Source organism: Embleya sp. NBC_00888 (assembly GCF_045207655.1).
GTDB lineage: Bacteria > Actinomycetota > Actinomycetes > Streptomycetales > Streptomycetaceae > Embleya.
This window is the reverse complement of sequence record NZ_CP108785.1, coordinates 5,066,650-5,124,320: the sequence shown is the minus strand read 5'-3', so window position 1 is coordinate 5,124,320 and position 57,671 is coordinate 5,066,650. Positions and strand designations below refer to the sequence as shown.

The 57,671-nt window shown below is 68.2% G+C and carries 44 protein-coding genes and 7 pseudogenes (2 of these 51 only partly in view); 27 read left to right on the top strand and 24 right to left on the bottom strand.

What is annotated here, in order from left to right:
* Positions 1–30 (bottom strand): annotated as a pseudogene (locus OG948_RS56725) (zinc-binding dehydrogenase) (its annotated part extends 700 nt beyond the left edge of the window); the annotation flags it as partial.
* A 742-nt stretch (positions 31–772) separates the two neighbouring features.
* The gene (locus OG948_RS56720) at positions 773–1,039 is read right to left on the bottom strand and encodes a hypothetical protein (RefSeq protein ID WP_331772905.1); all 267 of its coding nucleotides are present in this window, start codon (positions 1,037–1,039) and stop codon (positions 773–775) included.
* A 691-nt stretch (positions 1,040–1,730) separates the two neighbouring features.
* On the opposite strand from OG948_RS56720, the gene OG948_RS56715 reads away from it, so the two are divergent.
* The 8 genes from OG948_RS56715 (at position 1,731) to OG948_RS56680 (ending at position 9,964) form a co-directional block, all read left to right on the top strand.
* On the top strand, positions 1,731–2,933 hold the full coding sequence (locus OG948_RS56715) for a dCTP deaminase domain-containing protein (protein WP_331772904.1): 1,203 nt from the start codon (positions 1,731–1,733) through the stop codon (positions 2,931–2,933).
* Positions 2,934–3,125: 192 nt separating this feature from the next.
* Positions 3,126–3,482, top strand: a complete 357-nt coding sequence (locus tag OG948_RS56710; RefSeq protein ID WP_331772903.1) for a hypothetical protein — start codon at positions 3,126–3,128, stop codon at positions 3,480–3,482.
* Positions 3,472–4,011, top strand: coding sequence for a dCTP deaminase domain-containing protein (locus tag OG948_RS56705; RefSeq protein WP_331772902.1), 540 nt, complete (start codon positions 3,472–3,474; stop codon positions 4,009–4,011). The genes OG948_RS56710 and OG948_RS56705 overlap by 11 nt, the downstream gene beginning before the upstream one ends.
* Positions 4,012–4,040: 29 nt before the next feature.
* On the top strand, positions 4,041–5,486 hold the full coding sequence (locus OG948_RS56700; RefSeq protein ID WP_331772901.1) for a glycosyltransferase family 4 protein: 1,446 nt from the start codon (positions 4,041–4,043) through the stop codon (positions 5,484–5,486).
* Positions 5,486–6,454: a dTDP-glucose 4,6-dehydratase gene (rfbB, locus tag OG948_RS56695; protein WP_331772900.1), complete on the top strand. Its 969-nt coding sequence runs from the start codon at positions 5,486–5,488 to the stop codon at positions 6,452–6,454. The genes OG948_RS56700 and rfbB overlap by 1 nt, the downstream gene beginning before the upstream one ends.
* Before the next feature lie 501 nt (positions 6,455–6,955).
* Positions 6,956–7,567 carry an HAD-IA family hydrolase gene (locus OG948_RS56690; protein WP_331772899.1) on the top strand — a complete coding sequence of 204 codons (612 nt, stop codon included), beginning with the start codon at positions 6,956–6,958 and terminating at the stop codon, positions 7,565–7,567.
* A gap of 335 nt (positions 7,568–7,902) precedes the next feature.
* Positions 7,903–8,280, top strand: a complete 378-nt coding sequence (locus OG948_RS56685) for a hypothetical protein (RefSeq protein WP_331772898.1) — start codon at positions 7,903–7,905, stop codon at positions 8,278–8,280.
* A gap of 97 nt (positions 8,281–8,377) precedes the next feature.
* Entirely contained in the window at positions 8,378–9,964 is a 1,587-nt protein-coding gene (locus tag OG948_RS56680; protein ID WP_331772897.1) for a sigma-70 family RNA polymerase sigma factor, read from the top strand.
* Between the two features lie 352 nt (positions 9,965–10,316).
* Here the strand turns inward: OG948_RS56680 and OG948_RS56675 are convergent.
* Positions 10,317–10,552, bottom strand: a pseudogene (locus OG948_RS56675) (hypothetical protein); the annotation flags it as partial.
* A 240-nt stretch (positions 10,553–10,792) separates the two neighbouring features.
* Here OG948_RS56675 and OG948_RS56670 point away from each other — a divergent pair.
* Together OG948_RS56670 and OG948_RS56665 are read left to right on the top strand one after the other, a co-directional pair.
* A complete protein-coding gene (locus OG948_RS56670) occupies positions 10,793–12,967 on the top strand; it encodes an RICIN domain-containing protein (protein ID WP_331772896.1) in 2,175 nt (724 codons plus the stop codon).
* Positions 12,968–13,039: 72 nt separating this feature from the next.
* A complete protein-coding gene (locus OG948_RS56665; RefSeq protein ID WP_331772895.1) occupies positions 13,040–13,639 on the top strand; it encodes a hypothetical protein in 600 nt (199 codons plus the stop codon).
* Positions 13,640–13,697: 58 nt separating this feature from the next.
* On the opposite strand, the gene OG948_RS56660 is transcribed toward OG948_RS56665, so the two are convergent.
* From OG948_RS56660 to OG948_RS56625, 8 genes and pseudogenes are all read right to left on the bottom strand, one after another.
* Entirely contained in the window at positions 13,698–14,237 is a 540-nt protein-coding gene (locus OG948_RS56660) for an ABC transporter ATP-binding protein (RefSeq protein ID WP_331772894.1), read from the bottom strand.
* A complete protein-coding gene (locus OG948_RS56655) occupies positions 14,234–14,362 on the bottom strand; it encodes a hypothetical protein (protein ID WP_331772893.1) in 129 nt (42 codons plus the stop codon). Before OG948_RS56655 ends, OG948_RS56660 begins: the two co-directional genes overlap by 4 nt.
* A gap of 60 nt (positions 14,363–14,422) precedes the next feature.
* Complete coding sequence (locus OG948_RS56650; RefSeq protein ID WP_331772892.1) at positions 14,423–15,592, bottom strand: zinc-binding alcohol dehydrogenase family protein; 1,170 nt, start codon at positions 15,590–15,592, stop codon at positions 14,423–14,425.
* A 34-nt stretch (positions 15,593–15,626) separates the two neighbouring features.
* Positions 15,627–21,953, bottom strand: coding sequence for a beta-ketoacyl synthase N-terminal-like domain-containing protein (locus tag OG948_RS56645; protein ID WP_331772891.1), 6,327 nt, complete (start codon positions 21,951–21,953; stop codon positions 15,627–15,629).
* A 222-nt stretch (positions 21,954–22,175) separates the two neighbouring features.
* Positions 22,176–22,574 (bottom strand): annotated as a pseudogene (locus OG948_RS56640) (transposase); the annotation flags it as partial.
* A gap of 12 nt (positions 22,575–22,586) precedes the next feature.
* Positions 22,587–23,314 (bottom strand): annotated as a pseudogene (locus OG948_RS56635) (discoidin domain-containing protein); the annotation flags it as partial.
* Positions 23,315–23,561: 247 nt separating this feature from the next.
* Positions 23,562–24,620, bottom strand: coding sequence for a DUF1996 domain-containing protein (locus tag OG948_RS56630; RefSeq protein WP_331772890.1), 1,059 nt, complete (start codon positions 24,618–24,620; stop codon positions 23,562–23,564).
* A gap of 210 nt (positions 24,621–24,830) precedes the next feature.
* Positions 24,831–25,001 (bottom strand): hypothetical protein, encoded by a 171-nt coding sequence (locus OG948_RS56625; RefSeq protein WP_331772889.1) that lies wholly within the window; start codon positions 24,999–25,001, stop codon positions 24,831–24,833.
* A gap of 5 nt (positions 25,002–25,006) precedes the next feature.
* Between OG948_RS56625 and OG948_RS56620 the strand changes: the two are divergent.
* Both OG948_RS56620 and OG948_RS56615 read left to right on the top strand, forming a co-directional pair.
* Positions 25,007–25,060 (top strand): annotated as a pseudogene (locus tag OG948_RS56620) (hypothetical protein); the annotation flags it as partial.
* 61 nt (positions 25,061–25,121) lie between these two features.
* A pseudogene (locus OG948_RS56615) lies at positions 25,122–25,283 on the top strand (hypothetical protein); the annotation flags it as partial.
* A gap of 69 nt (positions 25,284–25,352) precedes the next feature.
* On the opposite strand, the gene OG948_RS56610 reads toward OG948_RS56615, so the two are convergent.
* The gene (locus tag OG948_RS56610) at positions 25,353–25,646 is read right to left on the bottom strand and encodes a hypothetical protein (protein ID WP_406300956.1); all 294 of its coding nucleotides are present in this window, start codon (positions 25,644–25,646) and stop codon (positions 25,353–25,355) included.
* A gap of 690 nt (positions 25,647–26,336) precedes the next feature.
* On the opposite strand from OG948_RS56610, the gene OG948_RS56605 reads away from it, so the two are divergent.
* Positions 26,337–28,013: a beta-1,3-glucanase family protein gene (locus OG948_RS56605; protein ID WP_331772888.1), complete on the top strand. Its 1,677-nt coding sequence runs from the start codon at positions 26,337–26,339 to the stop codon at positions 28,011–28,013.
* Positions 28,014–28,243: 230 nt separating this feature from the next.
* The gene (locus OG948_RS56600; protein WP_406300931.1) at positions 28,244–28,546 is read left to right on the top strand and encodes an integrase core domain-containing protein; all 303 of its coding nucleotides are present in this window, start codon (positions 28,244–28,246) and stop codon (positions 28,544–28,546) included.
* Between the two features lie 49 nt (positions 28,547–28,595).
* On the opposite strand, the gene OG948_RS56595 is transcribed toward OG948_RS56600, so the two are convergent.
* From OG948_RS56595 to OG948_RS56570, 6 genes are all read right to left on the bottom strand, one after another.
* A complete protein-coding gene (locus OG948_RS56595; protein ID WP_331772887.1) occupies positions 28,596–29,993 on the bottom strand; it encodes an FAD-binding oxidoreductase in 1,398 nt (465 codons plus the stop codon).
* Positions 29,994–30,044: 51 nt separating this feature from the next.
* A complete protein-coding gene (locus OG948_RS56590; protein ID WP_331772886.1) occupies positions 30,045–31,232 on the bottom strand; it encodes an acyl-CoA dehydrogenase family protein in 1,188 nt (395 codons plus the stop codon).
* Entirely contained in the window at positions 31,216–32,574 is a 1,359-nt protein-coding gene (locus OG948_RS56585) for a cytochrome P450 (RefSeq protein ID WP_406300805.1), read from the bottom strand. Before OG948_RS56585 ends, OG948_RS56590 begins: the two co-directional genes overlap by 17 nt.
* 52 nt (positions 32,575–32,626) lie before the next feature.
* On the bottom strand, positions 32,627–33,988 hold the full coding sequence (locus OG948_RS56580; protein WP_331772884.1) for an NAD(P)/FAD-dependent oxidoreductase: 1,362 nt from the start codon (positions 33,986–33,988) through the stop codon (positions 32,627–32,629).
* A complete protein-coding gene (locus tag OG948_RS56575; protein ID WP_331772883.1) occupies positions 33,985–35,022 on the bottom strand; it encodes a hypothetical protein in 1,038 nt (345 codons plus the stop codon). The genes OG948_RS56580 and OG948_RS56575 overlap by 4 nt, the downstream gene beginning before the upstream one ends.
* A 153-nt stretch (positions 35,023–35,175) precedes the next feature.
* Positions 35,176–35,598, bottom strand: a complete 423-nt coding sequence (locus OG948_RS56570; protein WP_331772882.1) for a hypothetical protein — start codon at positions 35,596–35,598, stop codon at positions 35,176–35,178.
* A 565-nt stretch (positions 35,599–36,163) separates the two neighbouring features.
* On the opposite strand from OG948_RS56570, the gene OG948_RS56565 reads away from it, so the two are divergent.
* Positions 36,164–36,421, top strand: a complete 258-nt coding sequence (locus OG948_RS56565; protein WP_406300804.1) for a hypothetical protein — start codon at positions 36,164–36,166, stop codon at positions 36,419–36,421.
* Between the two features lie 316 nt (positions 36,422–36,737).
* Here OG948_RS56565 and OG948_RS56560 read toward each other — a convergent pair.
* A pseudogene (locus OG948_RS56560) lies at positions 36,738–37,239 on the bottom strand (IS110 family transposase); the annotation flags it as partial.
* Positions 37,240–37,411: 172 nt separating this feature from the next.
* Here OG948_RS56560 and OG948_RS56555 point away from each other — a divergent pair.
* From OG948_RS56555 to OG948_RS56545, 3 genes are all read left to right on the top strand, one after another.
* Entirely contained in the window at positions 37,412–38,941 is a 1,530-nt protein-coding gene (locus OG948_RS56555; RefSeq protein ID WP_331772880.1) for an NAD(P)/FAD-dependent oxidoreductase, read from the top strand.
* A 53-nt stretch (positions 38,942–38,994) separates the two neighbouring features.
* Positions 38,995–40,737 (top strand): 3-deoxy-7-phosphoheptulonate synthase, encoded by a 1,743-nt coding sequence (locus OG948_RS56550; protein ID WP_331772879.1) that lies wholly within the window; start codon positions 38,995–38,997, stop codon positions 40,735–40,737.
* Between the two features lie 118 nt (positions 40,738–40,855).
* The gene (locus OG948_RS56545) at positions 40,856–42,115 is read left to right on the top strand and encodes a cation:proton antiporter (RefSeq protein ID WP_406300803.1); all 1,260 of its coding nucleotides are present in this window, start codon (positions 40,856–40,858) and stop codon (positions 42,113–42,115) included.
* Positions 42,116–42,305: 190 nt separating this feature from the next.
* Here the strand turns inward: OG948_RS56545 and OG948_RS56540 are convergent, their stop codons facing one another.
* The 4 genes from OG948_RS56540 to OG948_RS56525 all read right to left on the bottom strand — a co-directional run bounded on the left by OG948_RS56540 (position 42,306) and on the right by OG948_RS56525 (position 45,192).
* Positions 42,306–42,665, bottom strand: a complete 360-nt coding sequence (locus tag OG948_RS56540) for an amidohydrolase family protein (RefSeq protein WP_331772877.1) — start codon at positions 42,663–42,665, stop codon at positions 42,306–42,308.
* Positions 42,662–43,567 carry an aldo/keto reductase gene (locus tag OG948_RS56535; RefSeq protein WP_331772876.1) on the bottom strand — a complete coding sequence of 302 codons (906 nt, stop codon included), beginning with the start codon at positions 43,565–43,567 and terminating at the stop codon, positions 42,662–42,664. The genes OG948_RS56540 and OG948_RS56535 overlap by 4 nt, the downstream gene beginning before the upstream one ends.
* Positions 43,564–44,337 carry an SDR family oxidoreductase gene (locus tag OG948_RS56530; protein WP_331772875.1) on the bottom strand — a complete coding sequence of 258 codons (774 nt, stop codon included), beginning with the start codon at positions 44,335–44,337 and terminating at the stop codon, positions 43,564–43,566. Before OG948_RS56530 ends, OG948_RS56535 begins: the two co-directional genes overlap by 4 nt.
* A gap of 177 nt (positions 44,338–44,514) precedes the next feature.
* Complete coding sequence (locus OG948_RS56525; protein ID WP_331772874.1) at positions 44,515–45,192, bottom strand: GntR family transcriptional regulator; 678 nt, start codon at positions 45,190–45,192, stop codon at positions 44,515–44,517.
* Positions 45,193–45,537: 345 nt separating this feature from the next.
* Here OG948_RS56525 and OG948_RS56520 point away from each other — a divergent pair, with 345 nt between their 5' ends.
* Genes OG948_RS56520 through OG948_RS56500 form a run of 5 tightly spaced genes read left to right on the top strand, consistent with a single transcriptional unit; the run spans position 45,538 to position 51,554 of the window.
* Entirely contained in the window at positions 45,538–46,611 is a 1,074-nt protein-coding gene (locus OG948_RS56520; RefSeq protein ID WP_331772873.1) for a substrate-binding domain-containing protein, read from the top strand.
* Between the two features lie 53 nt (positions 46,612–46,664).
* Complete coding sequence (locus OG948_RS56515) at positions 46,665–47,753, top strand: mandelate racemase/muconate lactonizing enzyme family protein (protein WP_331772872.1); 1,089 nt, start codon at positions 46,665–46,667, stop codon at positions 47,751–47,753.
* A complete protein-coding gene (locus OG948_RS56510) occupies positions 47,750–48,853 on the top strand; it encodes an ABC transporter permease (protein WP_331772871.1) in 1,104 nt (367 codons plus the stop codon). The genes OG948_RS56515 and OG948_RS56510 overlap by 4 nt, the downstream gene beginning before the upstream one ends.
* On the top strand, positions 48,850–49,935 hold the full coding sequence (locus tag OG948_RS56505) for an ABC transporter permease (protein ID WP_331772870.1): 1,086 nt from the start codon (positions 48,850–48,852) through the stop codon (positions 49,933–49,935). The genes OG948_RS56510 and OG948_RS56505 overlap by 4 nt, the downstream gene beginning before the upstream one ends.
* Complete coding sequence (locus OG948_RS56500; RefSeq protein ID WP_406300802.1) at positions 49,932–51,554, top strand: sugar ABC transporter ATP-binding protein; 1,623 nt, start codon at positions 49,932–49,934, stop codon at positions 51,552–51,554. Before OG948_RS56505 ends, OG948_RS56500 begins: the two co-directional genes overlap by 4 nt.
* An 815-nt stretch (positions 51,555–52,369) precedes the next feature.
* Here the strand turns inward: OG948_RS56500 and OG948_RS56495 are convergent.
* On the bottom strand, positions 52,370–53,395 hold the full coding sequence (locus OG948_RS56495) for a LacI family DNA-binding transcriptional regulator (protein ID WP_331772869.1): 1,026 nt from the start codon (positions 53,393–53,395) through the stop codon (positions 52,370–52,372).
* Between the two features lie 345 nt (positions 53,396–53,740).
* Here OG948_RS56495 and OG948_RS56490 point away from each other — a divergent pair, with 345 nt between their 5' ends.
* The 4 genes in view from OG948_RS56490 to OG948_RS56475 are tightly spaced (each overlapping or abutting the next) and all read left to right on the top strand, a layout consistent with a single transcriptional unit that may run on beyond the window.
* Positions 53,741–54,892: a glycosyltransferase gene (locus tag OG948_RS56490; RefSeq protein WP_331772868.1), complete on the top strand. Its 1,152-nt coding sequence runs from the start codon at positions 53,741–53,743 to the stop codon at positions 54,890–54,892.
* On the top strand, positions 54,889–56,151 hold the full coding sequence (locus tag OG948_RS56485) for an aminotransferase class III-fold pyridoxal phosphate-dependent enzyme (RefSeq protein WP_331772867.1): 1,263 nt from the start codon (positions 54,889–54,891) through the stop codon (positions 56,149–56,151). The genes OG948_RS56490 and OG948_RS56485 overlap by 4 nt, the downstream gene beginning before the upstream one ends.
* On the top strand, positions 56,151–57,185 hold the full coding sequence (locus tag OG948_RS56480; RefSeq protein ID WP_331772866.1) for an alcohol dehydrogenase catalytic domain-containing protein: 1,035 nt from the start codon (positions 56,151–56,153) through the stop codon (positions 57,183–57,185). The genes OG948_RS56485 and OG948_RS56480 overlap by 1 nt, the downstream gene beginning before the upstream one ends.
* Positions 57,182–57,671 carry the 5' portion of an MFS transporter gene (locus OG948_RS56475; protein WP_331772865.1) on the top strand. The gene runs 788 nt beyond the window's last position, so 490 of the gene's 1,278 nt are visible here — the first part of the coding sequence; its start codon is at positions 57,182–57,184; the stop codon falls past the right edge of the window. The genes OG948_RS56480 and OG948_RS56475 overlap by 4 nt, the downstream gene beginning before the upstream one ends.

The following is a 57,671-nucleotide window of genomic DNA, read 5'->3' as shown; positions in this document are numbered from 1 at the left end:
TGACGGAAAGCAGTTCCATGCCTCACCTCCCGTCACGCTCGCGGTTTGACTGAACGCCCATCGTGAGCGACGCGTTCGTGGCGGCCATCCCCGCCTGGGGACTGGGCGAGTTCTGATCCACGCTGCCGGGCTGAGGAGTTGGAGAAGTTCCGGTCAAGCCGGACCCAGGCTGGATTGTGCATGTGGACAGCGTGGGCTCCTGGAGTGGCCGGGTGCATTCGGTGCCCGTCCAGAGATTCCCCGGATACTTTGTGCGATTGGCCATAGAGGTGAGGATGCGCAGTTTCGCGGCGGACGAGTGGTACGGCACGGGCTGCGCGAGGATCCCCCTTTCCCCACGAAGAGCCCCGACGGATCCGAGCGGGTCTTGACTCCCCTCCGGACCGTGGTTCCGTCGCGTCCAGGGCCGGCCGTGAGATCCATCCGGGCGTCCTGACGCCTGGATGGATCAGAATTGAGCCTTGACTCGCCCTGCGGTCGGCTGCACGCTGGTTTGCACTTGCGACACGACAACGAACAAGGCCGTCGACTAACGTCCTGGCAGTACCGACCGGCCTGTCATCACCCGGTGCGACACGAGCAGCCCTCCGCTGCACGGTGTCGCCAGAACGCATCGAATGCGATTCGGGCTGCCTACAAGACAAGCCCCAAAGCCGCCACGAGTTGATCTTGTGGTGAGTTGTCGCGGTTCAAGGGACTACGCGAACTCCGTATGCATGCGCGTCGTCATTGCGGGAACGGAAGCACGGATCGAGTGCCACCTGCGGCAGGATCAGCGCTCCCACGGCGAACGAGTCCGAGCGCCGCGCAAGGACGGCAGCGCCACCGTGCGCCGACAGTACCCGGTCCCGGCGGCGGCACCCAACTCCAGGCGCTGAGCCCGTCGGGCGGGGACCAGCCGCAGCCACCGCAGGAATTCCGTCGGCCGGAACGGCGTGAACTCCTGTGCACGTAGCCCCACTTCGTTCGAGGCCAGCAACAACTTCTGCAGGTCATGGGCGTAGGCCCGCACCGTATGCGGCAAGTACGCACGAACCACGACCGCAGGAACTCGTCAACTCCACGCATCAGCTCGCCGGACGCGCCGACCAGGCGCACCTGCGGCTTGCCAGGTTCCGAATCCACCACTTTCACAACACGCACGGCCGGAACCATGCGCCCGACCACCGATATGCGCAGCCACCGAGAAGAGGGAATCGTCCAGATAACATCGTCTATCCGGACGATGACTGGTTGAGTCGAGGTATTCGGCAGCCAGGGGTTGACAGGGCTTTGTTGGAGATTATGTACTGTCTACGGCCAAGCAGGAACGGGGTTGGCAAAGGCTGGCACCCTGCGGCCCTCTTAACCCGAAGATCCGCGCTCTGCAATTCTGCCGTTCATCTCGGCAAGAGCGAGCCGATCATTCATGCATTGAGTGATCGCTGGCGTCTCCGGATTACCTGAGGCGGGGTCTCTTTCGCTGCCGCTGTCCAGCCGGAGGCCGGCTCGTTGATGCGGGTAATCAGGCAGCAGGCGAGTTCGAGGAATATACCTTCACGAAGTCGAGGCGTCGGGACATCGTTATCCGGAAACTCAACCCTCGACCGAATGCCTTCCCGCCCGAATGCGACCATTATGCAATGCCCTGGTTCACGTGAACGGAAGGAAAATGCATCTTGTCTGCGCACCCGACTCTCTTGCGTTTGGAACGTGCCCGTGAATCGGTTGGTCGGCGGCGGTGAGCGGTGATGATTCTGTCGGGAGCAGAGATTATTGCCGCTCGCGATCGTGGTGAAGTCATCATCGACCCTTTCGACTCGGAGAACGTCAACCCCAACAGCTACAACTTCTGTCTCGGACCGAACATTCGCGAGTATGTCGATGATGTGCTGGACCCGAGTCGCGAGAATGATTACGTCGAATACCGGATCCCTCCCGATGGGTTGATCCTCGAGCCGGGGCGGCTCTATCTGGGGCATACGGTCGAACGGCTCGGCGGCAACGCCTACGCCCCGACGTTCGCGGCCCGCAGTTCGGTGGCGCGACTGGGCGTCTTCATCAATCTTTCCGCTTCGCTTGGCGACATCGGGTTCGTGGGGCAGTGGACCCTGCAGTTGTTCACCGCTCAGCGGGTACGAGTGTTCACCGGCATGGCGATCGGCCAGATGATGTGGTGGCGCGTCGTTGGCCACGTCAACCTCTACCGGGGTAAGTACCAGCACTCGTCCGGCCCGCGCACGAGCGACATCCACCGCGACTTCGCGCAAAAGCGGGCCCGGGTCATGTTGCCGCGCCTGGGCTCGAAGGTGGACCCCTCCGACACAGGGGAGGCGTTCGCCGCCTTGTCGAACCTCGCGGGCGGCTATCCGGTGCCTCCGGGTTTCGTGGTGCCGCGCAGTCTCTTGGCCGGGCAGTCGGCATCCTGCCAGGATGCGGGCGCGGATGACGCACCTGGTTTGGGCGCACCCACGCGTCTGCTCATCAGTACTGCGGTGGAAGCATTGCGGGAGGGCGGAGCAGACGAACGATTCATCGTGCGTGCTTCACCGGTCTCGTCGGGCGCGTCCGCCGTGCCGTCGGGGGGCGGCGGCTTGGCCACGTCGGCGGAGGTCGTCGAGGCAGTGGAAAGCATGTCGCGCGCAGCGCCTGGCGTCGCGGTACTCGTGCAGCGTGCGATCAGCGTGCGTCACGCCGGAACGGCTGTGGCCCGGTTGGCCCCGACAGGACGCGTGCACGTCAGCGAACGGCTCACGGACGTGGGCAAGAGGGCCGCGCAGGATGCCGAGTTGTCGCCGGCCGTGACGGACCTGCTGCTTCAACTACGCTCCGAGCACGGCTGTGACGTCGAAGCGGCATGGATCTGGGATGGTGCCCGGGTCTATCTGTCCTCCGTCACGGTGCTCCCGACGCCCTTGCCGGCTGCATCGCAGACGGTGGGTCAGCTCGGATGAACCAGGTACGCATTGCGGTGGTCGGGCACTCCGGGGCCGGTATATCCATCTTCGTGGGGATCGCCCGTCAAGTACTGCGAGGAGCGCGGTTCGACGTTCGTGCGGGTCGGGCCGGCCGAGCCGCTCTACGAGCTGCAACAGATCTTTCGCCGTACGGCGGGCCTGGACGAGCGCGCGGCCCGGTAGGACCAGGTGCTCCTGGAGGCCATTGCCGACCAGCTGCGGCGCCTCAATCCGGAGGCTCTGGTCCGTCCGTTCCTCGACAAGGTGGCCGCCTCGGACGCCGATGTCATCGTCAACGAAGATCTCCGGGACGTCGAGGTGGACAAGCCCGCCCTCGAACAAGAAGGTTTCGCCCTCGTACGGATCGTCGCGCCGCCCGAGTTGCGCGCGGCGCGACGGCAACAGCGCGGCGATGTCTCGTCGTCGGACAAATCCGCGTCCTTCGTCCACGGTTTGAGCTACAGGTACACGATCGAGAATCGACGCGGGATCGACGAGTACGAGAGCAACGTGCGTACAGTTCTGGAGCAACTCCTTGATTCTTAGCGGTAACGCGATCTCGGCCGGTGTGTCCGCGGGAGAAATTGTCATATCCCCCTTCGATCCTGCAAACCTGGAACCCAACAGCTACGGCTTTCATCTGGGCGACGAGATCCTGTCCTACACGGATCCCGTCCTGCGGCCCGACCGGGCGCCGACCGTGACGAAACACTCGATCGGGCGTGACGGAATAACGTTGCTGCCAGACCGTTGCTATCTGGGTTCCACCTTCGAGCGGATGGGCAGCAGGCAACACGCGGCGACCCTGTACGCGAATCGCTCCGTCTCGACCCTCGGGTTGTGGATCCAGTATTCGGCCCCTCTAGGGCACAGCGGAGCCATCATCGCGTGGACACTCGAGATGAAAGCCGCCCAACCCATTCACCTTTATCGGCGGATGAACATAGGAAAGATTGCCTTCTGGACCGTGGATGGCCCCCTGATCGAATATGCCGGACGATACGTCGGATCCGAGACGACGGTTCCCTCACGACTCTGGCACGACCAAGAAGGCAGCGACATCCACGATGACTGAGAGGATTTCGGCGACAGATGGTAGGTCAAATGGGTGAATCCCCGGGCGTGACCATGGGCTTCATGCCCTTTCCTCGCGGCGGTTCCGCATTCGTCGCGCTGGAACTCGCGCAGCGCCTGCAGCGCTCCGTCAGCGACTTCTCCCTGGTTGCGGGCTCCTGGCCGGAAGGGCCGAACCCGAAGATGTCGGACGCGCGCAGATTCTTTGCCGCTGTCCAGCGCCTGACGACAATGAACTACAGCCCGGACGCAGCGCCCTCCGGCTCCGGTGACGTGGTGGCGATGCACCCGAGCTTCGAGTACAAGGAGGATGTATCCGACCGGGTCTTGAGCGACTTCACCCCGGCCGAAGGGGCGGCCTTCACCGAATCCTGGGCCCAGGCGCTCAAGCCGACCGACGGCCCGGGTCGTCACAGCGTCCTTCACCTGCATCATCTGGGACCGATGAACCTGGCGGCGCGGCGCACGGGCACCCCGGTGGTGGCCCATCTGCACGGCACCGAGATGAAGTTCGTCATCCAGGCGCAGGAAGCGGCATCGAGCAGCGGCCGCTGGACCGGTCATTCCGCCTGGCGCTACGCGGACCACTGGGCCAAGGAACTGCAGCAGGCCGCGCGCGAGGCTGCCGCGGTCGTGTGCGTCTCGGAGGACGATGCCACTCTCGCGACGGAGCTCTTCGCGCTGCCGTCGGGTGCTGTGCACATCATCGAGAACGGGGTCGACGCCGGCTACTTCGGGCCCCTGCCGCTGGATGACCGGGACAAGCTGCGGTATTGGACGAAGTGGCTGGTGAACGATCCGCAGGGGTGGGACGGCACCGCCGTGCCGGGCACCGTCTCGTACAGCGAGCAGCTTCTGCGCGACTCGTTCGTCAACGAGGCGGGACGCATGCGACCGGTCCTACTGTGCGTGTCCCGGTTCCTGCGCTGGAAGCGGCTGACCGATGTCATCGACGCCTACGTGATGGCCCGCGACGAGCACGGCCTGCGTAGCCCACTGGTGATCTGGGGAGGCTACCCTGGCGAGTGCGAGGGCATTCACCCCTACGAGTACGCCCGGTCGAAGGGCGACGCGGGCGTGTTCTTCACGGGGTGGCGCGGACCGGAGGACCTCAAGTACGGGTACGCGGCCGCCGACCTGATGGTCAACGGGGCCGACTCCGAACCGTTCGGAACGGCCATCCTCCAGGCGATGGCCACGGGGACCCCCGTGCTGTCGACCCGCACCGGAGGACCGGCCAAATTCATCCAGGACTCCGGCCCGCGGCAGAACGGCTGGTTCTTCGACCTGGGCGACATCAAGGGGCTGGCGCACCTACTTACCGAACTCGTCGGGAACATCGAGAGTTGGCGGGACAGGCTCGGAACCGAATCGCGTCGCCTGGTGCTGCGCCGGTACTCCTGGGAGCGGGTCGTCGAGGACTTCCATGGTCTCTACGACGCGACCCTGCGGACCGGGGCCAAGGTGCGGGGCTGATGCGTCTCATGGTCACCGGCGGCGCCGGCTTCATCGGGTCCAACTTCGTCCACTATTGGTCACAGCAGCGTCCCAACGACACGATCGTCGTCTACGACAAGCTCACCTACGCGGGCAACCCGGCGAACCTCGCCGGGCTCGACGTCGAACTGTTGGTCGGCGACATCACAGACACCGAGCATCTGGCCGAATCGATGCGAGCCGCGCGGGTCGATTGCGTGATCAACTTCGCGGCCGAGTCCGACAACAGCCGGGCCGTCCGCGACCCGCGGCCGTTCGCACTGACCAACGTCCTCGGCACGCAATCGCTGTGCGAGGCGGCCAGGCTGAGCGACGTGCCCCGGGTGCACCATGTCTCGACCTGCGAGGTGTTCGGTGACCTGGCGCTCGATGACCCGTCGACGTTCAGCGAGGACTCGCCGTACAGGCCGAACACCCCCTACGCGGCATCGAAGGCGGGCGCCGACCATTTCGTGCTCGCTTACGCGCGTACCTTCGGTCTCGGCGTCACGGTCTCGCGATCGGCCAACAACTACGGGCCACGGCAATACCCTGAGAAGAATCCGCCGCTGTTCATCGTCAACGCGTTGCGTGGGCGGAAGTTGCCGGTCTACACAAACCACTGGCACCGCCGCGAGTGGATGAGCGTCGTGGACCACTGCGCGGCGCTGAGGACGATCCTCCTCGAAGGCACGCCGGGGCGCACGTACAACATCGGCACCGGCGATGAGCGCAGCGCGATGGACATGGCGCTGTTCGTCCTGGAGGCGCTGGGGCTCGACCGGGACAGGCACATCGAGATCGTTGCGGACCGGGCCGGTCACGACCGCCGCTATCTGCTCGACTCCTCGGCGCTCCGCTCCGAACTCGGCTGGGCGCCGCACACCACGTTCCGCGAAGGGATGGCGGCGACCGTGCGCTGGTACCGGGACAATCCGGAGTGGTGGGAGCCGCTCGTGTCTCGATGAGCGGGCAGCGGCGCCCGTGCGCCCGGTTGGTGACCGGTGCCGGCTCGCACGCGCACTGGTTGCCCATGTGACAGCGGAGGGGTCCGACAGGGTCACCGCCGCCGACCGTGAACACTTCGTCATCACTGACGAACGGGCGGTGAGAAACGTCATCTCCGGACACGACGTTGTGGTGGACTCCGCCGCGTTCTCTGACGTGGAGGCCGCGGAGTCGGACCGGCATCACCACGTGGTTTGGCTCGCGTGTGCGCCGTACGTCCTCGCCAGTCTGGATTCCGGCACCATCGTTTCGGTACGCCTCGCCGACCTGCCGCTGCGAGCGGCCCGGCCGAGCCCATGGCGTGCTGTCGCAGAAGCGCGAACGAGACCGCATACCGGCACAACGGCGCGTGAGCAGTTCTTGGAGATGCTGAACCGACCCGCGTACGAGTCCCTCATCACCACAGCCCGTCAGGCTTCCTGTCGACGGGAGCAGACCGAGCCACCGAAGGCGAGCGGCACATGACACTCCGAGGCGTCCTGCTCGACATGAATGGGGTGTTCCGGCACTTCGACCACTCCGGTCAGGCACGGGCGGAGGCGCTCGCGAGCCTGCCGCCCGGCACCATCGCCCGCTACGCGTACGACCACCCGGACTACGAGCTCGCGAAAGTCGGCGTCCTGACCCACCAGGAGTGGACGGTCGGCGTCGAGGCACGCCTGGTTGCGACATACGGCCCGGCCGCCGCCGTCGCGATCGAACCTTGGCTCGACGACCGTGGCACGGTCGAAAGGCGGATGCTCGACATCGCAAGGCAGCTGCGCACGTCGCTGACCGTGGGCGTGCTCTCGAACTTCACCGACGAACTCCACGCCGACATCGTGCGGCACGACATGACGGATGCCTTCGACCATGTCTTCACCTCGCACGACCTGTGGGTGCAGAAGCCCTCACCGCTGGCCTACCTGAGAGCGGCGGAGCGTATGGGTATCGAGCCGGGGGAACTGCTGTACCTCGACGACCAGCGCGCCTTCGTGCAGGGAGCCCGCAAGGCCGGGCTGCGCGCCGAGCTCTTCACCGGTGTCAACGACTTCGTCCTCCTGCTACACGCGAATGGGATAGCGGTGTCATGACCTCGGCGGACATCTACTACCGGTGGTTTGTTGGTTCGGGAGGTGAAGGTGCAGGCCGTCGCCCGCTCCGACCGAGTTCATCAGGGCCTGTAACCGTGTGGGTGGGGGCGCGTTCGACCAGGCTCGCCAGTAGCGTTGCAGCGCGATCCAGGGGGTGATCCAGGCGCGGACGGCCCGGATCGCGCGGGGCCAGGACGGCGGGGGGCGGCGGGGCGGTTTTGGGTCCTCCTCTCTCCGGTGTCGTCGCGAGGCCGCGGCACCGGAGCGTTCGTCGACTCCCGTTCGCTGAACCAGGCATCCCAACAGAACGAGAACGCGCAGTTCACCGGCGTCTGATGCCGACGAATCGCCGTGTCGGAACGGACCTGGAAGTCGGCCCAGAGGAAGAACTGCGGCCGCTGCACCGCCGGGTGTTGCGCGCCGATCACCGGCTCGGCACCCGCCAGGCAGGTCAGCGTCTTGTTCCGGTCCCGCGGCGCCAACAACCCGACCGGGTACTCCCGAAACCCCCGCCGCCGCGCGAGCGTCCCGAACAGGTCGTCGAACCGGGCCGCATACCCCTCCAACGGCCCCGGCGCAGGCACCAGTTGGCGGCGCTGTCGGTCTTCCTCCTCGCGAGACCGGGTTTCGGCAAGGCGCCGGAGGAGCTCTTCGAGGGGGACGTGGGCACCGTCGAACCAGGACACAACCGGTCCCCGGAATCGTTCGAGTAGCGTACGCCCAGGTTTTGCGGCGCACTTTCTGTTATCGCGGCCCCGGTCGGAGGGTCTCCCCTGTGTAAGACGGAACAGGCGAGCAGCCGGAGGGAGAGTGGGCACGGACGTGGGCACAACCGGGAAACACGACAGCGCGGTGGTGGAGGCGGCACGTAGGGGCGACCAGTGGGCCCAGGACGAGCTCGTCGCCGCGTATCTACCGCTCGTGTACAACATCGTGGGCCGGGCCCTGAACAGGCACGCCGACGTCGACGACGTGGTGCAGGAGACCATGATCCGAGCACTCGGCAATCTCGGATCCCTGGGTGACCCGGAAAGCTTCCGGTCCTGGCTGGTGGCCATCACGATGAACCAGATACGCGGCCACTGGCAGACGCGCAATGCCGCGCCGGGCGGTTCCGATCTGCAGGACGCCCACGACGTCGCGGACCCGGGCGCGGACTTCGTGGACCTGACGATCATGCGACTCGGTCTGGAGGGTCAGCGGCGGGAGGTGGCCGAGGCCACCCGCTGGCTGGACGCCGACGATCGTGCGCTGCTGGCGATGTGGTGGCTGGAGGCGGCAGGCGAGCTGGAGCGGGCCGAGTTGGCCGCCGCGCTGGAGCTGTCGACGCAACACGCCGCGGTGCGGGTGCAGCGGATGAAGGCGCAGTTGGAGACGGCCCGGGTGGTGGTGCGGGCGCTGTCCGCGGTGCCCCGTTGTGTGTTGTTGGACGACGTGATCACGCCCTGGGACGGCGTCCCTTCCGCGCTGTGGCGCAAGCGGGTCGCGCGGCACGCGCGTGATTGCACGGTCTGTTCGGGATTCGTAGCGGACCTGGTGCCGGCCGAGAGGCTGCTGGCCGGCCTCGCCTTGGTGCCGGTGGCCGCAGTGTTGAGGGGTCTCACGGGGGCGGCCGCGTTCGGGGGTGCCGGGGCGCCCGGCGAGACGGCGGCTTTCGACACGGTCAGTGGTGGCCGGTCGCACGACCGCCGGGCCCGCCGAATACGCAGGCGGCAGCGTGCGACCGCCGTGGCCGCCGTTGTCGCTCTGCTGGTCGCGGGAGGCGCGGTCATCGGCATCACCGTACTGTCGCCAGGCGAGGACAGGGATCCGGTGTGGATGGCGTCCACCACCAAGTCGGAGTCCGCGACGCCTTCGGCACCCGCCGTCGCCCTGTCGCCTGTCGCCTCGCCGTCCCCGTTCCGCTCGCCCACCAGGTCCGCCTCCCCGAAGCCCACCGCGTCACCCACGAAGCCGCCCCCGGCGCCGACCACCGCCAAGCCGCGTCCGACGCCGTCGACGCAGCCCACGACCACGGCCGATCCCGCGGGCACCCCGGCCGAGAAGGTCCTGACGATCACCAACGCCGAACGGGCCAAGGCGGGATGCGGCGCCCTGACCCTCGACTCCCACCTCACCCGCGCCGCCCAGTTGCACAGCGAGGACATGTCCACCAACGGCTACTTCTCCCACACCAGCCAGGACGGCCGAACCTTCGTCGACAGGGCCCGCGCACAGAGCTTCGCAAACCCCGGCGCCGAGAACATCGCCCGCGGCCAGAACTCCCCCGAGCAGGTGATGAAGTCGTGGATGAACTCGCAGGGCCACCGCGACAACATCCTCAACTGCTCCCTGACCAAAATGGGCCTCGGCGTGGTCACCAAGGACTGGACATGGACCCAGATATTCGGCTTCTAAGGGTTGGCAGACGGCTTGTTCCGGTATGACGGCCGGCCTGGGCTTCGACCTGCTCCAAAAGCGCGTCAACCGGACCGGGACGGCGGCCGCGCGCCTGGCCCCGGAAAGTCCCGCGGATTTCGTGGCGTTCGATGTGCTTCGTACTCGGAGGCGGCCTCTGCGGCGTCGCCCTCGCGATCCCCGGATGGCCGGTCGGCACGGCGAGGCCCTCGCCGGGTTCGTTCGAACAGCTCGGCCGCGACCCGCGCCCCCGCATCCGTCGGCGCGACGTCGAGGCGGTGGCGACGACGACGGAGAAGACCGACACCTGGGCAGCTCGGCCGAACGCGAACTCGAACGCGATCGCCTGGATGAGGCATGCGCCGACCGGCACCGCCCGACGGTCAGGCCGTTCCGGCGAACACCGACCGAAACGACACAACGAACCGCTCGTCATCCAAGTAGGCGTCGATCCGGGCGAGTTCGTCGGCACCCGCCGTGCCTGCTCCGGCAGTACCTTCCACCACGGGCCCGCACCCCGGCCACACGCGGCGCCGGACCATCCCCGGGTACGACACGCGTCCGCTCTCCGAGTCCGCGCACCGGCATTTGCGCGGATCACCCGCGCGCAGCCCCGGACTTCTCCAGGAGCGCGTAGCTACCCCGCGTGGCGGGCGACCATGCTCCCCGGGCGACGCCAAACCCGTTGCTCGAGAGGCCGCATCGACGCCGCCCCTGCGCCGCCGGATCGAATTGCCGTGCGATTTTCCGTTATCCCCGTCCGTCCCATCCATCTCCTAGGTGTCGGCACTCACACCCGACACCTGCCGATGAAAGAGAGAGGCACGCATGGGACGCAGGAAAGCGACGCCGCACCGCCGCCGCGGTCGCCGTGGTTGGCTGCTCGTCGCAGCCACCGTGACGACCGCCCTCGCGATGGGCGCGGTCACCGTCGACGCCGCACTGGAGGGCGACCCGCCGGCCGCCGCCTCCGTCGACGCCGCGAGCACGCAGACAGACCCCGGAGAGATAGGCAGCCCGGCGGAGGCTCCGCTGCACAAGAAGGCACCCAAACCTCTGACTTCGGTGCCGAAGAACGACGTGGCCAAGGGCATGGTGTACACCGGCCTGGTGCCGTCGGCCAAGGGCGACAAGTGCGTCGGTGTGTACAAGGTCTCCGAGGCGGGGCTGTGTACGCACGGCCCGGACGAGCCGCCGAAGGGCGTCGACATCCACCAGGACACCAAGCCCGCTGCGGCGCCGGCCGCCGTGCCTGCCGCGCCTGCGGTGGGCCAGGACCCGCCGCCGTCCGCGGCCGACCTGCTCAAGGACTCTCCGCCGGTGTTCGACGTGCAGTCCGGCGCCGCGCCGGCCTCCGACGCCCCGGCCGCGAGGACGCCCGCCTCCGAGGCGACCGCCGCCGCGGGCACCGCGGTGGCCTGCGACGGTGACGGGAGCACCGGCAACCGCGTCCAGGTGCTGTACATACACGCGCCCGGCAACGACCGTTTCGGCCAGTACCTGCCCTCGATCAAGAAATGGGCCGCCGACGCCGACGTCATCTACAACGCCAGCGCCCAGGAGACCGGCGGCACCCGCCACATCCGCTACGTCACCGAGTCCGACTGCTCGGCGTCGATACTGAACGTGGAACTACCCACGTCCGAACTGCAGCAGTTCGGCGCCACCACCAGCGCGCTGGCCAAGCAGGGGTTCAACCGCAAGGATCGCAAGTACATGATCTTCGCGGACGCCCAGGTCTACTGCGGAATCGGCACCTTCGCCGGCGACGAGCGCCCGGGCAAGGACAACATGAGCAACTTCGGCCCCTCGTACGGCCGGACCGACAGCGGCTGCTGGGGTGGTTCGACCGCCGCACACGAACTCGGCCACAACCTCGGCGCCGTCAACAACAGCGCGCCGAACAGCAGCAAGGCCGGGCACTGCGTCGACGAGTGGGACGTCATGTGCTATTCGGACTCGCCGTACTTCCCGAAGATGCAGATCAAGTGCCCCAACCGTGCGAGCGACGAGCGGCTGGACTGCAACCACGACGACTACTACAGCACCAACCCGTCCGCGGGCAGCTACCTCACCACCCACTGGAACGTGGCCAACAACCAGTTCCTGATAGCCGGCAGCGGCGGCGGCACCGGCCCCAACCCGACGTCCACGCCGAGCCCCACCAAAACCTCGACCGGAAACCCGACGTCCACGCCGAGCCCCACCAAAACCTCGACCGGGAACCCGACGTCCACGCCGAGCCCCACCAAAACCTCGACCGGGAACCCGACGTCCACGCCCAGCCCCACCCGGACCGGCGGACCGACATCGCCCAAGGTAGCAATCGGCCAACTCACCGCGAACTCCGTCGTGCTGAGCTGGGCCCAGGTCTCCGACGCGGCCGGCTACGACGTGGTGCTGGACGGCCGGACGCTCGGCACCGTCCGCTCCACCGTGGTCCGACTGGTCAACCTGCGGCCCGACACCGCCTTCAAGGTCGCCGTCGCCGTACGTGACCAGGCCGGCCACGTGGCCAAGCCCGGCCCCGAGGCATCCTTCCGCACCCCGAAGGCCGCCGGACCGGTCGGACCGACCAAGCCCGGCACCAAGTACGTGATGGTCAACACCCTGACCGGCGAGGCCGCCGACATGTGGGGCGCCTCGACTTCCGACGGCGCCGTGCTGATCGGCTACCAGCGCCACGGCTACGCCAACCAGCAGTGGCTGTTCGAGGACCAAGGCAACGGCAACCTGCGGGTCCGCTCGGTGCGGTCCGACAAGTGCCTGCAGATCGGCGGCTCGGCCGTGGCCGGCCAATACGTGATGCAGCAGCCGTGCAGCAATGCGGACACCCAGCAGTGGAAGATCACCGCAAGCGGCAGCGGCTACGCGCTCACGGCGAAGAACTCCTCCCTCGTCCTCGGCACCGGCAAGCGCTGGTACTACGGCGGTCGGCTGCTCGAACTCCAGCAGCCGAACGGCCAGACCTACCAAAACTGGGCCATCCAGCCGGTCTCCTGAGGCCGCCCCAAGCAGGCGGTGGGACGGGAACCAACCCCGCCCGTCCCACCGCCGTCCAAGGAGTCACCCCTGATGCGCATCCGTACTTTCGCCGCCGCCACATCGCTCGCCGCCGCCACCCTCCTGGGCGGCACCGGCCAGGCCGGGGCCCACGGCGACACCATCGTCTTCACGATCACCGAGCTGGGCGACGGGCATACCCGGGCGGCCGCCACCTGGGCGAACGACCACGACCCGGTCACCGACAAGGTGGCCGGCACGCTCAGCGCGACGGCTGACGACGGCCGGACGATCGGCCCATGGAAGCTGGAGCCAGTGGCCGACACCCCCGGCACCTTCACCACCCGCCTGGCCCTGCCACCCGGCCACTGGGCCGTCACCGTGGAGTCCGGCTTCCCCGCGCTCGGACGCGGCCAAGCGGACCTCACCGTCACGGCGGTGCCGGGCACGGAGCCCAGCCGAAGCGCCGCAGCCGAACCGGTCACGCCGTCCACGGCACCGTCCACCCAGGGGCCCGCCTCCCCGGCCCCGCCGACGCGCGCACCGATCGCCGCCCCGACCTCCTCGTCGGCCGATTCGGGACCCGGCCGGCTCATCACCGGCACGGCGATCGTCGCCATCCTGATAGTCGCCGCCGAGCTACTGCGCCGCCGCCGCCGCGCGGCTCGCTGACCCGCGTGTGCCCCCTGCCCAGGCTCGGGTCTCCTTCGGCGTATCCGGCTTCGCCGTGTCACACCGCGAGATCGGAGCCGAAACAAGGGTGGTCGGCATCGGCGGCGTGGATGCAGGCGGTGCGGTGCGATCCGCTCCCGATGTAGGGCGGCGGGGCCGATGAGCAGGCGGTCCCGACCTCCGGGCATGTGGGTTGGAAGGGACAGCCGGTGATCATGTCGAGGGAGCCGGCGGGTTCGCCTTCCAGGATCGGCGAACGTCGCACGGTACCCGGTCGGTGCAGGACCGGTGCGGCCCGCAGCAGCGCCCGGGCGCACGGGTGCCGGGCCGCGGTGAATATGGTTTCCGCCGCGCCTTCTTCCACCACCCGGCCCGCGAACATCACCGCGACGCTGTCACAGAAGGTTCTGACGATGCCCAGACCGTGCGAGGTGAACACGATCGTCAGCCCGAGATCGGCGCGCAGGTCGGCCAGGAGGCTGACCACAGTGGCCTGGGCGGAGACATCCAGGGCCGATACCGCCTCGTCGGCGACCAGCACTTCGGGTTGGACCGCGAGGGCGCGTGCGATGGCGACTCGTTGCCGTTGCCCCTTCACAGTTCACGCGGTCGTGCCGCCAGGACGCGCCGGGGCAGGTCGAGCATCTCCAAGAGCGAGGCGAGGGCTGAGTTCATCCCCGCATCCGGGACGAGGTCGTGACAGTCGATGAGTTCGGCCGGCACGGAACGGAACGGACCCGTCGACGGGGGTTGAGCGTCGCGACCGGGTTGCGGAACCTGGCATTAGTAGGAATTGACCCTGATCAGTGGAAAGTAGGTACTGATGTTGCCGGCCGCGTAGGCACTGACCAGTTGAGGTACCTGGTCATAGGGATGCGGCTTTTCCAGGGCGTCGGCCGGCGGCATCCACCCCCTCTCCTCTCCCAGCGCCATAGCCTCCAGGACTTCACTGCGCCGGGCATAGTGGGTATGGATGTGCTGGTGTCGCTCGATGCATTCGATGGCACGCATGAAAGTACTGCGCAGCCCTTCACGCCACCCTGCTGTGGTCACGACGCCCTCACGCGCGAGTGCTGCCAGCGTTGCCCGCATGGAGGTGCCGCCGATGTAGTCGACGAAGATGGACGCACCCATCCCGTGTGTGGTTTCGTGGACGATCCGCAGAAACGTCTTTTCGGATTCCTGGTAACGCCTCATGTAGTCGGGGTCCTTGGCACGCCTCTCGTCGAAAGCGATGTCCGGGAACCGCCTGCGATCCACGGCGGAAAGACCGTTCGCCTTCGCCAGGGCCATACGGTTCTCCGTGGAGGTCACGATCGTGGCCTCCGCCCCGAGCAGGACTGCGAGGGTGAGTTCGGCGAAGCTGGTGCCTCCGCCCCATCCCCAGACGTAGGGGGTCCGCTGATCCTGCTCGGTCACCTGTAGGCGCCACGTCCCATAAGCCACGCGCCAGTTCGCGTAGGCGGTGACGTAGCGGACCGAGAAGGCGGCCCACTGCTCCAACGAGTGCCGGGTATGCGGCGGGAGGGGAACGAGACAACTGCCGCGTATCTTTGTTCTCTTGGCCAGCAGGCCGATCGTCCCCGGGGCGTCATAGCCGAACGCGGCCCCGTTCTGTCCGTAGCCGAACACGTCCGGCTTGTAGTTGGCCTGCAGAAGGCAGACGTCGCCTTCGCGAAGACCGTCGTCATTCGGAGCGGTCGGCGGGCGCAGCACCCGGACCACGCCGCTGTTGCCGAGTACGACACTCGGCTCCCCGCGGGATGCGCACACGTCGATGGGCTTGCGCTGCACGGCGTGGAAGCAGTTGCCCTCCCAACCGGCGAACAGCGGCTCGACGAGCGCTTCGTCCGGTTGCAGTTCGCCGAGGGAGATCCGGCCGAGTTCGAGTCGGCCGGGGCCGGGATTCTGCTCCTGGCCGACCGGGAGGAGCCACGCCTGGGTCGATTGCATGGATCGCCTTTCTGGGGCGTTGGCGGCGCCGCTTTCACGCATCTGAGTCGGTGCCGGGAACATCGTTGGGGGTACACGTGGTTGCCGACGGCTCCAGGGGCACGTCGAGATCAGCGGTAAAGGCGATGAGTTGCGCCTCCATGTCGGACATGAACGCGGTCATGTCCGCGGTGCTGATGACCTGGTCCGGGTAGCCGAAGGAGAGCCGTGGTCCGCCGTCCACGGTGCGTACCACCAGTAGCAGGTCGCGGAAAAGGGTGAACCCGCTCTGTCGGGGCAGCACCGTCACGGCCGCGTCGCCCATGCGAGTGGGAAGGTCGACGTCCGGCAGGTAGTTCATGGAGATCCGGAAGGGGATGTCGTCTTGCTCCAGTCCTTCCAGGTGGTAGAACTGGCTCATCGACAGTCCCTGCTCCTCCCCTGCCACGAGCACCGCGTCGCGCACACGCATCAGGCACTGACGCAGGGTCGGACTCCCGGAGAAGTCCACCGTGATCAGGCGAGGCTGGGACAGGAATCCCACGATCCGTTCCAGGTCGGGACTCTCACGCGCCGACGAACTGGTCGGCACGGTGATCTCGTCCTGGTCCGCGTATCGACGCAGCGTCAGCAGAAAGCCGGCGAGGATCATCATCTGCATCGTCGTCGACGTGGAGCGTGCCGTGTGTTCGAGGCGTGTGACAAGGGCATCCTCGATCTGCCTTTCGGCAAGGCGGGCTCGGGACTTCTCTCCTTCCGCCAGTCGCTCGCGGTGGACGATCCTCAGCTGCGGTACCGTGGTGCGGCGCAGCTTGTCGCGCCAGTGCTCCATGTGCTCGTCGAGGAAGGCCCCGCTGTAGACGGTCCGTTCCCAGTGCGCGTAGTCGACCAGTCGGAGCGGCACCGGTGGGATGGTGTCCGGCTCCACCGCGAGCCCTGTGCGGTAGGCGGCCACCAGGTCCTGGAAAAGGACTCCCTGTGACCAACCGTCGGTGACGAGATGGTGCAGGACGATGCTCAGCACGCTCTGGTCGTCGGCGATCCTGGTCAGGGCAAAGCGGTGGAGCGGCTCCTCGAAGGGCTTGAAGGCGCGTTCTGTTCCGCGCAGGTGGGGCAGGGGGTCCGGTGTGGGGCCCCCGCTCACCGTCAGGTCGATCACCGGGAGGGCGATCGGTGTGCTGTCCGCGATGGCCTGGCGGATGCCGCCTTCCGCGCCGTGGTCGACGAAGACCGTGCGTAGTCCTTCGTGGAGGTCCACGAGGCGTTGCAGGGCGTGCGTGAGCGCTCCGACGTCCAGCGGCCCCTCGATCAGCAGGTGCTGGGCCAGCACATGGGCGGCGTCCTTGCCCGCCCCGCGCTCGGCCTGGAGCAGGCGTTCCTGGTTGAAGGTCGGCGGGTAGTCGTGGGCGTCCACGCGGGTCGGCATGGGTGCCGGTTCCGTAGCAGTGGCCTTTCCCGTTCCCAGCGCTTCCAGGGCCCGGGCGAATCCCGCAGGGGTCGGGTTTTCGAACAGAAGCCTGAGCGGGATCTCCAGCTCGAGGTCTGCCCGCAAGGTGTACAGCATCTGCGCGGCCATGAGCGATGTTCCACCCAGTTCGAAGAAGCTGTCCTCTTCGCCCACGGGGTGGACCCGCAGGACGCTGGAGAAGGCGGCCGCCACCGTCTCCGAGATGGTCCGTGGGACGTTCGGGGTGGTGTCGCCCTCCTCCGTTCCGGCTCCGGGAAGGTCCTGGAACCAGTGCGGCTCACGCTGCCATGGTGCCGAGGGCAGCGAGGCGACGGGCAGCCGAGTGGCGTGTCGGCGGGCGAAGTCCACAGGCAGGCCGTGCGCATGCAGCGCGCCGAGGGTCTCCAGCAGGACGTCCTGGTCCTCGCGCTGCCGTGCCAGCGATCCAAGGGCCCGGCCCGGGCTGCCGCAGGCGTCCAGGGTCTGCTGGATCGGGATGGCCAGGGACGGGTTGGGGCTGAGCTCGACGAAGAGTTCGTAGCCGTCCGCGGCCATGCGCTCGACGGCAGGGCAGAAGAGGACTGGTTCGCGCAGGTTGCGCCTCCAGTACTCGCCGTCCAGTTGCTCGCCCTCGATCCGCGCGCCTGTCACCGACGAATACAGGGGCACTCCCGCGGCGTGCGGGTCCAGGCGCGTCAGGTCTGCTGCCAGGGACCGGGCCGCGCTCTCCACGACGGGCGAGTGGCCGGCCCCTCCCGCTCGGACGGGTCGGCAGAAGACATCGCGGCGTTCGAGGTCGCGCTGGAACTCGGCGACGGCTTCGGTGTCCCCGGACACGACGGACAGGGCGGGTCCGTTGGAGGCGGCCAGGTGCAGGCGTTCCCCATAGCGGACGATCTCCTCGGCGAGCGCCTGGCGCGAGAGGGCGACCACGGCCATCGAGCCCTGTCCGCGGACGGTCTCCAGGAGTTCCGCCAAGCGGTTCGCGCGCAGGCAGGTCACCTGAGCCGCGTCCTCGAGGGTGAGGGCACCGGCCTCGAATGCGGCAGCTACTTCGCCCATGCTGTGACCGACGACGGCGTCCGGAAGCACACCCCACGACCGCCAGGTGGCGGCGATGCAGACCTGTAGGGCAAACAGCAAGGGCTGGGCGACGTCGTCCCGGTCCAGCTGGGACGTTTCCCGGTCGGCGGTGAACTGCTCGCGCAGAGACCAGTCCAGATAGGGCTGCATGGCGCGTTCGCAGTGGTCGAACATGGCACGGAAGGCCGGCTCGGTGGCGTGCAGGCGTCGCCCCATGCCCAGGTACTGCGGTCCCTGGCCTGGGAAGACGAAGACAAGGCGCGGTCGTTCCCCCGTGCGGGCACGGCCGGTGATCCCTGGCGCCCCCGTGGAGAACTGCGCGAGTCGCTCGACCATGTCGGCTTTGGTGCGGGCCACGACGGCGAGACGGTGCTCATGGTGGGTCCGCCGCAGCGCAGCGGTGTGGCAGACCACGCCCAGTGGTGCCGGTGATCCGGGCAGGAAGGTGGCGAATCGGCCGGCGAGCGCAGTCAGTGCGCGGGGCGTGCGCGCCGACAGCACGAGCAAGTGCGGCGCCAGGTGTTCGCCGTCCGAACCGGACGACTCCCGCGCGGCGGACGTGTGTGGGGACGGCGGCCGTGTCGGCGCCTCTTCCAGGACGACGTGCACATTGGTCCCGCCGACGCCGAAGCTGTTCACTCCGCCAACCCTGGTACCGCGTCCGACCGGCCAGGGGGCGTGCGCGGCCTGGACCTGCAGGCCGAGGGCGGCGAAGTCGATGTGCTCGTTGGGCGTCTCGAAGCCGACGTTGCCCGGCAGTTCGCCGTGATGCAGGGCCAGGGCGACCTTGGTCAGGCCGGCAACGCCCGCAGCGGCTTCGAGGTGGCCGAAGTTGGTCTTCGCCGAGCCGACCGCGCAGCGCGGGCCCGTGGCCGGACGGCCCTGGAGAGCCGCGCTGATCCCCTCCGCTTCGATGGGGTCGCCCAGCGCGGTGCCCGTGCCGTGGGCCTCGACGTACTGAACGCGGTCCGGGGAGAGTCCGGCGTTGGAGAGTGCCTGCGTGATGACACGGGTGTGGGCTTCGGGATTGGGCGCGGTCAGGCCGTTGGACTGCCCGTCCTGGTTCACCGCGCTGCCACGGATGACGGCGTAGACGCGGTCGCCGTCTTCGAGGGCCCGCCGTAGCGGCTTGAGCACGACCAGTCCGGCGCCCTCGCCGCGGACATAACCGTTGGCGCGGGCATCGAAGGTGTAGCAGTGTCCGTCCGGGGACAGCGCGCCGCTCTGGCAGATGTCCACGGTCGTCTTGGGCGAGAGCATGAGGTTGACCCCACCGGCCAGGGCGAGTTGGGACTCCCCTCCGCGAAGGCTCACGCAGGCCTGGTGGACGGCCAGGAGGGACGAGGAGCAGGCGGTGTCGATTGCGTAGCTGGGGCCACGGAAGTCGAACGCGTACGAGACACGGTTCGCGGCCATGCAGAAGACATTGCCGGTACCGGCGTAGGGGCCGGCCACGGTGTCGGACAACAGTTGCAGTTGGGCGTAGTCGTTCGTGGTGATGCCGACGAAGACGCCTGTATCGGTTCCGGCGACGTCCTCGGGCCTGAGGCCGGCGTCCTCGAGCGCCTCGTAGGTGATCTCCAGCAGTAGTCGTTGCTGCGGATCCATGTACTTCGCCTCGGCATCCGAGATGCCGAAGAACGCGGGATCGAAGCCGGTCACGTCGTCCAGGAAGGCGCCGCGGCGGGTGTACATCTTCCCCGGCATCGGACTGCCTTCACGGAAGAAGTCGTCTGCGTTCCAACGGGACGGTGGTACGTCGCCGACGGCGTCGATGCCGTTGCTGAGCAGTGTCCAGTATCCGTCCGTTCCCTGCGCACCGGGGTAGCGGCAGCCGATGCCGATGATGGCGATGGGCTCGTTCGGCGGCACGTCCGGCTCGGGGGGCTGCGGTGCGTCGGCCTCCCGTCCCGGCACCGCCGCCGGTGAGCCGGCCGGATCGAAGGAGGGCTTGCTCAGATGCTGCGCCAGCGCGTCGATGGTGGGATGGGCGTAGACGACCGTGGGTACCAGTGGACGTCCGAGCCAGAGGGCGAGGTCGCCGGACATACCGACGGCGTCGAGCGAGGATAGGCCGTGGATGTCGAAGGGTTGACCGGTCGCGACGCGGCCCGGCTCGATGTTCACCCGCCGCGCCACCTGAGCGACGAGCCACGCCCGGATCTCCTCGGCTGTACGTGCGCGCGGTGGGCGGTCGCTGAAAGCGCGCCGTGCCAGCCGCCCGCCGAGGTAGCGATCGTGGGATTCCCGACGGCGGATCTTCCCGCTGGAGGTCTTCGGAATCGTGCGGGCAGAGACCAGTGCGATGTCGTGTACCCGGAGTTGGTGCTCTGCGGCGATCGCGGAGCGGATCGCGACGGCCACCTCGTCGGCACCGCCCTCGAAGCCGTCGTCCACCTCGGCGACGACGACCAGTCGCTCCTGGCCGTCCTCCTCGATCCCGAAGGCGGCCACGCAACCACTGCGTATGCTCCGGTGGCAGCGCTCGACGCTGAATTCGATGTCCTGCGGGTAGTGGTTGACCCCGTGCACGATCACCAGATCCTTGATCCGGCCGCCGATATACAGTTCGCCCTGCTCAAGGTAGCCAAGGTCGCCCGTGCGCAGGTAGGGACCGTCGTCGACCAGGCGCGCCCGGAACGTCCCCTCTGTGTCGGCCGGCCGATTCCAGTAGCCGACCGCGTTGCTGTGGCTCTTGATCCAGATCTCGCCGGTACGACCGTCGGCGCATCGCTCAAGCGTTTCCGGATCGACGACCACGACTTCGGTGTCCGACGCCGGGCGTCCGCACGAGACCGGGTGTCGCGTCTGCGCCGCCTCCCCCGTCGGACGTTCGGACGAGCGGCCGGCCGTGACGAACAGCGTCCCTTCCGCGAGCCCGTAGCAGGGCCTGAACGCGTCTCCTCGAAAGGACGACGGAGCGAATCTATCTGTGAAGCGATCCATTGTTTCACGGCGCACGGGCTCGGCACCGTTCCCTGCTACTTCCCAGGAAGAAAGGTCCAGCGCCTCGGCGTCCGATGCGGCCATCTTGAGCGCACAGAGGTCGTAGGCGAAATTCGGGGCGAGGCTGAGCGTCCCCCGGAATCGCGAAATTGCCTCTACCCATCGGGATGGCTTCTGCACAAAGGCCAGTGGGGTCATCAAGGTTCCCGTCGCCCCCAGGAACACTGTGTACAACAGGCCGCCGACAAGTCCCATGTCATGATATGGAGGCAGCCATGAAACTATCTGCGAATGTTCGCCTTGCCGCCATGCCTCATTCATGCTGCGCAGATTGTGGAGAAGGTTGGCGTGGGTGACCATCACTCCCTTGGCCGGGCCGGTTGAACCGGACGTGTACTGCAGGAGGGCGAGATCCTCGGGCCCGGAAGCAGCTGTGCCGAGGTCCCCGTGGGCCGCATCAGGCAGGCCGTCGCTCGAGAGCCAGCGCAGATTCGCCAAGGGAGGCGCGAACAGCTCGGCCTGTTGGGAAAGTGGTCGGGTCTCACCGGTTGTCAGCACCGCGGATGCGTCGCAGTCGACCACGATACGAGCCAGCCTCGGCAGAGTACGTTCCGGGCGGCCCGAGTCGGGCACATGGGCGGGTACCGCAACCATGCCCGCAAATGCGCAGCCGAGAAATCCGGCCAGGAAATCCAGCCCCGGAGGATGGAGCAGTAGAACGCGCGAACCGGGTTTCTGCTCCTGCTGCAGCAGGACGCCGATCGTCCGTGCTCGCCGCTCCAGATCACGATAGGTCCACTCGTCGACCCGCCCATTAATATCGCCGTCGACCAGAAAGCGAAAGGATGTCCGTTCAGGATGCCTGGCAGCCTGACGGCCAAGGAGGTCGATGAGACTGTTGGCCATTCCCATTTGTTCCCATTTCTATCCGAAGTAGCACCCGGACGAGTGGATCTCCCTGGTTTGCGGCATGGCATGACAGGACGGAAACCAGAAATCTTGAATTTGAGGGGGCATCCAAGAGATTGCCGTTCCATCACAAATGATCCGGTCCGAGAGGTCGACCGTAATCGGCAACGATCGGATCAATCGAGACGCCAAGGCGCGGGAAGGTATCAGTCCATTCTGTCCGCGACGGCTATTCGCGGCCGCAGGGGGCAGATCCTGGCCGACCGGGTGTTCTCCGTCGTGCCGGCGGAGGTTTGCGGCGAGGGGCAGGGCGAGCCGTAGCTGAGAGTGGGCAACGATCAGGATCCAGGACCAGCGGTCCGCGGCCACGGGGGCGGAGTTTCGGCGTGGTCCAGCCGAGGGTCTGCTTTGCGAAGCGGAAGGTGCGCTCCGGATCGAAGCGGCGGAGAAATGACTGCCAGAAACGGCCCACGTCGTCCGGGGTGGCACCGGTTTTGGAGGACCAAAACACACCGGCGGGGCATTCCGGTCCTTCGATGGATACTCGACTTTCAACCGCATCGACGTTCCTTCGATCAGGGGTGGTTCGCCGTCGTGGTCGAGCCAGGAGGAGCGGTGGGGAGCCTTTCTACCGGGCTTGAACAGGGCGCGTACCGGTTCGGTCCGAACTGCGCGGACTCTGCCTGCCGGAAGATGGCGTCGACCTTGCCCTGGATGTCCGGTGTGGACGGGTCGCATACGAGCACGTCGGGACCGAGATCGCCGCCGCCGGGGATCCGCGGCCCGGAGCCGCCGACGGTGTGCACGGCGAACTCCCGGAGGGAGTACCCGTATCCGGTGTCGCGAGCGGGGCCTTCGAGGCGGACGTAGCGGGCGTTGCCGGTGACGGTGAGCGTTTCGGTGCCACCGGCGCCCGTGCTGGTGGAGTGGGTGGAAGTGGGTCCACACGGTGCCGTCCGCGGAGAGCAGGATGCGGTACGCCTTGGCGTACACGACCTCCCACTTCAGGACGACGTGGTCGACGGCGGCGCTCTCGCCGAGGTCTACCTGGACCCGCCGGGGTCGGAGGCGGCACTGGACCAATGGGTGCCGGGCTCGCCGTCGACCGCGTTCCCCGGCGCCGTATCGCCGTTCTCCTCACTGGACGCGGTTGTGGGCTTGCCTTGGGACAGCAGGGTCGGCGCGGCGTGTGCCGCGGATTGCGGTATCAGGACGAGGACGGCCGCGATCGGGGCGGCTGACACCAGGGCGGCCAGGTTGCGTCGGTGGGGCGGGGTGGGACGGACGCCCCTGCGAGAGCTGGGGTGGAGCGTGTATGGGGCCTCCTTGTGGTCGACGGGCGGGCAATCGTTGTGCATCCATCGGTGGTTCGTGTGTCGGGACGCGGCGGACATGGTCGGTTGTGGGCTCGGGTCGGCGCCCTGTGGGAGGCGGGGACGCGGACGCGCGCGTGGCCCCCGGACCGTGCGAGTGGGGACCGCGCGCGGCCCGAACGTTGCGGGTGCCACCCACCGGACGTCGCGCTTGCGGGGGCACCGATTCGTGGGTGCAGGGACCGATGTCGAACAGGCCCGGCGGCGCGGTAGGCCTTTGCCTCGACTGGCCCTAGGGGAGCCGATATTGCGTGTTCAACGCGGCGCCGGCCTCCGGGTGGGTCTGGTCGTAGCCGCGGGCATCGCACTGGAGACCGCCGACGACACAGTGGTTCACCATCGCCGCGAGGGTGGGCGGCTCCCACACGTTGTAGAAGTCGTAGTGGAACGAATGGCCGCGTCCGCTGGAGAGATGGACCTGCGACATGTCGCCGGCCACGGGAAAGGCCATCTTGAACTCCGGCATCGGCACCGCGACCGGGTGATCGGTCGGGCAGACGCCGTTGGTCGGATACGCCATGTGACTCTTGTGGTCGGGCGTGTCCGGATACTTCCCGTCCCAGCAACTCGGTGCCTGGTAACGGACGTTGAGTTGGCTGCCGGCCGGACACGTGGCCGGGAAGTCGGCGTTGTGATGGCTGTTGCCGCACTCCCAACCCTCGACCGAGGCCGCCGCGAACTGCTCGGCGGTGGCGGTGGGGCTGCCCACGACGAAACGCAGCCCCGGCGGGAACGGCCGGACGCCGGTGTAGTCGAGGACGCCGCTCCTGTAGTAGACGACCTGCGGACCGATCGGGGTGACCACCCGGTTGCCGTCGTACATGGTCGACATCCAGTAACCGGAGCGGTCGGCGGGCGCCCTGCACGAGGTGCCGCCGGCGTTGAGCGTGGCCGGGGTGCTGTTCGCGTCCGTCGTGGTGTTGCCCATGAACGTGTGCATGTGCGACGCGCCCGGCATCCCCGTGTAGACGATCGGATCGTCCGCGAGATCGCGGGTGGTACCGCAGTTGGCCTGGAACTCGTGGAAGTACCGGTGTGGCGGTGTGGCCGTGGACGGGACCACGCCGGTGACCTGCGGGTCGGCGAGGACGTAACTGCCGGGTGGCGCCGGCGCCATCGGCATCACCGCACCGGCCCGGTGGGCCGAGTGGTCGACCGACATCGCCGCCGGTAACGCGCCACTCGCGGAGTCCTCCGCGGCAGAGGAGCCGAAGGCACTCTGAGTGAGTGCGAGCGGCCCCGCCGCCGTGGCAAGCGCGGCGGCGGTCACGAGCCTTGACGATCTGGACACGTGTTTGCCTCCTGTACGAAACAAACAGGTAGTGCGGAAAGGGGGTCCTCGGTCACTGAAGGCGTAATATCGACCTCGGGCGGCCGGACTTCGTCATCCGAGGCGAACAGGCGACGCGTGCAAACGGGGCGAACTCCCTTTGGGAGCGCTCACCGAGCGGTCCCGATCATGATCCCCTGTTTCCTCGGTGTCAAGACTCGCGCCCGCACGCTACTCGAGGAACTTGTCCTTAATCGTTCGAGATGTCGGTTCGCGGGTGGCGTCGGAGGGCCTGAACGCATCCTTGTAACTCCAGGCGCCATGGCCGGGCTTGAGCGCCATCACGAACGGCAGCCCCGCGTCGGCGAGTTCGCTGCGGAAGCCGTCCTGGTCACCAGCCACCGCCCATGGGCGAATGGCAGAACCGACCGTTCGACCGCGTCCATCCGGTGGTCTTCGTCGACGCGATAAACGTGAGCATCCGCGACGGCCAAGTCGCGAACCCAGCCGATATGCGTCGCGTTGGCCTTGACCGCGGACGGGCACCGCGACATCCTCGGGTTGTGGGCCGACGGCGACGGCGAAGGCGCCGAGTACCGGCTCCACGCTCACAGAGATCCGCAATCGAGGCGTCGAGGACGTCCTGATGCTCGTCTGCGACGGCCTCGAGGGCCTGCGCAGGCCGTCGAGACCCTGTGGCCCCGCACGGTCGTGCAGACCTGTGTGGTTCACCTGTTTACGGGCCTCGTTCCGTTACCCGGCCCTCCAGGACTGGCACAAGAAGCTCTCGAGCCGGTCTACCAGACGCCGATCGAGGAGGCCGCGCTGGAACCGGTTCGTGGAGTTCACCGACGCGTAGGGAAAGAAGTATCGGGCGATCGTGCAGTTGTGGGAGCACGCCTGGTCGGAGTTCGTCCCGTTCGTCAACTTCGATACCGAGATCCGCACGATCGTCTGCACCACCCACAGGAGTTGCACCGTGTTCTTGACAAACGCGTACGAAGTTGCGGGGGCGCGGCCGACACAAAAGTGCTGCAGTGCCTCCAAGCCGAGGAGCGTCTCGCTCGCGCCCAAGCGACATCAGCGTTCAAGCCATGGATTGGCGTTTGACGCCTTCGCGGACGGCGACGACGGCGAGCAGGACGGCTTCGGTCAGACAGGAGGCCGTTTCGGTCTACGTGCCGGTGGGGTGAGTGGCCCAAGGACGTCCGGAAGTGATCGGCAGCACTCACCGGCACCCTCTGGGTGCCAATAGCTCCGGCGATCTGCGTTCCGGATGAGCGCAGCGACTGATCCAAGGGGCCACAGTGGCACGGGAGTTGCAGGTACACGTAAGAGAGCGCTCTCTCCGATCTCGACGTCGGGGCTTGGAACTGCTGGGCTGCATGTCGGTCGGCGAGGCGGCGGTACCAGAAACGTTCCGGGCAAGTGCCCGGCCGGCATCGTCTGGTTCACCCTCTCCCGCATACGGGTGGAGATACGGCCGGCTCGCGCAACGCCGATCGGCCGTGGCCTCGCTGTCCTGAGAGCGCGGTCAGGGCACTTGGGCACCTCGCCCGCCAGGCACGCGGGCGCGCGCATCATCGCGTGGGCGCCTCGGCACCCAACGGATAACGAGACCCGGGCGCTCGGGCACACACACGTCCGGACCTTTCGGAAGACAGTCCCCCATGCAGGCCACGTCCCGGCGCTACCGCCGTCGGCGGCGTCCTTCCTGCCATCTTCGAGGAGGAGCACATGGTCTCCAGACGTTCTTTCTTCACAGCGGTCGGCGCCGGCGCCGTCGCTGCAGCGAGTTCCCCGCTGTGGTCGAGGAGCCTGGCATCCCGGGCCTCAGCCGCAACGGCGTCGCTGCCCATCTCATTGAAGAACAACTCCGGCAACGGCACGGTCTACGCGTACATCAGCGGCGCGGACAGCACCGGCTGGCCCGGCTTCGTCACCTCGGCCGGGCATTTCCAGCGGCTGCCCAGTCCCTCGTCGGTGCTGACCCCGATCGCCGACTACTCCATCCCGTTGGGTGCCTCGGGCTCCGCGGCCACCACGTTCACGCTCCAGGACTACGTGATCAGTGGCCGGGTCTGGTTCTCCGTCGGCAAGAAGATTCAGTTCTTCGTCAACCCGCCCGGCGACAACGGTGGTACTCCCGGCCTCGTCCAGCCCGGCTTCACCAGCAGCGACCCCAACTGGCTGACCAACTGGACCTTCTGCGAGTTCACGTACAACAGCGCCAATCTATACGCGAACATCTCTTACGTCGACATGGTCGCCCTCCCCATCTCCATGACGACGACCGGCAGCGGCGGAACGCGGTCGGTCAGCCCGCTCCCCTCGGGTGCGTTGGCCTCCATCGCCTCCGGGCTCCAGGCGCAGCACGCCGCCGACGGAGCACCGTGGGACAAGTTGGTGGCCACCGACTCCTCGGGCGCCGCGTTACGGATCCTGGCTCCCGCCCACTCGCCTGTCGACTTCGGCGGATACTGGTCGAACTACCTGGACCGGGTGTGGAGTTACTACCGGTCGCACACACTGACCATCAACGGTCAGGGCAGCATCGGCTCCTACTCGGGCACCGTCTTCGGTGACAGACTGGTCTTTGCGGGCCTGAACACCAACGGCGTGCCGTTCACCAAGCCAAGTGCGGTCGATATCTTCGGCTGTGCCGGCGGGCCGCTCTACAACTCGGGCGGCGACGCGCGTGGCGCGGTGGCAGCCCGCCTGGCCGCGGCCTTGAACCGCAGCTCTCTGCTGGTCAGCGGCGGCGGTAACCAGCCGGACGGTATCTCACCGTCCGGCTACTACACGGACGCGACGACCAACCACTACGCGCGCCTGGTGCACAAGTACGCGACCGTGGGGTATGCCTTCCCCTACGACGACGTCGGTCCCACCGGCGCGGCCCCCGTCGACGGCCACATCCAGGACGGCGCGCCGACTTCCTGGACGATCTCGCTCGGCCCCGGTGCCGGCTCGGGCGCCACTCCGCCGCCCGGCGGCGGGACCGGCGCGTACGGCACCATCCAGGCGGAGTCGTACAGCGCGCAGAGCGGTACCCGGACCGAAGGCTGCAGTGACACCGGCAGCGGCCGGGACGTGGGCCACATCTCGAACGGCGACTGGCTGAAGTACTCCGCCCTGGACTTCGGCTCATCCTCGCCCGCCCAGTTCATCGCGCGCCTGGCCTCCGGCGCGGGGAGCGGGGTCAGCGGCGCGATCCAGGTACGCGTGGACGGCACCACCGGCACCAAGATCGCCGAGATCGACTTCGGCAACAACGGCGGCTGGCAGAACTGGCAGACCGTGCCAACCAACATCACCGCTTCGGTCACCGGCGTGCACGACGTCTATCTGGTGTTCTCCTCAGGCAGCACGTCCGACTTCGTGAACGTCAATTGGTTCGCCTTCACCAAATAGGGCCCGGCGGGACGGCGGGAGTCGAGGACAGGCTGCCGCCGTTCCGTCACACCGCCTGCCGGCGCAGCAGGCACCTATGAGCCACACGGGCGTTCATCGCACCGCCCCGCGGCAAGGAAATCACGGGCGGGCCCCTACGTCGCGTTCGTCGTGGACACTCCTCGCGCCGCGTCGTGTGCCGGTCGGCCGCCACCGACAAGCGGATCGACCTCGTACTTTCGGCGTTCGAGATGGGCCTGTGGCAGCGCGACCGCACACAACGCCAAGCTCTGCAAGACGGATTGATCAAACCCCGAGGTCCGTGGCACGCCCCGGCCGCCGTCGAACTCGCCACCGCCGAGTGGATCGACTGGTACAACCACACACGACTCCACGGTGGGATCGGCCGCGTTCCACCCGCCGAACATGAAGTCAAGCACTGCCAGAGGCAACCAAACCGCAGGTCATCGCCACAACGTCGAGTCTCTGGCGGACCCGGAGCGCTTCACGTTCCCCGCGCTCCACCGTTACGGAGGCCCGACGACGGCCGTTGACCGTTGCAACGGGAGGGCGCGGACAACCAAACCCGGATGGCGGTCGGCGCTACAACGGCGGAATGTTCTTGTTGAAGCGCAACAGGTTCTGCGGGTCCCAGGCGGTTTTGACCTCGACGAGCCGCGAGTACCTCTCCTCACCTCCCCAGGCACTGCGCCGCCACTCCGGGCCGCTGTCCGTCGACAGGTTGATATAGCAGTTGCCCCGCAGATGCGGCATCAACTCCGCCCGGGCGTTGTCCAACCAACCGTGGAACGTGTCGTCGTCGGCCGGGCTGTCCCATTCGGTGATGACCTCCCACATCCACGAGGCTCCCTCGCGGGAGAACGCGGCGGAGTCCTCATCGAAGTCCTCGCTGATCGCCCCGCCCATGGCCCAGACGTTCTGCACGGCGCTGGGCAACATGGGGTGCACCGGCGCCGGGGCGTTCACGGCGTTTCGCACGACGATCTCGATGGCCGTGTCGCCGAGTTCGGCCAGGTATCCGCCCTTGGTGTAGTAGCGGCGGCCGGACGGCGCGATGACGTCGAGCATCCGGTTCGCGGCCGACCACGGCATCGGCCCCACCGCCGTCGCCACCGGTGTGCCGAGCGCGACCGCCTCCGCTATCACCCGCTCCGCTTTTTCCTGCGGCCCGGTGTAGACGACCACGGGCATCAGCACATCGGCGCCGTGGAACTCCTGCGGCACCGGGGGCAGCGGTGGACATTTGGTCAGCACCGCGATGATCGCCAGTTCCCGTGGCGCCGTTGGCAGGTACTCACGGAGCGCTCCGAGGACAGCCGCGGCCTGGTCCAGCGGAAAGACGATGAAACCCGCACTCACCAGCGGCGGGAGCGGCTTAGCCTGGAACTCGAAGCTGGTGACGATGCCGAAGTTCCCGCCGCCGCCCCGCAGCGCCCAGAACAGGTCCGGGTTCTCGGTCGCACTGGCCGTGACGCGGCGGCCGTCGAGCGCCACCATCTCGCAGGAGAGCAAACTGTCCACCGTGGCGCCGTAGCGGCGCATGTTGTAACCGACGCCGCCGCCCAGGGTGAGGCCCGCGATCCCGGTGGAACTGACGGTGCCGGACGGCACGACCAGACCGTGTTTCTCCAGCATGGCGTCCATGTCCGCCAGCAACACCCCCGCCCCGAGCCGCACGACGCCGGTGTCCGGCCGCACGTCGATGGTGTCGAGGCGTGTCAGGTCCAGGACGAGGGCGCCGTCGGGCATCGCGGTGCCGTCGACGCCGTGCCCACCGGCGCGGACCGCCAAGGGTGTGCCGGTCGCCGTGGCGTACTGCGCCACCGTGACCACATCCGCCTCGTCTTCGGCCCGCACGATCAGCGCGGGTGTCGCGTCGGCGACGTGCGCGTTGAAGATGCACCGCGCGTCCGCGTAGCCGGCGTCCCCGGGCCTGTACACCGCACCTCGAAATGCCGACGGAAAGTCCTCGAACGACATGCTTGTCTCCTTCACCGGTGCCTTGGGGGTATCTACGCGTGCGGGGCTCGGCTAGAGGTACGGAACTCCGGGTTCCAAGCCGGCGAGCACTCGGCCGTGCAATTCGGCGATGGTGCTGTGCAGCAGGAAGGAGTGCACGGCGAGCGCGTCGATGTCGCTCACGATCAGCGACAACGGATCCTTGAGCCGGATGGCGCTCGCGCCGGAGCCCTCCCTGGCAACCGCTATCGCCTCCTGGCACAGCTTGGTGGCCCAGGCGGCATCCGCCCGGCATCGCACGCGCAGCGGCACATTGCCCGGGTCTTCGGCCACCAGGGGCACCGTCGCCACCGCTCGCTGTGCGTGGAACCGGGCCTGCTCCAGCTTCATCGACATGGTGTCGAGCTGGAGATGGGTCACGGTGGCCTCGGCCTGCCGTTCGTATGGCGTGTAGGTGATGCCGCGTTTGTGGATCCGCCGGCCGAACAGGTCGACCGCCGCTCTCGCGAGGCCGAGCGGGGTGCCCGTTGCGCCGGTCACGAACAGTGGGATGAAGGGGATCGAGAAGTAGGGGTCGCCCGCGAGAGCCGCCGAACGGGGCGGGCCGGTCAGCGGCAGCACCCGGTGCTCGGGCACGAACGCGTCATGGACCGACAGCGTGGCGGACCCGGTGCCGGACAGCCCGGTGACCTCCCAATCGTCGGCGCTCACCCAGTCCGACCGGGGAATCAGGAACTGCGCCGGCTGGGGGACACCGTCGATGACGATGATCGACGACAACAGTGCCCAGTCCGCGTGATGTTGTCCCGAGCAGAACCGCCAGGTTCCGGTCAGTCGATACCCGCCGCTCGCGGGGCCGGCCATGCCCTCCGGTTTGAACGCGGCAACGCTCTTGGGGTTGGCGGTGGCGTAGACCTCGTCCTGCGCCTCGTCGGTGAACGCGCTGAGCATGTACAGGGCGGCGGCGTACACGCCTGTCACCCACGAGGTCGAGCCGCAGCCCCTGGCGAGCTCCTCCTGGATTCCGACGAAATCCCCCAGTGACACCTGGGCGCCGCCTCTGGATTTGGGCGCCAGAGCGGTGACGAGTCCGGCCTCGGCCAGCGCGTGGACGACCTCGTCGGTCAGCCGCGCGAGTGTCCGCGACTTCGGCGCTTCGGCCGACAGCCATGGGACCAGGTCGGCGGCGGCGCGGACCAGGGGTTCCGTTTCGCTGTCCTGACCGTACGGACCCAGCGGGCGCTCAGACTCGGTTGCCATCAGCGGGCTCCTCAGGTTCGGAGGGTTGTCGGCGGGACGGATGGGGCGCAACGGTGACGTGGACGGCGTCGAGCCCCAGGGTGGGCGCCAGGACCGGCCGCGGCGGCTGGTCGGACGCGGGGCGAAGTTGCCACAGCTTGCTGATGGTCGCGACCGCGATCATCGCCTCCTGCCAGGCGATCTCCTCGCCGACGCAAATGTGTGCGCCGGCACCGAAGGGCATGAACGCCCCGTGGGGCAGGGCGGCGGCTCGCTCCGGCAGCCACCGCTCGGGATCGAACCGGTCGGGCTCGGGGTAGAGGTCGGGCCGGCGGTGCAGCAGGTAAGGGCAGAAGAACACGGCGGCGCCGGCTGGGATGCGGTGACCACCGAGGTCGAGGTCCACGATGACGCGGCGGGACATCAACGCGCCGGGCGGGTACATCCGGAGAATCTCGGTGACCACACGCTTGGAGTACTCCAGTTCCGGCAGTCGCGCCTCGACGATCGGCAGCTCGCCAAGCACGCGGTCGGTCTCCGCGTGCAGTCGTCGCGCGACATCGGGCTTCCACGCCAGGATGCCGCAGGCGTTGGCCAAGACCCCGGCGACCGTCTCGGAGCCGGCTGACATCATGACCATCGCCTCGTTGCGGATTTCCTCGGCGGTCAGCGGTTGCCCGGTATCCGGATCGCGCGCCTCGATGAGCGCGGCCAGGATGCCGCCCTCGCCGCCGCTGCCGTTCCGATGGTTCGCGAGCCCGTCCTCGGTGATCTTCTTCAAGGTCGCCAGAGCGTGCCTGATCCGCCGGTTGTCGCGTGTCGGGAGCTGTTTCAGCAAGCCGGTGGGGTCTGCCATGTACTTGGAGATCCCGGTCAGCGCCACCGGCAGCAACTCGACGAACTCGGCCTCGGCCGCCGGGGAAATCGCGCCGGTGAACAAGGTCCGGGCCATCACCATGAAGGAATAGCGGCGCATCTGCGTGGCCATGTCGTATACGTGGCCCGGCTGCCAGGACGACGCGAGTTCCACCGCCGTGTCGGCCATGATGGTCACGTTCGGGACGTAGGCCGGGGCCACGATCCGTCGCCGCACCCGATGCGCGTGCCCGATCAGGGTGCCGATGCTGACGCCGATGAGCTGCGCCAGGTTCTCGTACAGCGGCCCCTTGTCCAGGTTTTTATCCTCGGCGGTGAGGAGCCGACGGATCAGGCCGGGATGGCTGATCACGTACGCCGGCTTCGGACCCAACCAGAGCACCGCGATGTCGCCGCAGTCCCGGGCGGAATCCATCACCGTGAACGCGTCCTTGGTCATCTTCAGGGCGTGCCCGGCGAGCCATCGTCGGCCGGGGATCGTTCCCATGCTTGCTTGCGTCGCCGCTTTTCCCCGCGTCATGGTGTCTCTCCCTCACCGCTCACCGGGTCGTTGTGGGGTGGGAGTACCTGCTGATGAGCCGGCCGGCGGCGCGTTCGCCGGAAGCCACGCTGTTGTCCACGGTGGTGATGGCGAAATAGTCGCCGGCGAGCTGGACACGGCTGTCGGGGTCGAGCCCGGCCGTGAACTCGGCGAGGGCGCGGAACCCGCCCACCGGCCGAGCGACCGTGCACGGGTCCCAGCGCCAGACGTAACCGTCGACGACCGTGTTCTCAATCCCGGGAAGTACCTCGTGCGCCGCCGCGATGGCCCTCGGCAGCACCTGATCGTCGGCGGTGTCCCAATACTTGTCCGCCCAGTGTCGGTGCCAGTAGACGGTAACCATCGCCGCACCGGGCGGGACTCGGCCCGGCGCCTTGTTGTGGTCGAGGATCACCACGTTGACGTCCGGGTGGGTATGGTCGGGGACCGTGAGCCACATGGCCTGCTCGGCTGGTGGTTTCGTGAGCGTGAGGGTGACGACGAGGCTCCGCGCGTAGGGCACCGTCGCGAGGTATCCGCGTTGCTCGTCGCTGAACCGGGGGAGGATGCCCGGGGCTTCGGTGGCGGGCACGGCTACCACCACGACGTCGGCGGACTCGATCCGTTCGGCGGAACCCGGCCGATCCCACGTCACTGTGACCCCCGTGGCGTGCTCCTCGACGCTGGTCACCACCGCCGACGTTTCCACGGAAACCTGCCGGGCCAGCCCCTCGGGCAGGAACCGAATGCCCTGATCGGAGTTGATGAAGTCGGCGCCGATCATGGTCTTCAGCAGCAAGAACAGGTTGACCACCGACAGTTCCTCAGGCGGGGTGAGATAGAAATCGCCGGTCAGCGGCCGGACGAAATAGTCCATGGCCTCGGCGCTGAGGACCCGATTCCCGTAGTCGGCGATCGTCTCGATATCGAGGCGGCCGAGCTCCTCGGTGAACGGCTGGTTGAACGCGGCCCGGTGCCGATAGAGGTCGCCCAGCACCCTGGCGAGCTTCAGTTTCGATCCCGGGCCGAGCAGTTTGGTGCGAAGCAGGTCGGTGCGTTTACGGCTGTGGAGGTGGTGCACGCGCTCCGGGCGCGCGATGCCCATGACGTCACACGTCGGTTGCGTCAGGCCACCCAGGCCGGCGTCGGCGATGAGTCGAAGGGTGTGCCGGTAGGTCGTCGGCAGGACACTGGCGGCCGCGTCGATGCGGTAGCCACCCCGGTCGACGGTGTGCATCCGACCGCCGACCCGGTCCGCCCGCTCCAGGACCTTCACGTCGAAGCCGGCTTGCCGAAGCCTGAAAGCGGCGCTCAGCCCGGCGATACCGCCGCCGACGACGATAGCCCGGCCGGGTGCTGTTCTGTCGGACGAGGTAGTCATGGGGTTTCCGCTTTCCGGCTGATGGTCGGGGCCTCGGCGAGCAGGTCGTCCAGATACTCCGGCGGCGACGCCGACCGCTCGAATTCCAGGTAACGGGCGGTCTCCTTGCCCCAATCGACGTGGCCCCGCATCCAGGCTTTCAACATGTCGACACAGCGAAGCGCTGTCGCTTGTAGTTCGGGGGAGACCGCCAACGCGGCGAAGAGCCGCGGCAGGTCGGCCTCTGTGGCGAGGAATCGCTCGATCTCGTGCCCGGTGCGAGTCCGCACCGTGGCGATGGCCTGGTCCAGAGTGAGGTCTTCCGCCTGGCTCACCACGGAAATCAGGTTTTGGTGATCGCCGCGCGCGATCTCCTTCTCGAAGGTCATCAGGTCGTTGGTCCAACAGACCACGTTCGCCGCCGTGGTGAGGAGTCGCTGATAGGTGCGGCTGTAGTACAGGCCCGGCGGCAGGGTCGTGGACTCCACGAACTCGATGAGGTCCAACGAGGGGATGATCGCGCCGGCCTCGCGGCGCTGCTGGGGAAAGGTGTCGGCATCCGGAATCTGCCCCTCGCGGCGGTGCGCCGACTGCCACACGTAGGCCCGAAAGTAGTCGAGGACGTGGTGCTGGAACCGGTGTCGCCACTGTGGCGACATGTGGGCGCCGGCGCGTTTGGCCATGTCGTCGAGCGCGGCGCCGAACGGGTTCTCGGTGTTACCGAAGCCGAAAGAGTCAGGGAAGATTACCGAGGTCAACGCCTGCTCCAGCGCTTCGGGATCCCAGCCGTAGGTTCCCTCGTCGTTGAGGTCGTCGAGGATGAACAACCAGGTCATCCAATTGCCCAGCAGGCACAGTTCGGGAAGGTTCGCGCTCGGATAGCAGTGCGCCGCCAGCGATCCGGGTTTGGTTTTGACAAGCCGCTGGTGCGCTTTCTCCGTTCGAATCAGGCCGTGGCCTCGCGCCCATGCGACCGCGTGCCTGTCGGCCTGAGCGCCGAGGGAATTAACGGGGACGACGATTTGGTCGAGTTGTTCCGGCAGTACAACAGACATTACGCGCTCTCCAAACCTGCCGGGGGGCACGCTTACGCCAAGCCCGGTTGAACCGGCAATGCGAGGTATGGACGTGCTGGACCTTTTCGCCATGCAGCCCCTGGGTCGACAGACCAACCCCGGGCTTTCACCGCGGTGGCTTCCGAAACGTGGTCAGGAAACCTCGTAGCGGTCCGTCGGTTGCGTGGCTCGGGACTTTTGCTCCACCCAGTCCGCGGGAATGGCAGGCGGCAGAGCCAGGTTTTCCGTCGAAGGTCGCCGATCGCGAACCGTCCTGATCGCCGAAAAGAGGCCGTCCGCCGAGCGAACGACGATCACCCTCGCGGCGAGGGCGGCCGTATATGTCACCGTGGAAACCAACGACGCCGTCGGCATTGGTAAATATTCGCCTGTAGGCGAACGGTCGTCGAAATGATTGCGGAAAGCGGGGCGGAAGCGGGAGCCGCCGCGTTCAGCCCAGTACGGCCGGTTCGAGCACCCCGCCGGCATCAGGGCTGGAAACTGGTTGGATTTGTGGTCCACGCCGTGCGGACTTGCCGGCGGACAAGACCCTTCCTTGGTGCGCTCCAGGAACAAGGGAGTTATCCGGTGACCCAGCATCTGTCTGTCGTCGGCTCCTGTCAATGATCTTTCTCAGTGTGAACTGCTCCGGGTTTGATCGAGACTCTCACTCTTGAGAGAATAGGACGAATCATGCCCAAGGATTATTCAAGTGATCTCAAAGAGCGGGCCGTGCGCCTGGTGTTGAAGTCCCGTGAACCAGTACAAGTCCGAGCACGCGGCGATCCGCTCGATCGCCGCCAAGCTCGACGTCGGACCGCTGCGCAATCGGTCCGCACCACCCGCGCCGACTGGATCGGCCGTTTCGCGGCCGAGGGCTGTCCGCCGCTGCACGGCTTCGCCGTGAACCTGGGCGGGCGTCTTGCCCTCCGCGGCCTTTCGCCGGCAATAGTCCTGTCCGCGGCCACCGTTGCGGATCTGGCAGACGGCGATGGTGTGCAGTGCGGGGTTCAGCGCGCGTTGCCGCCGGGGTTGAGGCGGTGGCGGTGTTCTTGCCGCCGGAGGCGTCCAAGGGCGTGCTTCCGGTGTGGCCGGCGAAGTGGTGCTCGGTGGGGAACAGTTGATGTCGCCGACTCGACCGATGACCTTGGCGGCAAGGAGCACCGGTCGGGGCGTCGCCACCACACTGCTCAAGCGCGCCTGGCAGATCTACCGACAACTCGGCTGGTCCCTGGTGTACGGCTCGCACGAAGCCGACCGCAATCTGGGCACACCCTACGCCCATTGCGGCTGGACCGACCAGCCCGGGGCGGGTAATTCCCCCTCGAACGCCGCTTGTTGCCCCGGATCGGAGCCGGGCGTCGAGTGCCTGTTCAGCCGCCGGCGTCCCCGCCCCTGAACCCGGGCTCCACAGCAGACGCAACGGCGAGTGTCGACCGGCGAACACCGCCGACCTCTTTCGCTAGTCACAGGTAAGGGGGTACCGTTCCCGGTCTGTTGATCTTGGGAGGTCCCCCACATGTGAGTGATCCGGGAATTCACCAACCAACGAAGGCGTCACCTGCCGGGCCGTGATGACCGATGAGGCCGCGGGCCCGCCCCGACGAGCCAACAACGCTTTCAGACACTCCACGGAGATTCCCAATGGTGAAGTCAAGGCCGCGCGGTGATTGACCGTGAGGTGGTCATGTTGCCGCGGCAGCGCGGAGCCGGTTGATCGCCCTCGTGCGGTCGGCCGACAGGTCCATGCGCCGGGCGGTCAGGATCTTCAGGTCGACCGCGATTTCGTTGGTCTCCTGGAGGGGTTGCAGGTCCCGGCGCATCCGGGACTGGTCGGCGATGACGAAGGCGTCCTTCGTATCGGTCTTGCCGTCACCGCGGTAGGAGCCGGAGGCGCGGTGCACGGTCCGGCCGGGAATGTGGAGCAGCTTCTGCCCGTGGTTGACCAGCAGGGCGATCCACAATGCGGCGCCGCCGGCGTTCAGGTCGACCGCCCACGTGACGAGGTCTCCGTCGGCCAACTCCAGGACGTTACCCAGCAGTTCCAGCGGTTCGGCCTCGTTGTTCGGCACCCGGCGCGGGAGCACCTTCCGAGTCGATGACCGTGCAGTGGTGCTCGGCCTTGCCCGCATCCCTTCCCACCCACAAATCGGGTACCGGGCCCTCCCTCGCGTTGTTCCGCGTTCTCCCAGCAAACGACCTCGCCGACGTGTCCATGCAAGCGATCCGGTTCGCGCATCCCAATGAGCGGTCGAGTCGTCGCGGGTACCGGGCGGCCAATCTCCGTAAGCCACAACAGCGGCTACACCGACAGCCATGCCCGGCACCCCTGGGTGTCCCGATCACACGAATGATCCGAATCAACCCACGAACAAAGGTATGGAATGCCATGAACACACCTCCACCACCCGGATCTCTCCACCCGGTGGTCATTCTCGGCGGCGGCCCGGCCGGTTCCACCGCGGCGGCCCTCCTTGCCCGGGAGGGCGTCGATGTGGTCTTGCTGGAGCGTGAGAAGTTCCCCCGCTACCACATCGGGGAATCGCTGCTGGCCTCGTGCCCACCCGTACTGGAGCTGAGCGGGGTTCTACCTAAAGTCGACGCGGCCGGTTTCGTGGACAAGCGTGGCGGGCTCTTCCGCTGGGGCCCCGAAGGTGACTGGGTCATCAACTGGCAGGAGATCTACGGCGAGAACCGGCGCTCCTGGTTGGTCGACCGCAGTGAGTTCGACAAGATTCTCCTTGACCACGCCCGTGACCAGGGGGCCCGGGTGGTAGAGGAAGCCACCGTCCAGGACGTCGAGTTCGAGGACGGCCGACCGGTGGCCGTCCGGTGGAAAGGCCCGGACGGGCAACAGCCGGAGCGGCTGGCCTGTTCCTGGGTGATCGACGCGTCGGGGCGGGCCGGAGTCCTCTCCCAGCAGACGTTCCGCAACCGCGAGCACCACAAGGTCTTCCAAAACGTCGCGGTTTGGGGCTACTGGAAGGGCGGCAAAACTCTGCCCGCCACACCGCCTGGCGGACTCAACTCCATATCCGCCCCGAACGGCTGGTACTGGCTCATCCCCTTGGCGGACGGCCGGCTCAGCGCGGGGTTCGTCACCCACCGGGACGTGTTCCGCGAACGCCGTGCCGAATTCTCCTCCCTGGACGACATGGTGAAGGCGCTCATGGCCGAATCCGACGACATACGCCCTCTGATCGAGGGCTGTGAGTTCATCGGGCACGCGCGCGCCGAGCAGGACTACTCGTACGCCGCTTCCCGCTTCTGCGACCCCGGCTACATGCTCGCGGGGGACGCCGCGTGCTTCCTTGACCCGCTGCTGTCCACTGGCGTCCACCTCGCCCTGTACAGCGCGACCGTGGCGGCAGCGGGAGTCCTGGCGATGCGCGACGGGACGGCGACCGAGCAGGAGGCGCTCGACTTCTACGAGTACTGTTACCGGCGTTCGTACGCCCGGCTGCTCACCCTTGTCTCCGGCATGTACGAGCAGTACGGGGGCCGGCAGTCGTACTTCTGGTCGGCACATCAGCTCAGCCACCAGGTCCCGACACTTGACCGGCAGACTGTCACGAACCGGGATTTCGCCGACATCAGCGCCGGGCTCACTGATCTCGCCGAGGCTGGGGACATCGCGTCGGAGGGTCGGCGCATCGCCACCGAGGATCTGCTGCACGATGCCCATCAGGCGCAGCAGCGGGCCATCCGGCTGGGCACCAGCCGCTCGGCCAGCCCGCTGGACTTCGCCCCCGCGCACTGGGAGCCCGTCAATGGGCATGAGACGGGCGCCGGGCTGAAGCTCATCACCTCGCCCCGGCTGGGCCTGGCCAGGATCTCGCCGCCGCAGCACGCCACACCGGACGAAGCAGGCACCGACCCGACCGAGCCACACACTCCCTCGGACCTTCCCACGCCATGAGCGGTCCATCAACGGCTTCTGCGACAGCGGCGGCTGACATCCGGGGAGCCGGGATGTTCGCGTATCCCGGCACCCGGATGCTGCTGGCGAGTGATGGTTCCACCACCGCGCTGCTGCAAGCGGCGGCGAATGGTCCGGTCCGGGTCGTGGTGCGTGAGCAGTACGAGACGACCGGCGCCGGGCTTCCCTCCGGCGCGAGGGCAGCTCTGCTGCTCGCGCCGGACACCATGGCTCTGATCCGGCGCTCGGCGCTGTACGACGAGCACGGCCGGTGCGTGTCCGTCAACGAGGTCGTGGCAGTGTGCCACCAGGACCCTGTGCTGGGCCCGTTGGTGACCGACACAACCCGTCCGCTTGGCCGCAACCTTGCCGACGTGGGACTGCGGCGCCGTGTCCTGGAGACGGGCCTCACCGTCTGGCCGGAAGACCGGCAGGTGCCGGCCGCCGCGTACAAGACGTACGTCCTGCTCGACGGCGACCAGCCCGTCCTCCACATCAACGAGACCTTCAACCCCGAGCTGATCAAGCCAGATCTGCAACCGGGCGCCAGTGACGCAGCCGGCTCCTGGACGCCGGGCAGCCGGCGTAACCTTCCGGACACCCAACAGCCCGACTGGCCGGACTCCGAAGGCGTCGAGTGCGACGTGCGCGACCTGGCTCGGCTGCCTGCCATCGTACCGCCCAGGGAGGCCAGACACCTGCTGTCCCTCCTGGCGCGGGCGACCGACGGCGATGGGTTCGTGATCCAGGCAGGAGACTGCGCCGAGACCTTTGACGCCCTCACCACCGATGCCGTGGTCGGCCGGTACCGGCTGCTGACCACACTCGCCCACACTCTTCAGGACATGATGCGGCCGACCGAGCCGGTCGTCGCCATCGGTTGTTGGGCCGGCCAGTACGCACAACCACGCTCCCAAGCCACGGAGACCACCACCGTCCACGGCCGTGCGCGCACCGTGCTCAGCTACTGCGGCGACATGGTGAACGAGGCCGATCTCACCGTCCGTTCCCGCACACCCGACCCGCAGCGCCTGCGCACGGCCTACTTCCACTCGGCGGCCACGCTCCACGCGCTGCGCTGCCTTGACCCGGCTGCGCCCGGCAGCATGCCGCTCTTCACCTCCCACGAAGCCCTGATCCTTCCGTACGAGGAGGCGCTGACCCGCCGCTGCGAGACCACTGGCCTGTGGTACGCCACCTCGGCGCACACTGTCTGGATCGGCGAACGCACCAACGACCCCGCCGGGGCACACGTGCACTTCGCCGCGGGCATCGCCAACCCCGTGGCAGTCATGATCGGTCCGACCGCCACTCCCGAGCAACTCGTCGCGCTGTGCGAACTCCTCAACCCCGCACGTCTGTCCGGGCGGCTCACCCTGGTCCCCCGCCTCGGAGCCGACCGCGTACATGCCCTGCTGCCCGCGCTGGTGCAGGCGGTCCAGGCCGAGACGCACCGTGTGCTGTGGATGTGCGACCCCCTGCACGGCAACACTCGGACGACCGCCGACGGCCGGAAGATCCGGCGCCTGACGGCCATTGAAGACGAGATCCGGGGCTTCTTCGAGGTCCACCGAGCCCTCTCTACCCACGTCGGCGGACTGCACCTCGAAACGACTCCCGACGACCTCACGGAGTGCATTGACTCTCCTGTGAGCCCTGAGCCCCGCCCGGGGCCCCGGTCCGCCTCGGACTGCGACCTCCGCCTCAACCCGGAACAGGCACTGAGTTGCGTCCTGATGGCCGCAGGCCAGTACGCGCTCGGCAACCGCGCGGCACGGCCTGCAACGGGTCGGTGAGGGCTCTTCGGCCTGCGGGAGTCGCAGACGTTTTCGCCCGAGGCACCGCTTCGGCGCCGCCGGTCCCCCGATACGATGTAAGGCTGAAAACGAAACCATGACCTCACATCAACTCCTCGTGCTCCTGCTCCAGATCACCGTGCTTATTGCCTGCGCGACGGCCCTGGGCCGGCTGGCCATGCGATGCGGCATGCCCACCGTCGTAGGCGAACTCATGGTCGGCGTCCTGGTCGGCCCCAGCGTCTTCGGAGCCTTGGCCCCAGGCATGTCCCACTGGCTGTGGTCGAGCAAGGACGGCCAGCCGCAACTGCTCGAACCTATCAACCAGTTCGGGGTGCTCCTGTTCGTCGGTGTGGCGGCCGCACATCTCGATGTGCGCATGCTCCGTCGCCGACGGGGGACCATTGCCACCATCGGTGGCTCGGCGCTGCTGATCCCGCTGACGCTGGGCATCACAACCGGCTACCTACTCCCGCGATGGCTTGTGGGCCCAGAGGGGAACCGCACGACCTTCGCCCTGCTGGTCGGCGTGGTGATGGCGGTGAGCGCCATCCCCGTCATGGCCAAGACCCTGACTGATCTCAAGATGATGCACCGCGATGTCAGTCAACTGATGCTGGCCTCCGCTGCGGGTGACGACGTGGTCGCTTGGCTGATCCTGTCCCTCGTGTCCGGGATGACGGTATCGGGATACAGCGGTTCGGCCCTCGTGCTCAGCGTCGTCTACCTGATCGCCTTCCTGCTTGCCGCCGCTCTGGTGATGCGTCCCCTGGCGCGAACCGCACTGCGCGTCGCGGGCCGGGCCGAAGGCCCCGGCCCGACCATAGCCACAGCCGTCGCGCTCATCCTGGGCGGATCCGCAGCCGCCCTCTCACTCGGCCTGGAAGCCGCTCTCGGCGCCTTCGTGGTCGGCATTCTGATCAGCTCGCACGGCGTCGTCGATGTCGCCAAACTCGCCCCGCTGCGCACCTTGGTTCTTGCCGTGTTCGCCCCCCTGTTTCTGGCGAGCGCGGGCCTGCGCATGGACATCTCCGTGCTGGCAGACCGCAGTGTCGCACTGGTCGCCGTCCTGGTCTGTGCCCTGGCCATCGCTGTCAAACTCGGTGGCGGCTACCTGGGGGCCCGGCTGAGCCGGCTGACGCACCGGGAGGGCCTGGCAATCGGCGCGGGTCTCAACGCCCGTGGCGCAGTGGAGATCGTCGTCGCCACCATTGGCTTGAGGATCGGGGTGCTCAGCGAGGCGATGTACACCATCGTCATCCTCGTCGCCGTCGTGACGTCGGTGACAGCCCCGCCGACCCTACGCTGGGCCATGGCACGGGTCGAACAGGACCGCCACGAGCGGCTGCGCGAAATCGAGATGGCCGCCTGGTCCTGACGCCTGGGGGTGGTGTGTGACCGGTCGTTGGTTTGAGGCTCCCCCGAGATGCGGCAGGTGGCATTCCGTAGCCTGATGGGTCATGAGAAGGGAGCCATCGACATGCCCTCTTCGGCAGCAAGGGCGCCACCAGATCCCACAGTTCGTCAGGAACCAGCCGCTGCGACAGATCGACACCCACAAAGAGCCATCATGCCGCAGCTCGCGAACAGACCTGGTGCCGGAACCCCACCAACGCGCCGCCGCCGGGGAGTTCGCGCGACCGGGCGACGGCGTCGGCGCCGTCGGGCGCGGTGAGGTCGAGCCGACCCACCATGCCCGCGATCGGCGACGACGGCGACGTGGTGAGCGCGAGCGGCTCGGCGGTCTCGGCCGTACACGAGCGGGCCTCGACGACGATCGTGCGGTCCACACCGGTCGCGTCCAGCAGCGGACGCAACTCCTCGATGTCGTACCGGCGGCGGATCGGGGCCATCTCCGCGGCGTCCAGCCACAAGAGGTCCCCGGTCGCGGGGTCCCACAGGTGGTGGTGGGCGTCGATCGTGATCATCCCAGCTGCTCCCAGAGGTCGGTGGGAATGTCGACCGCGGCCATCGCGACCGCGTCGCGGACCTCCGCGGGGTTGCGCGCCCCGACGAGCACGGTGTCGACCGCGCGATGCTCGGCCGCGAAGCCCAACGCCGCGGCCCGCAACGGGATCCCACGCGCGGCGCACCGCGCGTCGAGCCGCAACGCGCGGGCGAGCAGGTCGGGGTCGGCGGGCGCGTAGTCGAAGCGGGCCCCGGGGCGCGGGTCGGCGAGCAGGCCGCTGTTGTACACGCCGCCGGCCAGTACCGAGACGCCCAGTTCGGCGCAGCGGTCGAGCAGCGCGCTTCCGCCGCGGTCGAGCAGGGTGTAGCGGCCGGCGATGAGCACGCAGTCCACGTCGGTCTCGGTGACGAACCGCCCGAGCATCCCGCTCTGGTTCATCCCGGCGCCGATCGCTCCCACGACACCCTGGTCGCGGAGTTCCGCGAGTGCGGGAATCGCCTCCTGGGACGCCTGTTCCCAGTGTTCGTCGGGGTCGTGCACGAGCACGATGTCGAGCCGGTCGAGCCCGAGCCGGCGCAGGCTCTCCTCGACGGAACGGCGCACCCCGGCCGCGGAGTAGTCCGGCACCCGTCGTCGGCGGGGCGTCCCGAAGAAGCCGTCGCCGTGCGTGGGTGCGTCCGGGTCCTCCACCAGCAGTCGGCCGACCTTCGTGGACAGCGTGTAGTGGGCTCGGGGAATGCCGCGCAGAAACCTGCCCAGGCGCTCCTCGGACAGTCCCACCCCATAGTGCGGTGCGGTGTCGAAGCAGCGGATCCCGCCGGTCCACGCCGCCTCCAGGGTCGCCTGCGCCTCGGCCTCGGGGAGCGGTTCGTACAGGCCGCCGAGTCCCGCGCATCCCAGGCCCAGTGCGGCGCCTTTCATCGCGACTCCGCCGGCCGCAGCCGCAGTCCCTGCATGCCCCCGTCCACGGCCAGGCTCGTGCCGGTCGTCGAGGCGGCCAGCGGGCTCGCGAGCGAGCAGATCGCGAACGCGACCTCGTCGGCGGTGACCAGGCGGCCCATCGGCTGTCGGGCGTCGAGCGCGGCCCGTTCGGCGGCCGCGTCCGGCGCGGCGTCCAGGAGGCGGCCCACCCACGGGGTGTCGGCGGTGCCGGGGTTGACGCAGTTGACCCGGACGCCCTCCCGGACGTGGTCCGCCGCCATCGCCAGGGTCAACGACTGCACCGCGCCCTTGGACGCCGCGTACAGTGCCCGGCTGGGCAGCCCGGCCGTCGCCGCGATCGAGCACGTGTTGACGATCGCCGCGTGCCCCGAGGCACGCAGGTGCGGCAATGCCGCCCGGGTGACCCGGACCATTCCGAGCACGTTCACGTCGAACACCCGGTGCCATTCCGCATCGTCGTTGTCCGCGACCGTCCCGGCGGCACCGATCCCCGCGTTGTTGACCAGGACGTCGATCCCGCCGAGCAGCGCGGCCGCGTCGCGTACGGCCGTGACGACCGACGCGTCGTCGGTCACGTCCGCGGTGAAGGCCGAAACGTCGGCGTCGCCGGTTATCGGCGAGACGTCCCGGTCCAACACCGCGACCCGGGCGCCTCGGGCGACCAGCATGCGCGCCGTCGCCGCGCCGATGCCGGCCGCCCCTCCGGTCACGATCGCCGTCAAGCCGGCGAAGTCCCGATATATGGTCATGAGTTCGCCTCCGCGGGACTTTGACGCAACACGTTCACGAGTGAACTCCTCGGATTCTCTGGCCTGTTCGGTGCAAGACACGCCGCCGACCCGGCTGGGCGGGCCGCGCGGACCACGGTCCGGGCGAGGGGCCGGTGTGCGTCGACGCAACAACCGGCCCCGGGTGGGGGCTCCGCGTCACGCCCCCGCGGTCCCCGCCGCGGCCAGCCCGGGGAGCAGCCGCTCGCGGGCGCGCCTCAGGTGCGTGCGCATGGCCGCCGCCGCGACGTCGGGATCAGCGTCCCGGATGGCGTCGAGGACGAGTTCGTGTTCGCGGCACGTGACGTCGGGGACGCCGGCCGGGAAGTACAACCGGTACAGATGTGTGTGCGACCGGAAGCGGCGCAGCGTGTCGGCGAGCAGCGAGTTGCCGGCGGAGGCCGCGATCACGTCGTGGAAGAGCGCGTCGTGGTGCAGGAAGCGACGCTGTGTCTCGCGGCTGCCGTCGCCTTGCGCGGCGCGCATCCGGGTCAGGCTTTCGGTAAGTGCTTGCAGGCCCTCCGCACCGACCCGTTCGGCGGCCGCGGCGGCTGCGGCCGGCTCCAACAGCAGTCGCATCTCGAAGAGTTCGTCGAACCGCTTGCCGCTCATCAGCGGCGCGGCCGAGTATCCGGCGAGAGCCCGCTTGACCACCAGGCCGTCCGCTTCCAGGCGGGCCAGGGCTTCCCGTACCGGCGTGGGCGACACGTCCAGGTCTTGGGCCAGGGTGTTGATGTTGAGTTTGGCCCCCGGTTCGATCTCGTGGTCGACCAGCCGTTGTGCGATCGCCTCGCACACGGTGTCCGCGAGGCCCTGTCGAGGCTGTGCCTCCGTCATCGCTTCTCCTCCTCGGTGCGGACACACCGGCGCGTTCCCCCGCGACGACATCCGCAGACGCAGGCATGCCGTATAGCCGCCGTGCATCATTAATATACGATCTGCGCTGCTCTTGGCTACCAAGGCGCGAAGCCGCTCCACGCGGACCCTGGTCCGAGTCGCAGCGATATGCGCCCATCGCAACCGGCGAGTTTCTGCCTTCGACACCCGCATTTACGGTATTTGTCGGCTATACACCAGCACTGCATGGCCGCAAAAATTCGCCGCACCCGAACCCTTGACCGCAACAAAATCCATGAGCATGCTTCTCGAAAATATAGTATCCGACGACGAAGGTTGATTCCTGTGAAGCGATCGCTCGCCAGAAACACACTCTTCTCCGCCGTGGTGTCGCTGTCCCTCGCCGCGGCCCTGTCCGGCTGCAGCACCAAGGAGGACGGCGACGTCGCCGCCGGCGCCAAGGGGACCGCCGACAAGATCCCGCTCTCGGACGTCAAGGTCGCCCTGGTCCCCGGCGGCGCGCACCCCTACTTCCAGCTCTGGAAGGGCACCGGCGCCAAGGCCAAGGCCGATTTCGGGCTCGGCAACGTGGCCTACGACGAGACGGCCGAATGGAACCAGGCCAAGCAGAACAGCCTGTTGACCTCGCTGGCGGCGCGCGGGACCAACGCGTTCGGCATCTTCGGCGTGTCCCCGACCGACGTCAACAGCACCTTCGCCGACCTCAAGTCCAAGGGTTTCGCCGTCGCTTCGCTGGGATCGTGTCCCGCCGGCGGCGCCCTCAAGGCCGACTTCTGCCTGTCCACCGACGTCGAGCAGGCCGCCTACAAGGCCACCCAGGCGAACATCACGGCGATGGGCGGACACGGCAGCCTGGTCCACCTGACCGGAAACAACGTCGACTCCAACACCCAGCGGCGCATCGCCGGTGTCAAGAAGGCCGTCGCCGAGACCAACGGCCAGGTCACCCTCCTGACCACGGTGACCGACATCGACACCGACCTGCAGACCGCGCAGAAGGCGGTCTCCGACCTACTGACCGCGCAGGGCTCGAAGATCAACGGCCTCGTCGCCACCGCCTACAACCCCGCCGTGGCCGCGGCCGCCGCGATCAAGCAGGGCAACCTGCCGATCAAGGTCGTCGCCATCGACGACGACCCCAAGATCCTGGCCGGCGTCTCCGACGGCTCGGTGTCCGCGACCGTCACGCAGAACCCGGTGGGCCAGGCATACGTCGGCACGTGGGCGCTGAGCCGACTGCAAAGCAAGGAATGCACCATGCGCACGCCCGGCGTCGTGATCGACTCCGGCTCCTTCGTGGTCACCCGCGACAACGTCGCCACCTACGACACCGAGCGGCAGGCCAAGACCGACCAGCTGATGGGCGACTTCAAGGGCTCGGTCCTGGCCTGCCCCTGAGGCATCCCGAGGCACCGCACGCACACCCGCACAAACGACTTCGGGAGACCCGCATGACCAGGATCATCAAGGCGAGCGCCTTCATGGTCGACGTCGAGGTGGAGACCACGCGCACCGACGCGGTGCAGTCCTTCGTGAAACAGGAGACCGTCTTCGTCGAACTGGGCACCGACGACGGGAACACCGGGACCGGCTACGCCTACACGATCGGCACCGGCGGCACCTCCGTACTCGCGATGCTGCGCGACCACCTGCTGCCCCGGCTGAACGGCCGGGACGCCCGAGAGATCGAGCGGGTGTGGCACGACCTGTTCGCGGCCACCCGATCGACCACCGTCGGCGCGATCACCTCGCTCGCGCTGGCCGCGGTGGACACCGCGCTGTGGGACCTGCGCTGCCTGCGGGCCGACGAGCCACTGTGGCGGGTGGCCGGCGGCTTCCGCCCCGAAGTGCCGCTGTACGACACCGAGGGCGGCTGGCTGCACCTGAGCACCGACGAACTCGTCGCCGGGGCGCTGGCCTCACAGGCCGCCGGCTGGCAGGGCGTCAAACTCAAGGTCGGCAAGCCCAGGATCGAGCAGGACGTCGAACGCCTGCGCGCGGTACGCGAGGCCGTCGGGGACGGCCTCGACATCATGGTCGACGCCAACCAGTCGATGACCGCGGGGGAAGCCCGGCGACGCGCCGCCGCGATCGAGGGACTGGGCATCGCCTGGTTCGAGGAGCCGCTGCCGGCCGACGACGTCGAAGGCCACGTCGCGCTCGCCCGGTCGACATCCATACCGATCGCCGTGGGCGAATCCCTCTATTCCGCAGGGCAGTTCCGCGACTATCTGGCCCGCGGCGCGGCATCGATCGTGCAGGTCGACGTCGCCCGGGTCGGCGGGATCACCCCGTGGCTCAAGGTCGCCCACCTCGCCGAGACGTTCAACGTCGAGGTGTGCCCGCACTTCCTGATGGAACTGCACGTCAGCCTCACCGCCGCCGTACCCAACGGACGCTACGTCGAACACATCCCACAACTGCGCGCGATCACCCACGACGAGATGCGGGTCCGCGACGGCCACGCCGTCGCGCCCGAAGCCGCCGGCCTGGGAATCGCCTGGAACACCGACGCGATCGACGACAGGAGGACCGCATGACCGGGCGCACCCCGCCACCCCCCGACGTCGAGGGCGACCTCACGCGTTCGGGGGCCGCCCCCACCGCCGCGCCGGGGGCGCGATGGGCCGGCCGCTGGTCGGCCGGCACCACCCAACGCGTGGGCCTGCTCGTCGTCGGCGCCGCTCTCGTGGTCGCCTTCGGCTCCGCCCGCGCGTCCTTCTACGACCAGCAACTGACCCTGTTCCCGCTGCTGCGCGACATCGCCGTCTTCACCGTGGTGGGGTTGTCGCAAATGGCCGCGATGTCGATCGGCCACATGAACCTGGCCGTCGGCCGGATGGCGGCGTTCTCCGCGATGTTCATGGGGATCGCCTACCAGGAGTGGCATCTGCCGCTGTACGCCGGACTGGCGATCGGCCTCCTCGCCGGCGCCGCGATCGGCGCGCTCACCGGGTGGATCATCAGCGCCACCGGCGTCAACTCGTTCGTGGTCACGCTCGCGATGGACTTCGCCCTACTCGGCCTGGTGTCGCTGACGTACTCCCAACTGACCGACGTCGCGGCGTTCACCGCCAAGCCCGCCGGCATGAACGAACTCCGCGGCTACTCGCTGGCCGACGTGTGCGTGGGCAACGTCTGCGGCTCGCCGGCGGTCCCCCAGATCCTGCTGTTCACCGTCGTGGCGATGTCGCTGGTCGGGTACCTGTACTCGCGCACGCGGACCGGCCGCGAACTCCTCCTGGTCGGCTCGAACAGCACTGCCGCCCAGTACTCCGGTGTGCCCGTCATGCGCCGGGTGATCGGCGCCCACGCCCTGTCGGGCATGCTCGCCGGCCTCGCGGGCTTCATGCTCGCGGTCACCAGCGGGTCGTTCACCGCGGGCATCGGCTCGGAGTTCATGATCCCCTCCTTCCTGGGCCCGGTCCTGGGCGGCACCCTGCTCACCGGCGGCGCCGTGTCCGTCGTGGGCACTCTGCTCGGCACGTCGCTCGTCCAGGTGATCCGGCAGGGTCTGACCACCCTGGGCACGGGACTGGAGAACCTCAACATCTACCTCGGTGTGATCCTGCTCCTCGCGCTGTCCACCGACCGGATCAGGTCGATCGTCGCGACCCGACGGGCGGTGGCCCGACCATGACCACCCCGGACCTGTTCGCCACCGCCCGACGCGCCGCGTCGGGACGCTTCTCCCGCTCCACCGAGATGACCCTGATCGTGGTGGGCGCCGTCGGATTCGCGATCCTGGTGGCGAGTTCGCACGGCAGCCTGCTCCGCGGCGACGCCGTGCACGGCATCCTGCTCTACCTCACCGTGCCGATCCTGATCGGCCTGGCCCAACTCGTGGTGTTGGCCGTCGGACAGATGAACCTGTCCGTCGGCACCCTCGGCGGCTTCCTGGCCGTCCTGATCGCCGTGCTGATGGCCGACCACGGCGTGCCCGCCCCGATGGCGATCGTCATCGCCCTGGCCGCGGGGCCGGCGATCGGCGCGATCAACGGCCTGCTCGTCGTCGCGACCCGGATCAACGGGTTCATCGTCACCCTCGCGACCATGACGATCCTGGGCGGACTCCAGTACCGGCTCGCCGGCACCCGAACGATCGACCTCGGCGGGTCGGGCCTGGCCCGGCTCGGCACCGAGTCGGTGCTCAACGTCCCGGTGATCTTCCTGATCGCGCTGCTCGTGGCCGCCGCGCTGGCGTTCTTCCTGCGGCGTGCGACGGCGGGCCGCCGCTTGCTGGCAAGCGGTGGCAACCCGCTCGCGGCCCGGTTGTCGGGTATCTCCAACGACCGCAGCGTGATCGCGGCGCACGCGCTGTCCGGGCTGATCATCGCGGTCGCCGCGATCCTCACCGTCGCCTCCGCGCCCGGGGTCAACAAGAGCATCGGCGGGGACTGGCTGCTGCCCAGCTTCGCCGCGCCGATCATCGGCGGGGCCGCCCTCGCGGGCGGATCGGTGTCCGTCCTGGGCGCCGTACTCGCGGCGTTCATCGTGCGCCTGGTCGACGTGGCCCGCGCGCAGTACTCGCTGGACCCGAGTTGGGTCAACTTCACCGTGGGCGCGGTGGTGTTGGGCACCGTGCTCGCGGGACGCATCCGCGCCGTCCGGCAGGAACGCGCCGGGCGGTCACCGGACCGGGACGCGATCCCACGGGAGGGACACCCGCCCGACAAGCCCGCGACGTCACCGCGGACGGACATCGCCAGGAGCGCATCGTGACCCACCCCGCAACAGCCGCTGCCGCTGCCGGGTCGGCCGGATCCGCCGGGTCGATCCTGTCGGCCGACGGGTTGGCCAAATATTTTCCCGGCGTCCGGGCCCTCGACGGCGCGACGCTGCGCCTGAAGGCCGGTTCGGTACACGCCCTGCTCGGCGAGAACGGCGCCGGCAAGTCCACCCTGATCAAGGTCGTCACCGGCCTGTACCGCCCCGACGGCGGGCAACTCGTGCTCGACGGCGCCCCGGTCGACTTCCACTCGCCGCACGACGCGGTCCGCGCGGGGATCTCGGTGGTCCACCAGGAACGCAACGTCGTCCCCGAGTTCTCCGTCGCCGAGAACATCACCCTGCGGCAGATCCCGTCCCGTCGCGGGCTGGTCGACCGCGATTCGATGCGTGCGCAGGCCCGGCGCTGCCTGGACCTGCTCGACCTCGATCTGGATCTCGACGCGCGGGTCGGCTCGTTGTCGACCGCGCAGATCCAACTGGTCGAGATCGCCAAGGCGTTGTCCACCGACAGCAAGGTGCTGCTGTTGGACGAACCCACGTCGGCGCTCACCCTGCGCGAGACGGACCGGCTGCTGGAGATCGTGCGGCGACTGCGCGACCAGGGCACCGCCGTCCTGCTGGTCAGTCACAAACTCGAAGAGGTCTTCGCGCTCTGCGACACGGTCACCGTGCTGCGTGACGGCGTCTCGGTCCTGGAGGCCGAGCCGATCACCGCCTACAGCCGGGACGACATCGTCGGCGTCATGGTCGGACGCGCCCACACCGCCCGGGAGTTCGCGCCGCGCACGGTGGATCCGCAGGGGCCGCCGCTGCTCGAACTCGACGCATTGTCGACAGCCGCCGGGCATCGCGACGTCTCGCTCGACGTGCGGCGCGGCGAGATCGTCGGCCTGTACGGGCTCGTCGGTGCGGGCCGCACCGAACTCGCCAAGGCGCTGGTGGGCCTGGACCGCGTCGTCGGCGGCACGGTCCGGGTGCGTGGCGAGGACGTCCGGATCCGCAACGTCGGCCAGGCGCTGAACACCCATCGCATCGGCTACGTCCCGGAGAACCGCAAGGAGGAGGGCCTCTTCCTCGACCAACCACTCAGCATGAACATCGCGGTGACCGTGTGGTCGCGGATCCGCCGCGTCCTCGGGTACGTGCCCGCCCATCGCGAACGGGATCTCGTGGCCGAGTACACCGAGCGGCTCGGCATCCGGGTCGCGGGCCCGGGCCAACTCGTGGGCCAACTCTCCGGCGGCAACCAGCAGAAGGTCAGCCTCGCGAAGTGGCTCGCCGCACAGACCGAGATCCTGGTCATCGACGAACCCACGGTCGGGATCGACGTCCGCACCAAGGCGGCCTTCCACCAACTCATCTGGCAGCTCGCCGCGGACGGCCTCGCCATCCTGCTGATCACGAGCGACCTGCCCGAGATGGTCACCCTCGCCGACCGGGTGCTGGTCATGCGGGACTACCGGATCGCCGGGGAAGTGGCCAACACGCACGACTACGACTCGGTGAGCCAGGCGGTGATCCGCCTCATCCACGGCACCGGGGACGACCCGGGCGTCGAGTCTTCGGACCGGAACGCGGCCGGCGCGTCCGAGCCCGCGAACAGGTCCTGACCGGGCGCCCCCGCCCGATGAGCGACCAGGGCCGCATCGACGACAGGCGTTCGCCGATGCGGCCCGTACGCGGCGCGACGCACGTGCCGTGCCGCCGGGCCGACCCATGGCGGTGCCGCCACCGTGCGCGACACCGTCGGGACCGTGGGAAGCGACCAACCGCACCTGAGGAGCAGACGTTCAATCGGGTGTTCGTGTCCAACGCGCTCGGAACGGCTCGTGCGGACCGCAGCCGGGCGCGCGACCAGGACCACCCGGGTACCTCCGAAGCCGCGACCGACCTGCCGGAGGTCAGCGCCACGAGGGCTTCGGGGCTCGGTGGTTCGGGATCGGTGACTCGGGGCTCGCTGCTTCGGGGCTCGGGGTTCCGGGCCTCGGGCTTCGGGCCTCGGGGGGTGGAAGCGGGTACCGCCGGGGGTCACGCGGAAGTGGACGCGTGACCCCCGGGTGGCCGCCGCATGAGGCAACGGCCACCCGGCTGCTCGTGCCCGGTCGAGCCGCGCGGGACGGGTGATGGCCTCACGGCTCAGCCGCCCTTCGAGGAGCGCGACGAAGCACGCCTCGATCGTCGCCGCGTCGGCGCGCTTCGAAGGGCGGATCGCGGTGCGGTGCCGCGCACTTGTCGCCGGGGACGTGGACGCGGTGCGCGTCGGTGCGACGTCCGCGTCAGGCGTGACGACCGGACGGACCGACACCCGATCCGACGGCCCGTCGTCCGCCGACAGCCCGAACCCGTACCAGCGCTATGCCGGGTGCGCCCGGCGACCAGAAGACCGAAGTCTTCTTTCGGGGCGTCGAGTTGCGGATCGGTGTGCTCATTCCCCCACGGTCGAGCGCCTGACGACCAGGGTTGGCGCGATCACAGCGGCGGGCTCGTCGGCGGACCCTCCGATCGCACGCTCCACCAGGCGCACGGACTCCCGCCCAAGTCGTCGCAGGTCGACGCGCAGCGTCGTCAGCGGAGGGTCCACCAGGTCTGCGACGTCCAGGCCGTCGAAGCCGACGATCGCGCAGTCTTGGGGTATGTGAAGCCCCGCGGCCATCACGGCACGGGCGGCTCCGATGCCGGTGATGTCGTTGTACGTCATGATCGCGGTGATGTCCGGGTGTTCGGCCAGGAGTCTGCGGGCGCCTTCGGCACCGGCTTCCACGGTCGATTCCGCGGCTACCCCGAGGGCGATATCGAACTCGTCGTCCACCAGGTCGAGGAGGGTCGCGGCGCGTGGACTCGGCTCGCGCGGTGCGGACTGCTTGCGCACGTCAAGGAATCCGATCCTCGAATGGCCTGTTTTGCGCAGGTGTCCCAGTGCCAAGCGCATCCCGTGGCGGAAATCGACATCGACGCGGGCGAATCGCGGGCCGGTGATCCGGTAGTCCTCTCCACCGAACAGGACGAACTGCATATGGCATTGCTCGGCCCGCACCAACGACTCCCGGTGCTCCAGGTACCCGACGAACGCGTCGGCCTGCCGCTCGATCGCCGCCAGAGCCGAGCGCTCCCCCTCGACCGTCGACTGGGTGTGGTGCACGACCACTGTCCACCCGAGTTCGGCTGCGGAATCCACCACACTGTCGGCGACTTGGGGAAAGTACGGGTTCCGTAGATGGGGAACCAGTAGGCCGAGGGTGATGCCGGCCCCCGACACCATGCCGCGCGCGAACCTGTTGGGGCGGTAGCCCAGCCGTTGCGCGGCGTCGAGGACCCGCGCACGTGTTTCGGGGCCGATCTCGCCCTTGTCGTTGATCGCGCGCGAAACCGTCTGTCGGGAGACGCTCGCAGCGCGTGCGACGTCCTCGATGGTGACGCGCGAACCGCCCGGCTTCCAGCCGTGGTTCTGCATGTGGCCGTCCGTCCCCTCGCCCGATCATTGCCGCGCATCGCCGAATCCGAATCGTGTGCGCGATTCTAGTGCCGGGCGCGGCACTGGTGGTTTGCCGTGTCCGCCCTTCGCGCGCCGTCCGCGGCGCCCGGCGTCTGCGCTCCGCGGACGAAGTGGCGGAGCAGTCTTGAGGGTTGACAGTGAAAACCGGGTGCATGGAGACTCGTGAACGTTCACGTGAACGTTCACGGTCCGCCCGGCAGCTCTCGACGGAGGTCCAGCGTGGTCGCCTCTGTCGCCGTGCTGCCGACGCGTCAGCCTGGCCTGCGGGTCGGTATGCGTCGACGGGGTACTCAAAGGAGATTTATGCGCAGCAGTGTCATCGTGCCCGTGTTCCAATCCCGGAACGTGCTGGCTCTCTTCCTGGAGTCAATGCGGCAGACGGTCGAGCCGGATACGCAGTTAATCGTTGTCAACGACGGCTCCGGTACGGAAGTAGGCGAGCAGATCGAGGAGTTCGGCCGGGCGGTCAAGGCGGAGCGGGCCCATGCGATCACTGTGGCGACGCTCCACAACGAGAACCCGCGCGGTTGCGGACAGGCCTTGAACCAAGGCCTTGCCCTCGCGGAGGGCGATCACATCTTCTTCGTCGACTCGGATCTGATCCTGGAACCGGGTTGGCAGTCCGGAATGCTGCGGACGCTGCGCGACAACCCCGACGCGGGCATGACCGCGGGCGTGCTGCTGTACCCGCAGACCGGGGGCGTGCAGCACTGCGGCATCTCGTTCGGCGAGACTCTCGGCAGACACCTCTACCTCAACGCCAGGCCTGCCGCTCTGCCGCAGGACCCGTACACCGTCCCGATGGCCGCATTCGCGCTCTTCGCCATGACCCGGCAAGTCCGGGACGAGGTGGGACTGCTGGACGAGCGCTACTTCAACGGCTATGAGGACTTCGACTACCAGATGCGGGCGAGGCGGCTCGGCTACCGCACGGTGATCGACCCGAGGGTCACCTCGTACCACTGGGAGCGGCGCAATGGGGTGCACCGCGAAGGAAATCGGAAGAACAACCTCGCGCGGTTCTGGAAGTCCTGGGGCGCGCAGATCGACAACGACATCACCCCTCGGCTCCTCGCCGGCCTCGCGGACCGTGCGGTGGACGTGCGCGACCACCTGTTACTCGACCTCGCGGAAACGCGCACGGACGCCGCCGACTTCTGGCGAGCGCTTGCCGAGGCATCGGGGATCGACCGGCACGACATTCTGGACTACTCGACGCGCGTCGACGGCGGGAGCCCCATCCTGCTTCCGCAAATGCTGCCGAGAGAACTCCTCACCGAGCCGCGGCCGATGCTGATCCTGGTCGAGAACTTCGTGCGGTTGCTGGACAACGGCATGTGGCTGACCCAGCGCCTGGAGACGCAGTCGGCGGACGTCGTCGTCGACCTGTACGGCAACGTGCAGAGCCTGGCGGACCTGACCGCCGGCTGCTGGCCGGGAGCGAGGGTTCGGTGACGGCCACGCCAGAGGGCGCCGCTTCGGATACGCGCAGTCTCGCGTGGCTCGCCGAGGTCGAGAATATCGTGCCGGCCGGGTGCAGCACGCTGGCCAAGACACCGCACCGACTGCTGCCAGGGCGCGGTGCGATCGCAGCGGCGCACGCGAAGGATGCCGAGTTCACGGATGTCGACGGCCGCACCTGGCTGGACTGCGAGATGGCCATGGGCACGGTGACATGGGGGCACCGGCGCCCCGAGGTCGAGGAAGCCGTGATCGCGCAACTGCGGCGCGGAACCTCGTTTTCCGTCGCTGATCCGCTCGAACTGGCCTTGGCGCAAAGGCTCCTGGCCCGGCTCGGGGTGTTCGAGTCGGTCAAGTTCGCCAAGAGTGGTGCCGACGCGGTGAGCGGCGCGGTGCGCATGGCCCGAGCGGCGACCGGCCGAGACCTCGTGGTCGCGACGGAGTACCACGGTTGGCACGACTGGGCCGCGTCGGCGCATTATGCCCAGAGCCCCGGGGAACTCGGCATCCCCCGGGCCGTGGCGGCGCTGACCCTGGCCTGCGGGCCAGGTGACATCGAGCGCGTGGTCGACCTGGTGCGCGGATCCCAGGGCCTCCCCGCAGCCGTGGTCCTGTGTCCGAACCGCTGGTCTGCGGGCGATCTGCGGACCATCGCCGAGGAAGCCCGGTCCCGGGGCGTTGTGGTGGTCTTCGACGAGGTCACCTGCGGAATGCGCATGGGCCCTCGGGGCGCGTGCGGCGAAGCCGATGTCTGGCCGGATCTGTTGTGCATATCCAAAGGCATGGCCAACGGCCTGCCGCTCGCTGCCGTCCTCGGCGACCGCCACCTGGTCATGCGTGCCGCGGAAGTCCGCATGAGCAACGCCCATTCCAGCGAGTCGCTCGCGTTCGCGGCCGCCCTGGCCTGTGAGGACCTGCTGGAACAGGCGCCGCAATGGCCGTCGTGGCGGGCCCGGGCCACCACGATGATGGCCGACTGGCGCGCCCGCATCGCCGAACCGGGACTGGTCGGCAGAGTCGAAGTCCGCGGCGACTACTCCAGCTTCTCGCTCGGTACCCCCGGGGCGTCGGACTTCTGGACGGACCCGGTCCGCTCGCACCTGATGACCGCGCTCGCCGACCAACAGATCTTCACCAAGGGCTACTTCGTCTTCTCGGACCGACACACACCGGCGCAATTGGACGACGTGGAGCGGGCCGTCGTCGCGGCTCTGGCCACCTACCGGCAATACGACGGAACGGAGCACTGCTGATGCGGGCACTTGTCTACGCGGGCAAAGGGCGGATGGACCTCGTCGATGTCGAGGAACCGCGGCTGACCGCTTCCCACCAAGCCAAGGTGCGGATCGCCATGACCGGCATTTGCGGCACCGACCACAAAATCCTCGCGGGCAAGCTCGATGTCGCGGACGTCGGCACCGTGCTCGGCCACGAAGGAGTGGGCACTGTGGTCGAAGTGGGCGACGCTGTGACCCACCTGAAAGTCGGCGACCGCGTCGTCGTCAATCCCACGCAGTCCTGCGGGACATGCCGCAACTGCCGGCTGGGCGCCTACTGCTACTGCTTCAACTTCGACGACCACCAGGTGGGCTTCACGCTTGCGGGCACGTTCGCCGAGTACTACGTCGGCAGTGCGCAGTACCTGTACCCGATTCCCGAAGGCATGAGTTGGCGGGTGGCAAGCCTGATCGAACCGCTGGGATGTTCGCTGAACAGCGTCCTCAAGTCGAACTTGCGCCCGCACGAGTCCGCGCTCGTGATCGGGTCCGGCGCGATCGGGCTGCTGTGCCAGACGATCACCCGCAGGCTGTGCCGGCTCACCGTGGCCACGGAACCGAACGCGTTCCGCCGCGACTTCGCCGCCGGTGTCGCCAACCACGCGCTCCATCCCGCCGACCTCACCCCGGAGACGGTTGCGGAGCTTACCGGCGGCAGGAAGTTCGACGTGGTGATCGACGCGGTCGGCAACCAACTGGCCACGGCGCTGGAGGTCGTCGCAAAGGGCGGCCGGGTGGTGCCGATGGGCTATGACGACACCTACCGCGTCGAGGTGGCACCCACGCGGCTCATCGACGACGGGCTGAGCATCGTCGCAGCCGTCCCCGTACACGACGCGATCGGCCCGGCGCTGGACTTCGCTGCGGATACCCCGGCCTTGGCGGACATGGTGACCACCGAGGTCGGCATGCCCGACTTCCGCCAAGCCTTCGAAGCCACCATGGGCGTCGACCTCGCCACCGGGCAGGCAGTCGACGTGAAGGCCGTCAAGGCCGTGATCCGGTCGTGACCCGCCGGGGTTTCGTCGGGGACCTCCACCGCAATGCGCGGTACTGCATCTACACAGAGCCGTTCTGGGCGGTCTTCGGTACGGCCGCGCTGTACTACGCGACTCTGTACATGGAGAGCGTCGGCCTGAGCACCGTCGCCATCGGCGCCATTCTCTCTGCCAACCTGTACGTCGCGTTCATGTTCCAGCTCGTCGCAGGCGCCCTGACCGACCGGATGGGGCGACGCCGGGCCACCTTCTGGTTCGACGTCACCTCCTGGGTCGTCCCGATGTTCGTCTGGGCGTTCAGCCACAACACCTGGATGTTCCTCGTCGGCTACCTGCTCAACGCCTCCTCCAAGATCGTCAACGTGTCGTTCTGGCTCCTGGCGACGGAGGACAGCCCGGAGGAGGACCGGCCGCGTATCTTCGCGGCCATCAAAGTGGTGATCATGTTCGCGGGGCTGCTGGTGCCCGTCGTCGGGCTCTTCATGGACCGGTACGGCA

Excerpts from the sequence above, each read along its gene's own strand:
- OG948_RS56715 (WP_331772904.1), top strand. The coding sequence starts at position 1,731 with ATGATTCTGTCGGGAGCAGAGATTATTGCCGCTCGCGATCGTGGTGAA.
- OG948_RS56700 (WP_331772901.1), top strand. The coding sequence starts at position 4,041 with ATGGGTGAATCCCCGGGCGTGACCATGGGCTTCATGCCCTTTCCTCGC.
- rfbB (WP_331772900.1), top strand. The coding sequence starts at position 5,486 with ATGCGTCTCATGGTCACCGGCGGCGCCGGCTTCATCGGGTCCAACTTC.
- OG948_RS56690 (WP_331772899.1), top strand. The coding sequence starts at position 6,956 with ATGACACTCCGAGGCGTCCTGCTCGACATGAATGGGGTGTTCCGGCAC.
- OG948_RS56685 (WP_331772898.1), top strand. The coding sequence starts at position 7,903 with ATGCCGACGAATCGCCGTGTCGGAACGGACCTGGAAGTCGGCCCAGAG.
- OG948_RS56670 (WP_331772896.1), top strand. The coding sequence starts at position 10,793 with ATGGGACGCAGGAAAGCGACGCCGCACCGCCGCCGCGGTCGCCGTGGT.
- OG948_RS56665 (WP_331772895.1), top strand. The coding sequence starts at position 13,040 with ATGCGCATCCGTACTTTCGCCGCCGCCACATCGCTCGCCGCCGCCACC.
- OG948_RS56650 (WP_331772892.1), bottom strand. The coding sequence starts at position 15,592 with ATGCAATCGACCCAGGCGTGGCTCCTCCCGGTCGGCCAGGAGCAGAAT.
- OG948_RS56645 (WP_331772891.1), bottom strand. The coding sequence starts at position 21,953 with ATGGCCAACAGTCTCATCGACCTCCTTGGCCGTCAGGCTGCCAGGCAT.
- OG948_RS56605 (WP_331772888.1), top strand. The coding sequence starts at position 26,337 with ATGGTCTCCAGACGTTCTTTCTTCACAGCGGTCGGCGCCGGCGCCGTC.
- OG948_RS56600 (WP_406300931.1), top strand. The coding sequence starts at position 28,244 with ATGGGCCTGTGGCAGCGCGACCGCACACAACGCCAAGCTCTGCAAGAC.
- OG948_RS56595 (WP_331772887.1), bottom strand. The coding sequence starts at position 29,993 with ATGTCGTTCGAGGACTTTCCGTCGGCATTTCGAGGTGCGGTGTACAGG.
- OG948_RS56590 (WP_331772886.1), bottom strand. The coding sequence starts at position 31,232 with ATGGCAACCGAGTCTGAGCGCCCGCTGGGTCCGTACGGTCAGGACAGC.
- OG948_RS56585 (WP_406300805.1), bottom strand. The coding sequence starts at position 32,574 with ATGGGAACGATCCCCGGCCGACGATGGCTCGCCGGGCACGCCCTGAAG.
- OG948_RS56580 (WP_331772884.1), bottom strand. The coding sequence starts at position 33,988 with ATGACTACCTCGTCCGACAGAACAGCACCCGGCCGGGCTATCGTCGTC.
- OG948_RS56575 (WP_331772883.1), bottom strand. The coding sequence starts at position 35,022 with ATGTCTGTTGTACTGCCGGAACAACTCGACCAAATCGTCGTCCCCGTT.
- OG948_RS56565 (WP_406300804.1), top strand. The coding sequence starts at position 36,164 with ATGACCTTGGCGGCAAGGAGCACCGGTCGGGGCGTCGCCACCACACTG.
- OG948_RS56555 (WP_331772880.1), top strand. The coding sequence starts at position 37,412 with ATGAACACACCTCCACCACCCGGATCTCTCCACCCGGTGGTCATTCTC.
- OG948_RS56550 (WP_331772879.1), top strand. The coding sequence starts at position 38,995 with ATGTTCGCGTATCCCGGCACCCGGATGCTGCTGGCGAGTGATGGTTCC.
- OG948_RS56540 (WP_331772877.1), bottom strand. The coding sequence starts at position 42,665 with ATGATCACGATCGACGCCCACCACCACCTGTGGGACCCCGCGACCGGG.
- OG948_RS56535 (WP_331772876.1), bottom strand. The coding sequence starts at position 43,567 with ATGAAAGGCGCCGCACTGGGCCTGGGATGCGCGGGACTCGGCGGCCTG.
- OG948_RS56530 (WP_331772875.1), bottom strand. The coding sequence starts at position 44,337 with ATGACCATATATCGGGACTTCGCCGGCTTGACGGCGATCGTGACCGGA.
- OG948_RS56525 (WP_331772874.1), bottom strand. The coding sequence starts at position 45,192 with ATGACGGAGGCACAGCCTCGACAGGGCCTCGCGGACACCGTGTGCGAG.
- OG948_RS56515 (WP_331772872.1), top strand. The coding sequence starts at position 46,665 with ATGACCAGGATCATCAAGGCGAGCGCCTTCATGGTCGACGTCGAGGTG.
- OG948_RS56510 (WP_331772871.1), top strand. The coding sequence starts at position 47,750 with ATGACCGGGCGCACCCCGCCACCCCCCGACGTCGAGGGCGACCTCACG.
- OG948_RS56505 (WP_331772870.1), top strand. The coding sequence starts at position 48,850 with ATGACCACCCCGGACCTGTTCGCCACCGCCCGACGCGCCGCGTCGGGA.
- OG948_RS56495 (WP_331772869.1), bottom strand. The coding sequence starts at position 53,395 with ATGCAGAACCACGGCTGGAAGCCGGGCGGTTCGCGCGTCACCATCGAG.
- OG948_RS56490 (WP_331772868.1), top strand. The coding sequence starts at position 53,741 with ATGCGCAGCAGTGTCATCGTGCCCGTGTTCCAATCCCGGAACGTGCTG.
- OG948_RS56480 (WP_331772866.1), top strand. The coding sequence starts at position 56,151 with ATGCGGGCACTTGTCTACGCGGGCAAAGGGCGGATGGACCTCGTCGAT.